The organism is Pseudomonas caspiana (assembly GCF_040224095.2).
Taxonomy (GTDB): Bacteria; Pseudomonadota; Gammaproteobacteria; order Pseudomonadales; family Pseudomonadaceae; genus Aquipseudomonas; species Aquipseudomonas caspiana.
This window is the reverse complement of sequence record NZ_CP167995.1, coordinates 3,963,852-4,021,173: the sequence shown is the minus strand read 5'-3', so window position 1 is coordinate 4,021,173 and position 57,322 is coordinate 3,963,852. Positions and strand designations below refer to the sequence as shown.

The window sequence follows — 57,322 nt, the reverse complement described above, 5'->3', positions numbered from 1 at the left end:
AGCGAAAATTGCCCGTGGCACCGAGGACGCAGTCGAGCAAGTGGTGGCCGGGGATCGGGAACTGCCGCAGCTGTCGCCCCACGATGACGGAGTTCGACGTTTCATCGCATTGGTCGACGAATGCTACGACCGTCGTGTGCCTTTATATGTCGAGGCGGCGGTGCCCATGCACGAGCTCTACACCCAAGGCTATCTGTCGTTCGCGTTTCGTCGCACCCTGAGCCGTTTGCAGGAAATGCAACTGGAACGCTTTATCCAATAATCAGGTCCGACGCTGCGCGATTACGTGTTTGCAGCCTTCGAAAACCAGCACCAGCACCGCCAGCCAGATTGGAATATAGGTCATCCATTCGTCGCGGCCGATGCTCTCGCCCAACAGTAATGCAACGCCGACCAGCAGTAACGGCTCGACATAACTGAGCAGCCCGAACAGGCTGAATGGCAGCAGGCGGCTGGCGACGATATAGCTGACCAGTGCCGAGGCGCTAATCAGACCGAGCACCGGAATCAGCAGATACAGCATCGGGAATTGCTCAACCACCGATGCATCGCCGTTGACGATGAACCAGACGCTGATGGGCAGCATGAAGGCCATGTCGAACCACAAACCGCCGAGGTTATCGGTGGCCAGTTTGCGGCGCAGCACGAAGTACAGTGGATAGCCGACCGCGACCAGCAAGGTTTCCCAGGCGAAACTGCCATGATTGAGCAACTCGTTGGCGACACCGACCATGGCGCAGAGGGCGGCGATTTTCTGCAACCGGGACAGGCGCTCGCCATAGACGATGCGCCCGGTGACGACCATCGTCAGCGGCAGCAGGAAATAACCCATGGACACCTGCAGGCTGCGGCCATGCAGCGGCGCCCACATAAACACCAGCAGCTGCGCGCCCAACAACAGTGAGCACAAAGCGATGCCGACCAGCAGTGCCGGTTGCTGGCGGATACGCCCGGCGATCTTTTTGACCAGATGCCAGTCGCCGCTGAACAGCAGAAAGACCGTCACACATGGCACCGTCAGCAGCATCCGCCAGCCGAAGATCTCTTCCCCGCCAAGCGGCTTGAGCAGCGACGTGTAGAAATACATCACCCCAAACAGCACCGAAGCCAGGACCGACAGCACCACACCTTTGTACACAGCAGCCTCTTCACGTCGTGGGCAGTTGCAGGGCGGCCCGGTTCAAAATGGTGCGTAGTTTAGCGATGTAACTCTGTGGGAGCGAGCGCATTACCCACTGGGGATTTTTCAATGAGCCTGTCGTCATTTCCTGTGGGAGCTGGGCTTGCCCGCGATAAGAACACCGCAAATTTCAGGGGAACTGCGTCCAGCCTTATCGCGGGCAAGCCCGGCTCCCACAGGCGGAATACGCCACTCTGGGACTCCCATCCCTCCATACCCATTTGGATAACCCCCAACCTTTGTTAGTCTGCCCCCCATCACCGGACCTTTTGGTCCGCCGTTTTCAAGGAGCCTGCATGACTTCCATCAGCACCCCGGCACCGGTTGTGCCGGGTCGACTGGAGCAATTTTCCACCCGTGTGGCCTTTTTCATTGCCGGTTTTGCCATTGCTGCCTGGGCACCGTTGGTGCCGTACGCCAAGGCCCGGGTCGGGCTGGATGAGGGCACATTAGGCTTGTTACTGCTGTGTCTGGGTGTTGGTTCGATAGTTGCGATGCCCCTGGCTGGTGCGCTGGCTGCGCGAATTGGTTGTCGACGGGTGTTACTGATTTCTTCGGCGATCATTTGCCTTTGCTTGCCGCTGTTGGCCACCGTTTCGCATCTGCCTTCATTGGTTGCCGTGCTGTTTATCTTCGGCGCCGCCATGGGGGCGCTGGATTGTGCGGTGAATATCCAGGCGATCATCGTCGAACGTGCCAGCGGCAAAACCATGATGTCCGGTTTTCACGGCCTGTTCAGTCTGGGTGGTATCGCCGGGGCAGCGGGAGTCGCCGGTTTGTTGAGCGTGGGCGCGTCGCCTCTGGTATCGATGTTTGCCGTTGTCGCCGTTTTACTGATCGCGTTGCTCAAGGCCGCACCGCATTTCCTGCCTTACGGCAGCGAAACAGATGGCCCGCCATTCGCCATTCCACGGGGCGTGGTGCTGTTTCTCGGCCTGCTGTGTTTCACAGTGTTCCTGTCCGAAGGCGCGATGCTGGACTGGAGCGCGGTGTTCCTCAGCGAGTTGCGCGGTGTTGAAACGTCTTATGCCGGGCTTGGGTACGCGGTATTTGCCTTGACCATGACCCTGGGCCGATTGTTCGGCGATGCTGTGGTACGGCGTGTCGGACCACGACACATCGTCATTCTGGGTGGCCTGTGTGCGGCGGCGGGGCTGGCATTGGCGACCCTCGTACCGTCATGGCAAGCCGCACTGCTCGGTTACGCGTTGGTGGGCGCTGGCTGTTCGAACATCGTGCCGGTTTGCTACAGCGCGCTGGGCCGACAAAAGAGCATGCCCGAGAATGTTGCAGTCCCGGCGTTGACCACCCTGGGTTACGCCGGGATTCTGATCGGCCCGGCCGCCATTGGCTTCATCGCCCACGCCAGCAGTCTGGAGGTGGCATTCATGGTCGTCGCCGTGATGCTGGTGGGCGTGGCCGTTGGCGGTTCACGGCTCAAGGTCTGACTTACAGCTTGCGGGCCATGCCGGATACCCGGATCGAGCTGCCTTTCTGTTCAGGGCTGCTTTGTTCCGGGATCTGCGCCCGCAGTATCGAGCGACTGCCCATGTCCTCGCCCTGCACAATGTCGATGTGCCCGCCGTGAGGCCATTCAAGATCGCGCAGATAACCGGCGAACGCCGCCGTTGCTGCACCAGTGGCCGGGTCTTCATAAACGCCGCCCCAGGCAAACGCATTGCGGGTATGGAACAGCTGCAGATTCTCTGCATAGGCCAATAACACCGTAACCCATCCGGCACGAGTCATCAGCTCGTGACCGGCCTGTTGGTCATAGGTCATGGCCCGTAGTTTTTCCCGACTGTTCAACACCAGCACCAAATGCTGCGCGCCACCGTTGATCACGGCCGGAGGGATGCGCGCATCCAGATCGTGTTGCGCATAGCCGAACAACGCCAGTGCTTCGTGCAGCAATGCATCATCAACAGGCCCGCTGTGAGTCGTTGGTGATTGCAGAGCCGCTGAAATCAAATCGCCCTGGGCGTGACCTTCGACGCTGATCTGCGCCTGATTCAGCGTCAGGTTAAACACCCCATCGCCATGCTGCCCGGCCAGCGCCGCACCGAGGGCAATCGTCGCGTGACCGCAAAACGGCACCTCGGCTTCAGGCGAGAAATACCGCACCCGAAAGCCCTCGGCGATGGGCGCAGCAAACGCAGTCTCGGAAAAGCCCACCTCGGCAGCAATGCGCTGCATCGTCGCCTCATCCGGCAAAAAATCCCCAAGCCACACACCGGCGGGGTTGCCGCCTTGGTCGCCGTCGCTGAAGGCCGCCAGTTTTAGAACGTTGTTGGTCATGTTGGTAAGAGCCTGTAATAAGAGTGCCGGCGAGTTTCCTCATAGCCGGGGCTGTACTCCAACCAATAGTACTTATGTGAGGCATCTGCAAATTTGATCGATAGATGAACAGCTCACAATCCCTGTAGAAGCCGAAGGCAATCTCGGTTTGCTGTGGGAGCCGGGCTTGCCCGCGATAAGGGCGATTCGATTTAACTGACACTCCGAGGTGTCTGCATCGCGGGCAAGCCCGGCTCCCACAGAGAAGCAGCATTCCACTTGAAGATTTTTGAGCGTTACGCTGGCACCATCGCAAACCCGACGCCAAAGCGGTTCCAGGCGTTGATTGTCGCAATCGCCAAGGTGAGGTTGACCACTTCGCTGTCGCTGAAGTGTTCCTGCAATGCCAGGTATTGTTCTTGCGAGGCTTGCTGATTGGGCAGCAGGGTCATGGCTTCGACCCAGGCCAGTGCGGCCTTTTCCCGAGGGGTGAAGAAGGTGGTTTCGCGCCAGACGCTGACGGTTTGCAGGCGGGATTCCTTTTCCCCGGCGCGGCGGGCGTCGTTGGCGTGCTTGTTGATGCAGAAGGCGCAGCCGTTGATTTGCGAGGCGCGCAACCGGACCAGTTCCAGCAGCGAGTTTTCCAGCCCGGATTTGACGACGGCCCCTTCAAGGGCCGCCATGGCGCGGTAGGCTTCGGGGGCGACGGTGGCCCATTGGATGCGTTCGTTCATGGTTGATCTCTCGTAGGTTCACTGCCCAATTGGGCGATGGCGCCAACCTTAACGTCGGGGTTGAACGATGTGGATAGCCAATCCCCGGCGTTTCGAAGAGACCAATTACCTCAGTAGGCTTCACCCACCGCCAGAATGGTCGCCACCAATGCCTGGGCGCGAGGCACGAGGGTGTCCAGTTCCAGGTATTCGCGGTCGGTGTGCACCTTGCCGCCCACCGGACCAAGGCCGCAGAGAGTCGGAATGCCGAGGCTGGCGGTGAAGCCCGAATCGGCACAACCACCGGTGAATTCGCCTTCGACACTGAAACCCAATGTCTGCGCCTGCTGCTGATACAGCGCCAGCAAGCGGGTGCTGTGCTGCGCTTCCATGGGCAGGAAGGTCGTAGCCTCTTTGAGCACAGCGGTGGTGCCGGGCAATTCTTCTTCGGCGACGATCCTCTGAATCGCTTCGAATATTTGATCCCAGTGTTTGAGTTCGATAAAGCGTACGTCCAGCTTGGCCGTGGCGCTGGGCGCGACAGTGTTGCTGGAGGTGCCGCCGGAAACCAGACCCACGTTGGTGGTAATGCCCGCCGGGTAATCGGTCAGGGCATGCAGTTTGACGATCTTGCGCGCCATGGCTTCGATGGCGCTGGCACCGTCGGCATGGTTGACTCCTGAATGCGCCGCGCGGCCGGTGACTTCGATGATCAAGGTCGCACCGCCTTTGCGGGCGCTGACCACGTTGCCGCTGGCTCTGCCGGGTTCTGTGTTGAGCACGGCGCGGGCCGCACGTGCTGCGGTTTCGATATGGCTGCGAGCACTGCCGGAGCCGATTTCTTCATCGCCGGTGTACAGCACCTGAACCGGGTAGGGCAGTTGACCGGCGCGCTTGAGAGCTTTGAGGGCAAAGCAGTTGAGGACCAGACCGCCTTTCATGTCCGCCACGCCCGGGCCGTAAGCGAGGGTGGCGTCGCGGCTGTAGCCCCGAGTCGTGGTGGTGCCTTTGGGGAAAACCGTGTCGCGATGACCCAGCAGCAATACCGGCTTGCCCGCAGCGCCGGAAACTTCCGCGAGCATCACATCGCCAAAGCCCTCGACGGGTATGCGTTCGAGCAGGATGCCGTCGGCTTCCAGTTCCGCCGCCAGCAGCGCACCCACTGCATCGACACCGGCTTTGTCGTAGCTGTTGGAGTCGGTGTCGACGATGCGTTGCAGCAGGGACTCCATCGCCTCACCCTGGCCCGCGAGCCAGTCCAGCGCCTGTTGTCGAGGGTCGCTCATTTGGCTAGCTCCCGCTGTTGATGCTCTTGCGTCAATCGCGCTGCATCGTCACCCAGGTCCCAGAACAACCCGGCCATGATTTGCAGGCTTTCCTTCACCACGGGGGCGAGCAAATGTTCATTGGGCGCATGTTGTGAGCAGGCCGGATACGAATGTGGCACCCAAAGCGTTGGCAAGCCGAGCACATCAGCGAAGACGTCGTTAGGCAGCGAGCCGCCGAGATTGGGCAGCAGGGCCGGTTTTTTGCCGGTAGTTTCGGCGAGGGAGTTCAACGCCCAGCCGACCCAAGGGCTTGTCGGGTCAAGACGGGTGGCGTTCATCATGTCGATGCGCCCCTGTTTGACTTCTACCTGAGTGAAACCGTGGGCATCCAGGTGCGCGCGCACCGCCGGGATGAAGGTGTTGTAGTCGCTGTCCACCACAAAGCGGATGTGGCAGTGGGCGTTGGCCTTGCCGGGGATCGCATGCACTGGCGCGTCGGGGTTGCCGGTCTTGAAGGCGATGACATCGAGGGTGTTCCAGCCGAAGACTTTCTCGCTCAGGGTCAGCTCGGGATTGCCCCAGTTCGGGTCGATTTCCGGATCGCCGGGGCCACCACCGACTTCGATGTCTGCCAGTGCCAAACGGACGGCTTCGGGCACTTCCCTGGGCATCAAGGCAGGGATTTTCACCCGGCCGTGTTCGTCGACCATGCTCGCAATGGCGTTGGCCAGAATGATCCCCGGGTTGGACAGCAGCCCGCCCCAGTTGCCGGAATGGTGCGCGCCTTCACGCAGGTTGACGCTGAGTTCAAAGTTGAACACGCCACGGGAACCGAGAAAGATCGTCGGTCGCGAAGCGGCCAGGCGCGGGCCGTCGGAAGCGATGAACACGTCAGCCTTGAGTTCTTCAGGATGCGCTTCGCAGAACGCACGCAAACCCGGCGAGCCATCTTCTTCGCCCATTTCCAGCAGCAGTTTGACGTTGAAACCCAGCTTGCCGTTGCGTGCTTTGAGGGTTTGCTCCAGTGCCGTCAGGTTGATCAGGTGCTGGCCCTTGTTGTCAGCGGTACCGCGGCCATACCAGCGCTCGCCATCGACTTTGACTTCCCAGGGTGACAGGCCTTCACGCCATTGCGCGTCGTAGCCGTTGACCACATCGCCATGGCCGTAACTGAGCACCGTCGGCAATGCCGGGTCTTCAATGCGGGTGGCGATCAACAGCGGGCCGCGCTTGGGCAGCGGGTTGTCGTAGACCTGCACGCTAAAGCCCAGCGCTTCGACGTGAGGCGTGATGAATTCCTTGAGGTAGCGATAGAGCTCCGGCAGTTGGTTCGGAATCTGGCTTTCGGTGTGCAGGGCGACGCTGCGTTCGAGCAGGGACAGAAAGGCGCCGTTGTCGAACTGCTCGGTAGTGTTGTGGATGGCCTGTGAGCGACTCATGAGTGGACGAGCTCCAAAGTTTGGGCAGGACTGTCGTGGAGGTGGCAACGCACGTTGCCGCCGATAATCGGGTCATTGGCCGGGTAGGCCGTCTTGCAGGGCGCGAAACAGCTGGGGCAGCGCGGGTGAAACGCGCAACCGGATGGCGGCGACATCGGGTTTGGAAACGTGCCATGCAGGCCGATATCGGGAATGCCCAGGCGCGGATCGGGGGTAAGCACCGAATCCAGCAGGGCGCGGGTATACGGGTGGCCGGGCGCGGCGAACAAGGATTCGCGGGTGCGCTCTTCAACGATCCGCCCCAGATACATTACCGCCACCCGATCAGCCAGATGTTCGATGACCGCCAGGTTGTGGCTGATCAGCAAATACGTCAGGCCGAACTCTCGCTTGAGATCCTGCAGCAGGTTGAGGATCTGCGCCTGCACCGAAACGTCCAGCGCCGACGTCGGCTCGTCGCAGATCAGCACGTCCGGGCGCATGATCAAAGCGCGGGCAATGGCGACACGCTGGCGCTGGCCGCCGGACAGCTGGCTTGGGTAGCTGTCGATCACCCGCTTGGGCAGACCGACTACATCGAGCATTTCTTCGGTCTTCTTGCGACGCTCGGCAGTGGTGCCGATGTCGTGGACGATCAGCGGCAGGGTGACGATTTCCCGCAGCGTCTTGCGCGGGTTCAGCGACGAATACGGGTCCTGGAAAATCGGCTGGATATGCCGGGACATTTCCTTGCGATCGGTGGCGGCCAAGTGTTTGCCATTGACCAGCACATCACCACTGGTGGGCGGCAGCAGGCCGAGCAGCATTTTCGCCAGTGTGCTTTTGCCGCAACCGGATTCGCCCACCAGCCCGAGGGTTTCGCCGCGCATCAGGCGCAGCGACACACCGTCCACGGCCTTGAGGGTGGCGGGGGCTTTGAAGAAGCCTTTGTTCATGCGGAACTCGCGACGGATGTCGCACAGTTCCAGAGCAATGTCCTTTTTCATGCGCGGGCACTCCCTTGCTGGAGCTGAGCCTGTTGGCGGGTCGGTTCCGGACCCGGTGCGGCAAACAGGCAGCGAGCCATGTGGCCGTCTCGCATTATTTCGGGAATGTTCTGCGCGCAGGCATCAACGGCCTGACCGCAACGGTTGCGGAATGCGCAGCCTTGTTGCTCACCGACCAGACTGGGCACCAAACCAGGGATCGAACCCAGCGCTTCGCCGGGTTTGGTTTTGCCAGGAATCGGGATACTTGCCAGCAAGCCCTTGGTGTAAGGGTGCTGCGGGTTTTCGAAGAGTTGCAGGGCGGGGGCGGTTTCGACGATTTCCCCCGCGTACATCACCGCGACACGGTCGGCGATACGCGCCACCAGACCCAGGTCATGGGTGATGAAAATCACCGCCAGACCGAATTCTTTCTGAATGTCGCGAATCAGCCGCAGGATCTGCGCCTGAATCGTCACGTCCAGAGCCGTCGTGGGTTCGTCGGCGATGATAAGGTCCGGCTCGCACATCAAGGCCATGGCGATGATCACCCGCTGGCGCAAGCCGCCGGAAAGCTGATGGGGGTATTGGCCGAGACGTTCAGTGGCGTTGCTGATGCCGACTTTTTCCAGCATCTGCGCGGCGCGGGCCATGGCGTCTTTTCGAGAGACCTTGCGGTGTTGGGTCAGTACTTCGCTCAACTGATCGCCAATGCTGTAGGCCGGGTTCAGCGAGGTCATGGGCTCCTGAAAGATCATTGCCAGACGGTTGCCCCGCAGGTCACACATGCGCCGTTCGCTCTGGGTGAGCATGTCGATGCCGTCCAGTGTGAGACGGGTTGCGGTGCGTTTGGCCTTGCGCGGCAGCAGGTCCATGAGCGCCAGCGAGGTCAGGGATTTGCCGCAGCCGGACTCGCCGACGATGCACAGCATTTCGCCGCGCTCGACTTCAAAGTCCAGGCCGCGCACGGCGTGCAGCATGTCATCCGGCGTCGGGCTGTTGCCCATGGGGATGTCGACGCGCAGGTTTTCAACGTGCAGTAGTGCCATGTTCGTGGCTCCTCTATCAGTTGCGGCCGTCGGGCAGGATCAGGTCGCGCAGACCGTCGCCGACCAGGTTGATGCCCAGCACCAGAATCATCAGGGCAACGCCGGGAATGGCGATGACCCACGGGGAAAAGAACATGTAGGGTTTGCCTTCGGCGATCATCAGGCCCCAGGACGGTGTTGGCGGCTGCACGCCCACGCCGAGGAATGACAGCGCTGACTCCAGCAGAATCGCGTGGGCCATTTCCAGGGTGGCGACGACGATCAGCGCGCCAACCAGATTGGGCAGGATTTCACTGGCCAGAATGCGCAGGGTCGAGCAACCCAGGGCTTGGGCCGAGGCGACGTATTCGGCATCGCGAATCTGCTGCACCGACGCCCGAACCACCACCGCAAAGCGATCCCACAACAGGCAGCCGAGCAGCACGATCACGACTTTCAGCGAACCACCCATGAGCGAAGCCGAAGCCAGCGCAACCATTACCACCGGCATCGCCAGACGAGTAGTGATCAGATAACTGATGAAGGCATCGACCTTGCCGCCGAAGTAACCGGCGAGCAGGCCCATGACTGTGCCGATAAAGCCGGAGATCAGCGCGGCGGCGACACCGATGAACAGCGAGATACGCGCGCCGTAGAGCAACCGCGACAGGTAATCACGGCCCAGTTTGTCGGTGCCCAGCGGGTATTCCCAAGTGCCGTTGGCCATCCACACCGGAGGTTTCATGCGCAGCATCACGTCTTGGGCGTAAGGGTCGTAAGGCGCGAGCCATGGCGCGAACAGCGCGCCGATGAAGATGATCATCAGCAGCACCATGCCGATGGCAAAACCACGATGGCGAAAGCTTTTGCCCAACACCCGGCTGAGGCTGCTGGGCGGTGGCAGGTAGTCATTGATGGCGAGAGGGGCGGCAGGTGTGCTCATGGGAGCCTCCGGTCAGCGCGGAAAAGCATTTGAATTCGAGATTTTCTGTAGGAGTGAGCTTGCTCGCGATGCGATGTGTCAGTTGAACAGTCATTGGCTGACCTGACGCTATCGCGAGCAAGCTCACTCCTACAGATCCAGTTGCGCTTGATGGAGCTGCGAGAATTCATCGACACGGCGGACTCCTCAGCGCACACGAATGCGCGGGTCGAGCAGTGCGTTGAGCACGTCGGCCAGCAAGGTGAGGATGATGTAGATCACGGCGATCAGCAGGACCACGGCTTGCACGACGGGGAAGTCATCGCGGGCGATGGCGTCCCAAGCGAGTTGCCCGACGCCTTGCAGGGAGAACACGGTTTCAATCACCACCGAACCACCGAGCATGAAGCCGAACTCTACCGCCGCCAGGGCCACTACCGGGATCAACGCATTGCGCAATGCGTGCTTGAACAGCACCCGCGCCGGACGTAAACCCTTGGCCCGCGCGGTGCGGATGTAATCGGAATTGAGCACATCAAGCATGCCTGCGCGGGTCAGGCGCATGATCGCGGGGGTCGCGTAATAACCCAACGCGATGGCGGGCATCACGAAGTGCAGGAACGTCGAGTTACCCGATACCGGCAGCCATTTCAGAGTGACGGCGAACACCACGATCAGCATCAGCGCAAACCAGAAACTCGGCATGGCCTGACCCAGTACGGCGATGCTCAATGCCAGGCGGTCGATCCAGGTGTCACGTTTGACGGCGGCCAATACACCCAGCGGGATAGCCACCAAGAGTGCGATGCCCAGCGCCATTGCGCCCAGACTCAAAGTGATCGGCAGACGGCTGGCGATCAGGTTATAGACCGATTCCTGAAAGAAAAAAGAGTCGCCCAGATCGAGTCGCAGCAAGTCGCCCAGCCAATTGAAGTATTGAGTTGGCAAAGGTTTGTCCAGACCGTACTGCACACGGATCTGTTCGATTTGTTCGCTGCTGGCTTCCGGCCCGCCAATGGCTGTGGCCAGGTCTCCGGACAGGTGTAAAAGAGAAAAACTGATGATCGACACGGTAATCGCAACGCACACAGCGATACCCAGACGACGCAGAAGGAACCCAAGCATGGCAAGTTTCCTCGTATCCATTGGCTGAAAAAAGTGGGGGTATGCCGTGGCGCGATTACGCAGCACCACGGCAACGGTGGTTGTGGCTTATTTCCAGCTGGAAAGTACGAAGCGCGGCAACTCATCCGGGTAAGGCGTGAACTCAAGTTCCGAGGTGTAGGCGTAGTTCATTGAGTAGTTGAACAGCGGCGCCCAGTAGGCTTGCTCGCTGATGCGCTGCAAGGCCTTGCGATAGTTGTCCTTGCGCACTTGCGGGTCGAGGGCGTTGTCGGCGGTTTGCAGCCAGCCCTGGACTTGCGGGTCCTTGATGTTGTCGTCCGGGTTGCCCTTGAACCAGGTGCCCGCCGAAGCCGAGGTGTCGAGGATCGAGAACGAGCCCCAGGCCTGGAACGACATCGGTACTTTGCCGCCACGTTGCTGATCGCGCAGGGCAGCGTATTTCAGGTAGCGCAGTTTGGCGTTGATGCCCACTGCGCGCAGGTTGCCGATGATCGCTTCAACGTAATCACGGTCGCGGTAGGCGAAGATTTCCGTCTCGAAACCATTTGGGTAACCGGCTTCAGCGAGCAGCGCTTTGGCCTTGGCCGGGTCATAGTTGTAGACCGTGGCGGCGGTGGTGTCGCAACCGAATTGCCCCGGATAGCAAGCGACCTGCAATGGCTTGGCTTCACCGCCCACCAGTTGCGAGGCCAAGCCGTCGCGGTTGATGGCGTGGTTGATAGCCTGACGCACCTTGAGGTTTTTCATCGGCGAGTTTTCAGTAGAGGTGCCGCGAGCATCGAGAATCAGGAAGCCGATACGCATTGTCTCGCCGCTGGTCACGGTCAGGTTCGGCATGCCTTTGAGGTTCTCCGACTGATCCGGTGCCACGCGCCATACCCAGTCGACACCGCCGGTCATCAATTCGGCGAGGCGGGTCTCGGCGTCGGGGATGACGCGGAATTTGATGTGGCCGATGTGTGGCAGGCCTTGCGGGCTGTCTTTGAAGTAGTCCTTGTTAATGTCCATGGTCACACCTTCACCCGCCACCACCGACACGGCCTTGTAAGGGCCGGTGCCAATCGGTTTGCGGCTGAATTCAGCCATGCCGACTTTCTCGAAATAGTTTTTCGGGAACATCGGCACGGCGTTGGAGAGGTATTCCAGGGCAGGCGGGAAAGGTTTTTTCAGGTGGAGGCGGACGCTGTAATCGCCGGTTTTTTCGGCGCTTTTGATCCAGTCGACGTTTTGCACAGTAACGACTTTGGCTTCGGGCGACACGACGTAGTTGAGGGTGAACACCACGTCGTCCGCGGTGAACGCGTCACCGTTGTGAAATTTGACGCCTTTGCGCAGTTCGAAATCGATAGTGGTGTCGTCGACCTGTTTCCAGCTGGTGGCCAGCATGGGTTTGTATTCGCCGCTTTTGGGATCGCGGTACACCAGGTTGTCCCAGATCAGCCGGCCGAGAATCACGCCTTCGCGCAGGTCATTGTGATAAGGGCTGATGTTTTCGGGTTCGCTGTCGGAAGCGTAAACCAGTGTGTCGTTGGCTTTACCGGCGTAGGCCGGGAAGCTGCTGATGGAGCCCAGCAGCGCAATACTGAAAGCGAAACCTTTGATGCCCATGCCGTCGTCTCCGTTGGCGAGAGTGGTTGAATCAAAGGGCAGCTGTTCGCAAATGCGAGAGAGGGAAGTACTGGTCAGGTGTTTTTTTTGGTCTGGACAAGAATGTAGGCGATGGTTTACCAATGCCACAAGCACAATCTTTCGATACTAGCTTTGCCGAAAAGGCAATCCTCAGAGGTTCAGATGCAGTTATACGGCGTGCAGTCCACGGCCCTGCGCTATTTCCTTGAAGTGGCGCGTTGCGGTTCCATCAGTGAGGCGTCGATGCGCCTGAATGTCGCAGCCTCGGCGGTAAGTCGGCAAATCACCAAACTGGAACTGGCACTGGACGCCACGCTGTTCGAACGCCGTGCACGAGGCATGGTGCTCAGTGAAGCCGGCACGCGGCTGGCAGCCTATGCCCGCAAGTCACAGCTGGAAGCCGAGCAGGTAGTGCTGGAGATTACCGAGTTGCACGGCCTGCAACGCGGCCATGTACACATCGCCTGCTCGGAAGGCTTTGCGCTGGATTACATGCCTCATAGCATCGCCGCATTCCGTCGGGAGTATCAGGGGATTCACTTCACGCTGGAGGTGTGCGCGCCCGCCGAAGCCACGGAGAAAGTCCGCTCCGGCGAGGCTGATCTGGCGCTGACCTTCAGCCTTACGCCGCAAAAGGAAATCTGCGTCGAGCACGTCATGAGCGGGGCGATCTTTGCAGTGGTTGCCAATTCCCATCCCTTGGCCGGACGCGACGCGGTCAGCCTTGCCGAATTGCAGCCGTACCCGATTGCACTGCCAAAGCCTGAAACGACGTTGCGCCAACTGTTTGATATTTGCTGCGGGGTGCAGGGCCTGATGTTCGAGCCGGTGCTGACCAGTAATTACATCGGTGCGCTGTACAGCTTTGTGCGTGAGGAGGGCGGCATCAGCCTTTCGAGTGAGATGACCCTGCACAAACAGGTCGTCGGCAAAGAATTGCGCTGTTTGCCGATTCTCGACGAAGGCATGCAGGCACGGCGCATCGAGATGCAAAGCATGGCCGGTCGAAATCTACCGGCCGCCGTGTCCGCCTTCAGGGATTTTCTGATCGCCGAGCTGGCGAAAACCCTCGGCGATTAGCCTGGCGGCGCTGGATTACACGTTCCCGAACAGCGTCGTATGCCCAGTTGAAGACCAGGGTATATGGCAGGAACAGCAACAGCAGGCCGATATCCAGCAGGAACGCTTCCAGCAGGCTGATCGACAGCCACCACGCTGCCAATGGCACGATCACCAGAATCAGGCCGCTCTCGAAACCCAATGCATGCAGTACCCGTGTACCCAGTGATAGCCGGAAGTCCCATTTGCGCCGCAGGCCATCGAACATTGCGTTGAACAACATGTTCCAGAGCATGGCCACAGTGGAGATCATGACGGTCATCGCGCCCATTTTGGCTAGCGAATGACCCATGGCCCAGGCGAGCAACGGCGCGAACAGCAGTACGCCGATGATTTCGAAAAGAAACGCGTGGAAGGCGCGTTCCTTGATGGATTTGGTTGGCATGAGTTGACCTTTGGAATGCATTCCTGTGGGAGCAGAGCTTGCTCGCGATAAGGCCGCCGCTGATATCAGGCCTAACGCGTCCAGCCTTATCGCGAGCAAGCTCTGCTCCCACAAGGGATAGGTGTTTGCTTTCGATAACGTGCATTGTCATCGGCCCCTGCGTTAAAGTGAAAATCGTTTCCATCGGTAAAACCGATACGAGGTTCACATGAGCTATTCCCCGGAAGCCCTCGAAGCGTTTGCCCAGACCGTTGCGCTTGGATCGTTCAGCGCGGCGGCGCGGCGTTTGGGCAAGAGTCAGTCGACCATCAGCGAAGCGATTGCTCGTCTGGAAATCGATCTGGGTCTTGAGCTGTTTGATCGTTCCTCAAAGCATCCGGTCCTGACCGAAGCGGGCAGGGCCATGCTCGGGCGTATCGAGGACGTATTGGCCGCCTCGGACAAGCTGCGCCGTGCCGCCGGGCGGCTGGCTGAGGGCGTGGAGCCGCGTCTGACTCTGGTGCTGTCTGACGCCAACCAGTTCGCTGATTTTGAAATCCGCATGGCTGAACTCGACCAGCGTTTCCCCGAGCTGGAACTGGAATGCGTGTTCGCCGAGCATGGCGACGCCATCAACCTGATTCAATCCGGTCGTGCGTCACTTGGGCTGCTTTCAGCGCAGGCCAGTTATCCACCCGAAGTTGGTTATTCCACCATTGCCGAACGTGCCGATTTCGGCCTGTTCGTGGCGCACAAACATCCGCTGGCTCAGCAGGAAAAGGTCGATTACCAGCATCTCGCGCAGCACCGTGCGCTGCGTTTGAACACCTTGGTGGACCAAAGCGTACCCACTGATGATTTGCCCATCAGTGGTCATCGCCCGTGGTCGGCTCCCAACTATTTGTTGCTGATGGACATGGCTGCGTTTGGTTTTGGCTGGGCTGCGTTACCGCGCTGGCTGGTGTCGGGCTATGCCAGTGGCAAGCTCAAGGAGCTCGACGTACCGGGCTGGCCGCGCAGCTCGGCGGTGGACGTGATCTGGTCACGGCAGCGCAGCCTCGGCCCGGCAGGTGCGTGGCTACTGGAAACCTTCACTCGGCATCGTGGTGAATAATCGGATCGTGAAGGTGCCGACCATTTTGTAGTGAGCCTTAACGGGGCGCTTCTATATAGAAGTGCCCGGTTCAGGGGCGGTTTTCACGGCTGGATGAATCTGCCTGTGTCGTCGGTACCTGGGCCATAAAGCTCTTGGGTAACTCCGCATCAAATTCCGCCACCACGTCCCGGGTCAGGCTGACGATGTCTTCCACCAGTTCCATACCCGCGCCGGTGCGCCAACTGGCGACGATGTCCATGATCGACGGCAGCGGTATGCCGTTGACCAGCGTGAGTACGCCTTGCGCCAGCTCGCCGCGTACAAGCGCTGCGGGCATGGCACCAATGCCGAAACCGTCGCGCACCAGACGGGTGATGGCTGACGCCGAGTTCACGCAGTTGATTCTTGGCGAGACGATATTGGCGCTGTGCAGCATGTTGAGGATGTCCTGATGCGGTCGTGAGTTGCGCGAAAACGTCACGATTCGCTCCTGGGATAAATCCTCCAGGCAAGCATATGGCCGGTCATAAACCGAGCCGACCGGCACCACCCAATGCATCGGATAGCGGGTCAGAATGGCATTGCGCACGCTGTCGAAGCGCAACTCGTCGGTCTGGAAAATGATGTCCTGATAACCCTTTTCCAGTTGCGCGCAGAGGTTGCTCGCGGTGTCGGCAGTCAGCTCGATTTCCAGGTTCGGGTAACACTTCATCAGCCGTGTTACCAATGGGCTGAGCCAGGTGTGTATGACCGTATCCATTGCGCCGATCCGAATCCGGCCGCGCACCTGCCGTGGGTCCTTGATCGCAGCCTTCATGCTTTGCATGGTGTCCATGATGTGTTCGGCGTATTCGAGCACACGCAAACCTTCGGATGTCAGTGACACTCCTTTGGAGTCTCGAACGAACAGGCGAACCCCCATTTCGTCCTCCAGCGCCGCGATACGGCTGGAGATAGAGGCCTGGGTGCTGAACAGCTTTTCGGCGGTGAGCCGGAAGCTTTTCAGGCGTGCTACCCAGACGAAGGTTTCCAGAAATTTGAGGTTCACCGGGTTGATTCCTTGAAGCGCGTAAGGACTGACAGGTGCCGCACGGTTGCTGAAAGCGATGTGCAGGGCGTCACGAAAGTCCCCTGAAAGTGCAGGTTATATGCCAGTGACGATAAAGAAATTCTTATGGGGCATAGCGGTTTTTTCCCGTTGGACGTGGGCGGTCGGGCTACCGAAAGATTGCCGCGGAACGAGAAAGGTCACCAGCGTGGTTCTCATCACCAGGCTGTGTCAAACCTTCATTGCGGTGGACTCCGGCCACTGCAACCCACCAATAACTGCGCTCTGCCAACAGTCGGTCAAATACCACTGCGCGCTCATGGAGATTGTTTTCAATGAGCTACAACAACCAAAAATATGTATGCGCACTCTTGTTAGGCAGCACGACCCTGGGTTTCGGGGCCGGGGCTAACGCTGATTTTTTTGCTGACAGCAAAGGGGAGCTGGAGGCACGTAACTTCTACTTCAATCGCGATTTCCGTCAGGCAAACGCCAGGGACAAGGCAGAAGAGTGGGCGCAGGGTTTCATTGTGCGTTTGCAGTCGGGCTACACCGCGGGCACCGTGGGCTTCGGCCTGGATGCGCTGGGCATGGTCGGCTACAAACTGGATTCCGGTGACGGCACGGCGGGCAGTGGTTTGCTGCCTGCGGATCAGTCATCAGGTGGTTCTCAGGATGAATATGCCAAGCTGGGCCTGACCGCCAAGGCGAAAATCTCCAGGACTGAACTGAAGGCTGGCACGCTGTTTTTCCGCAGCCCCATGGTGTCCTCCAACGACAGCCGTTTGCTGCCGCAGACCTTCCGGGGCGCGATGGTGACGTCGCAGGACCTAGATAACTTCAAGTTCACCGGCGGCCACATCGACCGCATCAAGGCCAACAACTCTACAGACTTCACTGAAATGACTGCCAACCGTATCGGCGGCGTCAGCAATGATTTCAACTTTGGTGGCGGCGAGTATCAAGTCACGCCGCAATTAGCGATCAGTGCGCACTACGGTCAGCTTGAAAACATCTACAAGCAGTATTACGGCGGCCTGGTGCATGTCTTGCCGTTGGGCGAGGGGCAGAGCTTCAAGACTGACCTGCGCTACGCAAAAAGCAGCGAAGACGGTAGCTTTCGCGACATCGACAACCGCGCGCTGGGCTCGATGTTCACCTACAAACTCAAAGCTCACGCGTTCGGTATCGGCTACCAGCGCATGAGTGGCGACGATCCGTTTCCTTACATCTCAGGCAGCGACCCGTTTCTGGTCAACTTCATTCAGGTCGGCGATTTTGCCAACATCGATGAACGTTCGTGGCAGGCCCGCTATGACTACGACTTCGCAAGCGTCGGCTTCCCTGGCCTGACGTTCATGACGCGTTACGTGTCGGGTGACAACGTCGAGCGTGCGGCAGGTGGCGAGGGCAAGGAGTGGGAGCGCAACACCGACGTGGGTTACGTGTTCCAGAGTGGTACCTTGAAAAATCTGGGCGTCAAATGGCGTAACGCAACCGTTCGTTCCAACTTCGGTAATGACCTGGATGAGAACCGTCTGATCGTCAGCTATACCCTGCCGCTTTGGTAGGGCTGAAGTTGGCTTGATTGCTGCGTGTTGGGGCGATTGACAGATATGCACAAAAACTGCGGGAGCGAGGCTTTCTGCGATAAGGCTGGACGCGGTTGACCTGATATCTGCGCTGCCCTGATCGCGGGCAAGCCCAGCTCCCACAGAAATCGAGCGCACGCAGGCTTTCTACTCTTTTACACCCTCACAATAACGAGACTTCAATCATGCAAACCGCTATCAATCTCTGGCCGCTATTGGGCGTGCTGGTCATCATCATTGGCTTTGTGCTGCGCTTCAATCCGATGCTGGTTGTCGCCCTGGCGGCTATCGCTACCGGTTTTGCCGCCAGCATGTCGCTGGAAACCATTCTGGCAACCATCGGTACCGGCTTTATCAAGACTCGTACTTTGCCGCTGATCATTCTGCTGCCATTGGCGGTGATTGGTCTGCTGGAGCGTCATGGCTTGCGTCTGCATTCGCAGAACTTCATCGCGCGCTTCAAGAGCGCCACGGTTGGGCGGCTGTTGATTGGCTATCTGTTCATTCGTGAAACCGCTGCGGCGGTCGGCTTGACCAGCCTTGGCGGGCACCCGCAAATGGTTCGTCCGTTGCTGGCCCCGATGGCTGAAGGCGCCGCAGAGGTACGATTCGGCAAGCTGCCTGAGCCGTTGCGGACCAAGCTGCTGGCGCTGTGCGCGGCGACCGACAACGTCGGTTTGTTTTTCGGTGAGGATATCTTTGTGGCCTTCGGTGCCATCGCCCTCATGCACACGTTCCTGCTCGGTTCCGGGGTCGATGTGGAACCCATCCATATCGCGTTGTGGGGCATTCCCACGGCGATTTGTGCGTTCATCATTCACTCGATCCACTTGAGCCGTTTTGATCGTCGTCTGAATCGTGAGTTGCAACCTGTGGCGCAGTCCACCCCGGCTGCTACGGCCCAGGAGAGCGTGTAATGATCATTTCCATTCAATACCTGTATTGGCTGGCCGGGATCATCCTGGCGGTGACCTCGGTACTGACCCTGACCGATCGCACCAACCCCAAGCGCTGGAGCACGGGGCTGTTCTGGGGGCTGTTCGCCATCGCATTTCTGGTGGGTGAGCGCCTGCCGCCGGTGCTGGTCGGTATCGGCGTGCTGGTCATGGCGGCTATCGCCGGTTTTGGCGGTGTGGGTTTCGGCAAGCACGGCGAATTGCCGGACAAGGAGCGTCGTGCCAGTGCCGGGCGTCTGGGCAGCAAGCTGTTTATTCCCGCGCTGGCGATTCCGCTGGTGACGGTGATTGGCGCGCTATTCCTCAAAAATATCAAGATTGGCGGCGTGCCTCTGCTTGATCCGGCCAACAGCACCTTCGTGTCCCTCGGGCTGGGCTGCCTGATCGCTCTGGCACTGGCGTGCTGGCTGACGCGTGACACGCCGGTGCAGGCCATGCGCGAATCCCGACGGCTGACCGAGGCTCTGGGTTGGGCGCTGGTGCTGCCGCAAATGCTGGCCATGCTGGGGCTGCTGTTCAACGACGCGGGCGTCGGCAAGGCGGTGGCGCATCTGGCAACCAACTACATCAACCTCGACTTCAAGCTGGTCGCCGTCTCGGTTTACGTATTGGGCATGGCCTTGTTCACCGTCGTCATGGGCAACGGTTTCGCGGCGTTCCCGGTGATGACCGGTGGCATCGGTGTTCCGGTGTTGATCGGCATGTACGGCGGTAACCCGGCTGTCATCGCCGCCATCGGCATGTTTTCTGGTTATTGCGGGACGTTGATGACGCCCATGGCGGCAAACTTCAATATCGTTCCGGCAGCATTGCTTGAGCTGCCGGACAAGTACGCGGTGATCAAAGCACAGATTCCAACGGCCTTGCCGTTGCTGGTGGTCAATATCCTGTTGCTGTACTTCTTGATGTGATCAGAGCATTGAGGTAATTCGAGATTGGCTTGCAGGAGCTGCCGAAGGCTGCGATAGCGTCCCGTCAGGGTAATGCTTCGCAGCCTTCGGCAGCTCCCACAGGATTTGGGTCAGCTCAGAAAGCTGCATTGTGTTTGCGGGCTGCATTAGGATGGTTGTCTATTCGGTGACCGAGCGCTGTAAATGCCTGCTGTAGACATTGTTTCTGTACAACCTGAAGACGTTCCCTTTGTAATCGATTTCGTTCTGCGTGCCCGGGCGGACATCTTCCCGATGCTTGACCCTACCGTGATGCCCGCGGACCTTGCGCAGTTTGCCAGGGTGTACAGCGAGGAGGGCGGCGGCCGTTTTCTGATCGCTCGTCGCGACGGGGAAATCGTTGCCGCGATCGGCTACTTACCTTACGACGGACGATTTGCTCAGCTGGACTACGGGCAAAGCAAGGTCGTGGAAATCGTGCGTCTGTTCGTCCTTCCCGAATTTCGTCGGTCGGGGTTGGCGAGCCAGATTTATCTGGCTCTTGAGGCGTGTGCCCGGGAGCAGGGCATCGACGTGCTTTACCTGCATACCCATCCGTTTTTACCGGGAGCGATTGGCTTCTGGGAGCGGCAGGGTTTCCGGATTGTCGACGTTGAAAGCGATCCCGTGTGGCAGACCACGCATATGGAGCGCAGGGTTCAGTAAGACACGGATGATCTGTGTGCTCAGGACCTGAAACGCAAAATCCGTGTCCCGTCGTACGGGTCCGTCAGGTAGTGCGCTTCGACGCCGAACGTCTCGCGTAACAGTTCGCAGGTCAGCACATCGGACGGTTCACCAATGGCAATCAACGCGCCTTTATCCATCACTGCCAGCCGGTCGCAAGCCAGTGCTTGATTAAGATCGTGCAAGGCGATCAGGGTGGTTACCGACAACGATCTCACCAGCCCCAGAATACTTAGCTGATGCTGAATATCCAGGTGGTTGGTGGGCTCATCGAGCAACAGGATCTGCGGGCGCTGAGCCAGCGCACGGGCGATGTGCACGCGCTGGCGTTCGCCCCCCGACAAACTGTGCCAGGCGCGTTTGGGTTTATCTGCCATGTCCACGTCGGACAATGCTTGCTGAACGATCCTGTCGTCTGCGGCTGACCAAGGCTCCAAGGCGGAAAGCCACGGTGTGCGTCCCAGCTCTACGGCATCCAGGACGGTGATTGCATCAGAAGTTTCAGCCTGCTGCTCGACGACCGCAATCATCTGCGCGACATCACGGCGTTTCATGTCGGCGAGGGCAGCCCCATTCAGGTGAATCTCGCCACTGGCCGGAGTTCGAATGCCTGAAAGCAGCTTCAGCAGGCTGGACTTGCCCGAACCGTTGGGGCCGATCAGACCCAGGGTTTCACCGCGTCGTAGCTGCAGCGCGACATCCCGGACAATGGGTACGCCTTTGATCGACCAGTTCAGGCCAGAGCACGACAACACATTGCGGTCGATATCGGTCGCCGGCTGTTTCAGAGTGCTCATCGACCCCCCTTGGCTTTGATCAGGATCACGGCGAATACCGGTGCGCCGATCAGTGCGGTAATTACCCCCACTGGCAAGACCTGGCCCTTGATCGCGGTGCGAGACAGTACGTCAGCGGCAATCAGGAATACGGCTCCGGCCAATGCGCTGACGGGAATCAACCGACCGTGACGCACGCCGACCAGCAAGCGCGCCGCGTGGGGTACAACCAGACCGACAAAACCGATAGAGCCCACCAGCGAGACCATCACTGCCGTGACCAGCGCCACGGTGGCGATCAATACCACCTGAACCCGGCGCACCGGAATACCCAGGGCAGCGGCAGAATCACTGCCAAACATAAACGCATCCAGCGAGCGCCGATGCCACAGGCACACCGCCAGACCGATCACAACCACCGGCACCGCCAGCGTGACTGATTGCCAGCGCACGCCGCTGAGGTTGCCGAGCAGCCAGAACATAATGCCGCGCGCTTGTTCGGAATTTGCCGACTTGGTAATCAGAAAGGAGGTCAGGGCGTTGAACAGTTGTGAACCGGCGATGCCCGCGAGAATGATCTGCCCGCTGCCACTGACTGCGCCGGTACTGCGAGCGAGCAGAGCGACCAACACGAAAGCGGCCATGGCCCCGGCAAAGGCTCCGGCTGACAACGAGATGGCACCCGCGCCAACGCCGATGATCGCCACCAGCACGGCACCGGTCGAAGCTCCGGCGGAAATGCCCAGCAGGTAAGGATCGGCCAGCGGGTTGCGCAACAGCGATTGCAGGACCACGCCTGAAATGGCCAGACCCGCACCGCAGGCAGCCGCGACCAGTGCGCGAGTCAGGCGGTAATTCCAGACGATGCCTTCATCAATAGGGTCCAGTATGAAACCGGCGCCCCAGAGCTTGTTGGCCAGCACCTGAAACACCAGTGACAGGCTTATGGGCGTTTCACCAATCGCAATGCCCGCGACAATCGCCACCAGCAACACGGCCAGCACCCAGGCCCCGTGCAGGCAAATCTTGCGTAACAAGCGACCGGCGAACTGCGCTGTCATGGGTGCAGGTCGAACTTGTCGATGGCGCCAGCCAGTTCGTCAATGCCATCGAAGGTGCGAATCGTCGCCTCCATGGCCTGAGCATCAAGGATCACGATGCGGTTGTGTTTCACTGCATCCATGTTTTTGGTCACCGGGTCGGTCTTGAGGAATTCCAGTTTTTTCTGGAAGTCATCGGCCGGGAAGCGGCGACGGTCCATCCGTGCGAGTACCAGAATCGTCGGGTTGGCCTTGGCGATGGTTTCCCAGCCCACGGTAGGCCACTCTTCATCGGACTCTACGATATTGCGGATGCCCAGGGTGTCCATCATGAACGCCGGGATGCCTTTGCGTCCGGCTACATAAGGGTCGACATTGAGGTCTGCGCTGGAAAACCAGAACACTGCCGAAGCGTCCTTCAAGTGTTTGTCTTTGACGCTGGCCTGAGCCTTGGCAAGGCGTGCTTGCAGGTCTGCGTTCAACTCATTGCCACGGGCCTGGACGTCGAAGATCTGCGCCAGTTGATCGACGGTTTTGTACAGGCTGTCGATGGAGAAGGGCCGCAGGCGCGTGCCGTCTGCCCCCACCAGATTGTCTTTGCCTTCGCAGTCAGATGGCATGAGGTAGGTGGGGATTTTCATTTCGCTGAACTGCTGCCGGGTGCCGACCACGCCTTGCGGGCCAACCATCCATTCGAATTGCACCGCCACCAGTTCAGGGCGCTTGTTGATCACCGCTTCGAAGCTCGGATCGTTATCGGCCAGACGCGGGATTTTGTCGTTGAGGTCCTTGAACTGCGGCAGCACGTTGTTGAACCACAGTGAAGTCCCGACCACTTTGTCGGCCAGCCCAAGGGAATAGAGGATTTCAGTCGCTGACTGGCCAATGGTCACGGCTTTGCCGGGGGCCTTGGCGAAGGTAAGCGGTACCCCGCAGTTATCGAGGGTCAGCGGGTACTTTGTTGCAAGGGCAGGGGCCGGACTGGCAGCCAGCGTCAGTGCGCAGAAACCCAGGCCAGCGAGCAATACAGCAAAACGAGGCAAAGACATGAAAAACGATCTCCATTCGAACGGTTATCCGTACGATGGTGTTCTGGCTGGATACACATCACGACTGCTGCTGGCGAAGGCTCGGCAGGGTCAATCAATCACGGCTGCGCCGCCGTGCTGACGGATGTACTCCCCGGACACCCCGCCGGTGGGTCAATTGCCAGAAAGCACGTGACCGCTTCACGGGGTTGCGCCCGCAGCGATGGTGTAGCTTCCTGATGTCGGCAGGTCTCCTGACTGACGCATCATCGCCATGCTCGGGCCTTCCCGGTTTTATCCAGTGGCATCTATGGAGCAGGGCTCAGCGCCTACAGTTGCGGGGGCAGTTCCGGTTGACGACCCTTGGGCCATCACGGATTCCCTATTAATCCCGTTTGGAAACCGACGGGCGGCATGGTAATGGATAAGCTCAAAAGAGTGGTGATTTTTCCTGTTTTGGCCAGCACCCTTCATTTTTTTATCGTGCGTTTCGCTCGCTCGGCGCATGATGCAAGCCGTAACTGGACGGGTGTTAACCGCTCCCGGTGGTGAACCTTCTCGACCGATGGCCGGTCGATAGTGCATCCAACCAGGCTTACACTGGTCCGCTTCACCTTTTGGAGACATTTTCCTGTGATATCGACTCAACGAGTGGCCTGGCTGAAAGCCTGGGGTGCCCACGGTTTTACCGCCACCGGCGTGGTCATTGCATTCCTGGCGACCATTGCCCTGTTCGATGACCAGGCCAAGGCGTGCCTGCTGTGGCTGGGCCTGGCGCTGGCGGTGGATGGCGTTGATGGATCGCTGGCGCGCAAATTCAACGTGCAGTCGGTATTGCCGGGCTTTGACGGTTCGGTTCTGGATCTGGTGATTGATTACCTGACCTATGTATTTATTCCGGCGTTGTTCATTTATAGCTACATCCCGCTGCCGCCTTATACGTTGTTGCTGAGCACGGCGATCATTCTGGTTTCGTCGCTGTTTTGTTTCTGCAATCTGGAAATGAAGAGCAAGGACAATTATTTCCAGGGCTTCCCCGCAGCCTGGAACGTGGTGGCACTGTGTCTGTACATCATTCAGCCGTCGCCTTGGGTGACGTTCCTGACGATTATTGGCCTGGCATTGCTGACGTTGACCCGGATGAAGTTTCTCCATCCGTTCCGGGTACGACGTTTCATGCCGCTCAATATTGTGGTGACGACCATCTGGTTGATCAGCAGCGCGTTGCTGATCATTAACCATCCGCATAACGGTCCAGTAGTCATGGGCGTGTGGTTCACCATGTCGGCGTACTTTATCGGTATCTGCCTGTGGCGTACTTCGCTGGAGTATTGGGGTAAGTGGCGGGCTTGAGTACTGCTTGAAGGATCTGTAGGTGCTCGTGCGCTCCTACAGGTCCAATGTTTGCCGCACGACAGCGATTGCATTTCTGACAATTTCCCTCCCAGCAATACCGACTATCAAGAGCAGTGATTTCTGCGTAAACGGCCCCGGGCGTAACCTTTGTTCATTCCCGAAATGAACCCGATCCGGAGGCTCTCATGAACCGCATTTACGCTTTTGCCCTGTTGTTGACCGTTGCTGTTGTCTCCGGTTGCTCCACCCATCACGCCGTTGAGCTGCGCCCTTACACTGCTCAGGAAACTCACCAGTTGGCGATGGAAGATCTGAATCGCCGTGGGCTGTCTTTTGATGAGTATCAAATCGCCAAGGCCAAACTGCTGGCTGAGCCGCAGATGCAAGCGGTTCGCGAATTCGACAGCCGTGGCGAGATCAGCGCTGATAACGCTGAGGTCGGCCAGGATCGTCAGGGTTAATCCGCTAGATACAGTTCTGAATAAAACGGTATCTACCCGGAACTGTGCCGGCTGAATCTTCACCTGACTGTTCGTGTGTTTTTGGTTGTCGGTTCGATAGAGTGAAGGCCTGCCCTTTGAAGTCTGGACCGCTCCATGTCGCTTTCCCTCGATCTACTGCTTGCCTTTGCCCTGTTTGCATTCGTCACGTCGGTGACGCCCGGACCCAACAATATGATGCTGCTGGCCTCGGGTGTGAACTTCGGGTTCAACCGGACGGTGCCGCACATGTTGGGTATTTGTTGCGGGTTTTTCAGTCTGGTGCTGGCAGTGGGACTGGGCTTGGGTGCCGCCTTTCAGGCGTATCCGCTGCTGTACACCGTCCTGCGCTATGTCGGCGCGGCCTATTTGCTGTATCTGGCGTGGAAAATCGCCACGTCTGGTCCGGCGTCTGACGCCACGGGCCAGGAGGGCAAGCCGCAGACATTTATCCAGGCCGCACTGTTTCAGTGGGTCAACCCCAAGGCTTGGGTAATGGCCGTCGGTGCGATCAGCACTTACACGCCGCTGCAGGGGTACTTCACCAATGTGGTGATCATCTCGGCGGTGTTTGCGCTGATCAACCTGCCAACGGTCAGTATCTGGACGGCTTTCGGTAGTCTGCTGCGCAACGCACTGCGCGATCCGTTCTGGCTGCGGGTGTTTAACTGGGGGATGGCGGTGCTGTTGGTGGTTTCGCTGTATCCGATGTTGAAGGGGTGATGGCCTGAAGTCTTACGCTAATCAATTGTGGGGGCCGAGCTTGCTCGCGATACAGGCGCTGCAATTTCGGCGTTGAACCGCAGCGCTCTTATCGCGAGCAAGCTCGGCTCCCACAGGTTTACCCGTTCACAACGCCAATCGCAAATGCCCTCCGGCCTGTTTCTGCCGCGCTTGAACGCGATGCTGCAGACCCAGGTAGAAATGCTCCAGGCCTTCCTGCAAACGCTCCTGAAGAATGTCGTCCAGATCGCCGCCTTGTTCGTTATCGGCGTAGCTGATCTGGCTGTCGATCGCGAAAATTCCGTGCAGGACTTCCTGGCATTTAAGCGCCGATAACACCGGCTTAAGCGCGTAATCCACCGCCAACATATGTGCGATGCTGCCACCGGTGGCCAATGGCAAAACCACCTTGCCGTGCAGAGACCGCTCAGGAAGCAGGTCCAGCAGGGTTTTCAGTGCACCTGAAAAAGAGGCCTTGTACACCGGCGTACCAATCAGCAACCCGTCGGCCTGTTTGACGGCTTCGATGAAGTCCAGCACTTGCGGGCTGTCGAAGTGGGCGAAGATCAGATCTTCAGCGTTGAAATCGCGGATTCGCAGGGTAGTGACGTCTACACCTTTGGCGCGCAGCCAACGGCCCGCGTGTTCCAGTACCACGCCTGAGCGGGATTTAAGGGCGGGGCTACCTGACAGTGAAACTACTAACATGCTGAATTCCTTGAAAAAGCGTAGGCAAGTCAAAGCAGCATGCATGCCAGCGCGGATTAATTATTCAAGTTATTGAAATTAAAAATAAATATCTGTGAATCCCGGTCCTGACAACATCGCGGGATGCTCAATGCCACCCTCAACTGTTGATTCGCTGTTGCTGTGGCAACACTTGCTGCCAAATCGCAGGCAAAAAAATCCCCGCAATCGGCAGATGCGGGGACGTTTTTGTGACGGATGTCAGTTTCTGAAAGCAGCGCCTGTCTGGATGACGTTGGCTGAGCCGAGCAGTTGGCTGACGAAGCGGCTCCAGCGGGTGATGTCCGCCGGGCCGACAAATATGACGTCCTGGGCCTGGAGTTCAAACTCCTTGGCCAGCAGGTAGGCAGTCGGTTTTTTTGCCAGGAGGTGATAGACCGTTGAACGGGCGTTGGCCTGGTTTTCGGCACCGCGGATCACATACACCGCGTCACCGTCAGCGCTGTCCGGGCTCAGGCCGCCGGAGTTACCCAAGGCTTCGAGCAGTGTCACGCTGGTGGTCCCGAAGGAGATGACCTGCGGCCGCTGGACTTCGCCCAGCACGTAGATCTTGTTCTTGGAGTTACTGTTCAAGTGCAGATAGTCGCCATTTTTCAGGAAGACCTTACTCAGTTGCGAATCCTTGCGGTTCAGCGAGTCGACATCGATCACATAGTCCTTGCCATCGCGGCGCAGGGTCAGCCCTGCGAGGTTGGCGTCAGTCAGATCGAGGCCTGCGGTGCTGATTGCCTGCACCAGACTCAATGGAATATTGGTGATCGGCTGCGGACCGGGACTTTTGAACGAACCCGAAAGCAGGATGCGCTGGCTGTTGTAGCGCAGTACTTTGACGTCAACCTTGACCTCAGTGTATTGCGGCGACAAGCCCATGCGCAGTTGTTCGCGGATTTGCCCAACGGTCTTGCCACCGGCCTGGATTCTGCCCACATAAGGGAAATAGAGCGTGCCGTCGCTCAATACTTCCCTGCTGTTGGCGTCGAGTTGGTCCTGTGAGCCTGGCGCGGTCAACTCAGGGTGCTCAAAGACAATTACCAGCAAGGTGTCACCGGGACCGACGACATATTCAGGGGTTTTGTAATTGAGCAGTTCGGCTGGCAGCGGTTTAGCGCTGGCGGCCGCTTGTTGCTTTTGCTGTTTAAGGGTTTGTGGGGTGATCTGTACCAGTTGAACATCCGGGCCGTCCGGATCTTTTGCTTGAATGTCTCCTGGGGTCATGTGCTGCCCGGGTGCAAATGCACAGCCTTGCAAAATCAGACTGGAGAGCAGCACAACAGCTAGGGTTAGCTTCATATATTGTTCCTTCCTAAAGGTGCGTTGGCACCACAGTGATTTCATTGCTTCCCTTACCAACACCGAGTCTTTCGTGGTCTTTTTTGATGCCTGCACGCACCTCCTCCAGTGCCGGTCGGCCTGGGGTTTCATGGTTGAAGAGGGGTTTCTGAAGGGGATGGCTTAAAAGGCGTTCTTGTGCAGAAAGCCTTTGAACAGGGTCAGCAGAATGATTTTCAGGTCCAGCCACAGCGACCAGTGTTCGATGTATTCCAGGTCGTATTCGACGCGCTTTTGCATCTTGTCCAGAGTGTCCGTTTCGCCACGCCAGCCATTGATCTGCGCCCAGCCGGTAATGCCCGGCTTGACCTTGTGACGCAACATGTAGCCGCTGACCTGTTTGCGGTACTGCTCGTTGTGCGCCACGGCATGAGGGCGCGGGCCGACGATGGACATATCGCCACGCAGGACATTGAAGAACTGCGGCAGTTCGTCGAGCGAGGTGCGCCGCAGGAACGCACCTAACGGAGTGACGCGAGCGTCGTTGCGGGTGGCCTGGTTCACCACCTCACCGTTTTCCTGGACGCTCATGCTGCGAAATTTCCAGACCATGATCGGTCGACCGTCCAAGCCATAACGACGCTGGCGGAACAGGACCGGCCCAGGAGAGGTGAGCTTGATCGCGACCGCAATCAGTAGCAGGGGCAGGGCGATCATGCTCAGGATCACGCTTGACAACACAATGTCCTCGACACGTTTCACCAGGCTCCAGGCGCCATCCATGGGTGAGTCGAAAATACTGATGCTGGCCAGCCCATTGATGCTCTCGCTACGCGCATGCAGCAGCTCGAACATGAATACATCCGGGATCAGGTACACCGAGGCGGTGGTGTCGCTGAGTCCTTTGACCAGCTCCTGAACATGGGGCTGAGCAGTCAGCGCCAGGGTGATGTAAACCTTGTCGATGCGGCCTTCCCTGGCGTCGTCGATCAACTGTTCAAGATCACCGAGTATTGCGATATCGGAAGCCGGGTGAGGGTTTTCCATTAGCGGTTTTGGCAGGTCGTAAAAGCCCAGAACCCGCAGGCCCATCCAGGGTGCACTGGAGATGGACTGGGCAAGTCGCACGCCGACCTGTCCGGTACCGACAATGGCGACCCGTCGAGTATTGAAGCCTCGCCGACGCAGGCCGTGCAGCGCGCTGCGGATCAACAGACGATAGCCGCAGAGCACCGCCAATACCGATGCAAACCAGGTCATCTGGGCGTTGTCCGGCATGTTGGCGTGGTTGAGCAGCAGGTAATCAACGGACAACAGCACGACGAAGGTCAGCGCCCAGTAATTGAATACCTTGACCAGTTCACGCAGGATTCGCTCGCCGCGCCATGAGCCGTACATCTGGTGGTATTCGCTGAGCCAGTGAAACACCAGCACTGCCAACAGGATCTGAATCCAGGCTTCGGCGCTGGATGCACCGGGGACCAACTGGATCTGCCAGTAGCCGCCCAGCACGATGACCATCAGGTCGAGCAGGCGGTGGGCAACTGACAGCAAGGATTGATGCGCATGAAGAATGCCGCGAACGGGAGTACGCATGGACGATGCTCGCTCAGACGGATTTGATCGGAATGACCCGGGCGGTCTGTTCGTTGCTGACCAGAATGGGCAGTGCCTGAGGCATTTTGTATTGAGCTGGCTGACGCGCCAGGCGTGCTGCAGCGAGGCGACTTTCGACGAAGTTTCTCATCTCGTCCTCGAAGCGTTGCGCGCCAAACCGTTCAGCGTTGGTACGACAGGCCTGGGCGGTAAACCGGGCTTGAGCGGCCTCGAACTCGCCAACGGCAGCCACCAGTGCTGAGACTGTCTGGTGCTCATAGAACACTCCGGTCGGTTGTGGATGATCCAGGCCGCAGACGGTCTCCAGCACGCCACCCTTGCCGAAGGCAATAACCGGCGTTCCGCAGGCCTGGGCCTCCACAGGGCTGATACCGAAATCTTCCTCGGCAGCAAATACAAAGGCTTTGGCATTGCGCATGTGTTCGAGTAAAACCGCGAACGGTTGAAAACCCAGCAAGGTGACATTGGGCGCATGGATCAATTTCGCCTTGGCCATTTCCGGGCCGTCGCCGATCACGATCAGGCGTTTGTCAGGCATCGCGGCAAAGGCTTCGATAATCATCGGCATGCGTTTGTAAGGCACCATGCGTGATGCGGTGAAGTAGTAATCCTGTTTGCTGTCTTGCGGGGTGAAGTTGACCGTGTCCACCGGGGGATAGATGACGGTGGATTCGCGACGGTAAGCTTTTGCGATGCGCCCACCGATGAAGTGTGAGTTGGCAATGAAGTCGTCGACGCCGGACGAGGTGCGCTGATCCCACATGCGGATGTAATGCAGAATCATCCGCGCGACTTTGCTCTTGAGCCCGGTGCTCATGCCTGACTCGTGCAAATACTGGTGTTGCAGGTCCCAGGCGTAACGAATCGGAGAGTGCACGTAACTGACGTGCAATTGGTCCGGGCCGCTGAGCACACCTTTGGCCACCGCGTGGCTGCTGCTGATAATCAGGTCGTAACCCGACAGGTCAAGCTGCTCAATGGCCAGGGGCATGAGCGGCAGGTAGCGCTGATAATGGGTTTTGGCTTTGGGTAAACGCTGGATGAAAGTCGTCTTGGCCACTTTACCCTGCAAGTGGGCGCGATCCTGCTCGCTGAGAAAGTCGATCACCGAAAACAGATCGGCCTGTGGCCAGATGTTGATCAGTGACGCCAATACTCGTTCAGCACCGGCGTACGTCACCAGCCAGTCGTGGACTATTGCAATTCTCATTGAGGTTCCCTTCTGTATGCACAGGCTCTACATCAGGCGCGGGCTGTCTGCGTCTTGGCGTGGCGATTATTGAGGCGTTTGCCCCACTGGATGAATGGCGTTTCGATGTAGCGGAAGGACAAGTCAGCGATGCCCAGAGTCAGTGCGGTCGCCAATACGGCGGCGTAGAGGGCAGGCAATTGCAGGCCACGCAACAGGTACTCGGCCAATAGCAGCATTGAGGGGTGCAGCAGGTACAACGAATAACTGACGCTTCCGAGCCAGACCAGCATCGGGTGATCAAGACGGACACTACGGGTCAGTAACAGGAAGCTGACAATCGCCGCGGCGTAGGTAAACAGGTAACGCCCGCCAGCTTCCCCTTCGATCAGGTTTTCGCCATAAGCCAGCAGCAAGATGGGAGGCAGCAACAGCGCATAGGCGCCCAGCACCAGCACCAGACTGCGGGTCAATTGACGGCTGCGCTCGGCGAGCAGCCATTGGCGCCAGATTGAGCCAAAGAACATCAATGACAGGCCCAGAGGCAAAGCCACCGGCACTTTGCGTTCGGTCAATTCCCGGATGACCGCCAGCAGTAATCCCAGCGCAAGCATGCCAAGGGCGCAGCGGGTCCGCACCGCAAGGTCATACAGCTTGCCGCGGATAAACAGCAACAGGCACAGGCCGTAGAACACCAGTTCGATGAATAACGTCCAGTACAGACCAACCACGTCATCGAAGCCCAGTAGCGCCTGGATCATGCTGACGTTGGCGATGATTTGCGGCCAGGGCGGAAACAGTCCGCCAGACAACTGCAACATCGTCAGGTAAACCAGCAAGGACAGCCAGTAAGCCGGATACAGCCGCATGAACCGTGAAATCACAAAGCGTCGCGCGCCATCGGGGCCGGGACGCAGACTGAACGGGATGACCACGCCGCTGATCATGAAGAACCAGAGCACGCCGAGCTTGCCGACATCCAGCAGTTCGCGAAGCACCCAGACATCGCCGAGCAGCGGGGCATAGAGGTGCGTGAACACCACCAGCAAAGCCGCTATACCGCGTAGGGCGTCAATATAGGCCAGGCGCTTCATATCAGAGTTTGCCCGAGGTCGATTCTGCAGTTTGCGTTTGCGGGTCCGCGGGTGCGTTGCTTTGAACCAGTGCGTCGATGCGCTGGGAAACGCGACGAGCAGAGTCTTCCCAGGAGAAGCGCGCGACATTGCTCAGGCCCCGGCGACGTAGCGCCTGACGCAGGGGCAGGTCGGTCAGAATCCGTTCCATGGCCGAGGCCATATGCGACACGTCCAGCGGGTCGAAATACAGTGCACTGGCCTGCAACACTTCCGGAATGGAGGCCGCGTTGGCGGCCAGCACCGGGCAACCGCAGGCCTGTGCTTCCAGTGGCGGTATTCCGAAGCCTTCATAGAGCGATGGAAAGACAAACGCCGTCGCGCCCTGATATTGCTTGATCAACTCGGCATCGCTGAGCCGTCCGAGAAAACGGATGCGTGGGTCACGGCACGCCAGACGTTGCAGTTCCGGTGCGGCGAAAATTTCGCTGGCGGCACCCACGATGTGCAATTGCAGATCGTCATGGCCGCGCAGCGTCATGAACGCCTGAATCATGCGGTTGAAGTTTTTGTGCGCACTGGGTGAGGACACGGCCAGTAGATAGCGCGCGTTGTCTGTTGGCGCAACGCCTGGCCGGAACGCATCGCTGGTCGCGTTGGGAACGATGAAGATGCGTTTTTCGGGGTAGCCATAAAACCGGGCAATTTCACCTCGCGAAAAATTGCTGACGGTGATCAGGGATTTAAGGCGCCATAACAATATCGGTGTCACCGTGCGGTAAACCGTGCGGAACATCCGCGAGTAACTTTGCGGGTAGCGCACGTAATTGATGTCGTGGTGTGTGGCGATCTGATTGCGATAAAACATGGGTGCCGTGCTGGACAGCGACACCAGCAACGGCTGCCCGTTGCGCATCAGGTACAGCGGTAAGTCCAGTTGCTCCCAGAGGTGGCCGCTGTTATAGCCGATGCACTGCACATCCAGAGCTTTGGCGCTCTCGCTCATCTTGATCCCGTGAGGTGCGACGAAAATCAGGTCGTTACGCAGTTGTTTGAGCGCCAGACAGGTCTGCTCGGCAAACCGCTGGACCCCACGCAGTTCCTGGGTAAGAAAACGGGCATTGATCACAATCATGGGCGAAGGTCCCTGCGCAGGATGGGAGAGGAAGTTAGGTTCGCGGCACACACTTGACACGTAGGACTGGCTTTAGCCGGGAGGGCGGTTTTTCTGGCGAAGGACATCTAGCGAATGTCCCGACGCCCTCCCGGCTAAAACCGGTCCTGCAAGGTCAAGGGCAGCTTGCAGGCCGACAGAGATTTCCCACGGGTATTGCACTTCAATTCAGATCTATCACTGAGCAAACAACGGCGGTTTGCTGCCCAGGCGGAAGATTTTCGGGAACTCGTAGATGGGCACCTGTGCTGAGCAACGACTGTCGTTGCAGTTCCAGCGAATGCCCGTATCCAGCTGGCCTTGTTCGGGCTGGCCACTGTCGATGATCAGGACATTGCCGGCCTGGACGCTGCTGGCGTCGACAGTTATCGCGCGTGACTGTCCGGTGGTCCACGCCACCAGAATCTGCTCCGAGCCCTTGGCGAAGCGCAGCAGGTAAGCGTTATCCAGTTCTCGACTTTTTTCTGCGTCGTAGCGGTAATCATGCAGAAACGGGCTGATGGCTTTCAGCGTCAGGTACGCCGGTTTGACTGTCAGGTCCGGATTGAGCAAACCGAAATTCTGTTCCGGGTCGCTGGCATCCTGGCCATCGTCAAGCAAGTCGTACCACCACAGGCCCTTGATATCTGGCAGGGTCTGAGCCAGGAAGAAACTGCGCGCCAGATAGGCTGCCTGGGTCTGTTCGCTTACCCCGCATTTTCCGGTGTTGCTGGGCCAGCCCATCTCGGTCAGGTAAAGCGGCACGGGTCGGGCGACCAGAGCCCTGAGATCAGCATCAAGCCAGCGCAACCAGGCAATCCAGCGTTCAGGGGTATGCCGTTCTTCGTGGCGGCAATGCACATAGGGATGCAGTGACAGGCCATCCACATGATTGAGCAACCCGGCTGAGACCAGGCGGTCGGCGAACCCCAGGTCCATGCCTTGGCTGGTCACCGCGCCAGCCAGGATTGTCACTGGGTTTTTCTGACGCCGCAGTTTGCTGGCGGTGTCTTCGATCAGGTTGCTGTAGTCCCGGGCGAACGCCTCATCAACCGGGTTTTCCTTGTCCCACTCGTTCCAGATTTCATAAAAATCTACGCTGTCCGCCAGTTCGCGGCCGACAAAGTTCACATAGTTGCCGAAGCCTTCCTTGATCGGTGGGTAGCGAGGCTTGGCATAGTTGCCGTAGTTCGGGTTGCCATAGCCCAGTACCAGCAAGGGCCTGAGTTTGTGTTCCCGTGCCTTGCTCAGATAGGCCTGCCAGGCAGGGTCAATATGCAGCTGTCCGCGATGGGGTTCGGCGATGGACCAGTAAGCATCATCGCGGACCGAGTCGACTCCGGCGGCTTCAAGCATCTGTAGCGCCTTGGCCGAAGGGCCGTTCTTGTTCATTAAATGAGTCGCGACACCGATGATGAATCGTTCGTCTGCGGTTGCTGTGCAGCTTAATAACAGGCTCAAGAGAAACAACGTCATAGGCCGTCTTGACGGGGCGCGGGCTTGCTTGGACATGTTTTGTCTCAATGAAGAGGCACGGTCCGGAGCGCCAGAAGCTGGCTCGGTTAGTCACGGGCCGATGGATAACACTGCAGAGGTAAGCGCAACCTTGGGCCTGTCAGGCCGGGCGTGAGAGGCACGGCTTAGCGCGGCGAGCGGTGCCCTCCAGCAAGGTTTGGGCAAGGATGCTTTCATAGCTGTCGAGCATCAGTTCCAGATCCGTTAATGACGCGACACTGATGCGAGCCTGGGCGCTCAGCCGCGCCAGAAGTTCAGGTTGTTGGTGCAGCTTGAGCATCGCCATACCCAGTGAATCGGGATCGTCGGGGCTGCAGAGCAGTCCGTTGAGCTGATCCTGGATAATCTCTGGCAACCCGCCCATGCGACTGGCGATTACCGGTATGGACCAGGCACAGGCTTCAACGGCAACCATGCCGAACGGCTCACTCCAGATCGAGGGCACGATGGCCACATCTATCTGCTTGTAGAAATCTTCGGGGGACTGGTAGCCGACGAAGCTGATTCTGGGCGACTGTGCCAGCGCCTTGAAGCATTCCTCATCGTTAAGTTGACCGCGGCCGGCAATCTGTAAGGTAGCGTCGATGGGCAATTGCTGAAACTGCTCGATCAGCCAGCGCAACCCTTTGGGTTCCGACAGGGTGCCCATGTAGCCGAAGCGCAGCGGTGCATGTTTCGCGACTGGCTCCGCGCTTTTAAGCCTAATCGGCTGGGTGGGTTGAGGGCTGGCGTTATGCACAACATAGCCACGCGCATTTTTGAAATAACCCTGAGCCTGCAAAGTGTCGAGCATGAAGCGGCTGACGCCGACGACAGTGTTGACTTGCGCCGAACGAACATCGTGACCTTTGCGAAAGCGTTCGCAACGACCACATTGGCTCTGGCAGCTATGACCTTTGCTGAACATGGTGCTGCCGGGGCATAGCAGATACAGATCATGCAGCACTTGAACAATCGGCAAGCCGGCAGCAGTGATCTCGTCCCAGGCTGAAACCGACCAGCCGGTGAGGTTATGACAGACCACCACATCCGGTTTTTCCAGCGCGATTACCTGCTTCACATAGTCGCGCATGCCAGCGTTATACCGGTCACGCAGGTGCCAGCCCAGGCGCGCCAGTTTGCCGGGACGCTGGGCGCTGAAATGCCAGTAGAAGTTGCGCAGCCCGGCGCGGTAGACCTTCACTAGGTTGATGGTTTCTTCGGTAAGTCCCGCCTGGGGGGCAGTAGCGAGTACCGCTACTTCATGGCCGCGTCGCTGCAAGCCTTCGACGGTGCGCTGCAGAATGATTTCTGCGCCGCCACCAATGTCCGGGGCATACAGGCTGTTAATGAACAAGGCCTTCATAGCGGATACGACTTATGCAGGCCCAATACACCCGACTCACCGTCGGCGATGGCTTTTTCGATCAGGCTCAAGCGCTGTTCGGCACCTCGTCGTTTGGCAATCAGACGCAGCAGGCGGAAGAACACCCAGCGATTGAAGGCGTAAAGCAGCGCCGATGAGGCCCAGACATTTTTGTCGAACCATGCCTGATTGCGGGCCCCGTAATAAGCGCGAAGGTCCGAGCCACCGAGCAAAAAACTCTCATAGATATTGCTGGTACGCGCCTTGATGTTCCAGGAATCCTCCAGGTCATCGAGCAATGCTTCCGGGACCAGAAAAATACGTCCGCCTGTGGCGGTGATGCGCCAGGTGTATTCGCTGTCGTCGGCATAGAGCATCAGGGCATCCAGTGGCAGCCCGATGCGCTGGTAAAGGCTGCGATGAGCGAGCAACCCGCCGTAAGTGGCAAACGGTAGCTGCACGGTTTCAATTTTTTTGTACTTGCCTTGCGGCTGGCCCCAAGGCAGGCGCCGCCAGATTTTGTAAGGCAGTTGCGCGATATGAAAGCCGAAGAAACTTGAGCGCCGTTGAATGGCGAAGCGGCGCGGAACACCCGCTGCGATGTCAGCCTGATGGGTCGGACGAAAACCCAGTACGGCGGCTTTGTCATGACCATCGATGGCCTGACGTTGACGCAGACTCTGGTGCAAGGTCGCAATGGCATTGATCGTCGGCGCGTTGTCGTCATCCATTAGCCAGATGTATTCAGCCCCGGCATCCAGCGCGGCTTGAATGCCCACCGAATAGCCTTTGGCCGAACCCGTGTTGCTCTGTAGATAAATCACTTCGACCTGACCTGGCCAGGTGGCGCGCAGGTTTTCCAGCGGAGCGACCGAGGCGTTGCTGACGATGATCACCCGGTCAATCAGCGGGCTTTCCAGCGAACGGCTGACCAGCGTATGCAGGTAGTTGAAACGGTCACCATAGGTGAGCGTCACCAGCGTTGTAAGTTGAGTCATGGTGAGGTTCCGGTTTGTGAGTCGCGAGTTTTCAGCGCTGGTCAAACCCGCGCTTCCATCCGCAGCAAGCTGCTGATCGGCAACACTACTTTCTGCTCGCGTTGCAGCAGGTTGAGCAGGATCACGGCGCGCTCGGTGCCATCGCAGGCGAGGAAAATCGCTTCGATGTCGCACATCTCGCCCGCTTTGATCAGCACATGTTCGCCCCGTTTGAACTCGGTCTTGGGGGGCGGGCTGCTCAGGCGCTGGCGGATCTGTCCGATCAGTTCATCCTGAACCGGTACCGGATGCCCCCCGAACGTCACGATTCTGGCAACGCCCCGCGTCGAGCGGATCGGGTACCAGTTGTCGTTGATTTGATCCATGCGGATGAACAGATAGCCGGGGAACAGCTCTTCTTCACTCGTCTGGCGAGCACCGCGCTTCTTTGCATCGCCGGGCTTGAGCGGGCGATAGCACTCGAAATGCTGACGTTGCAGGTGTTCCTCGGCGCGGGCTTCCTGGCGCGGTTTGGTCTGAATCAAATACCAGCGGGCGGGGTTATCCATAAGCATGGCAGTCACTCCGCAGCAACGTGGGCAGGCAGGTGGGCGCTGATATCGACCTGGCGGGTCAATTCGGCCAACAGCTGTGTTTCGGGAATCGGTAAACCCTCGCAGACGCTGTAGCAGGTGAGCATCGCCTGGATCTGCTCAACGCAGTTGAACATCAGCACATCGATGATCGAAAGGCTGGGTACGAATGGCTGGTTCAGTTGCCGATAGACGATGGGGTCCATTTTGAAAAAGCGCACTAACAGACCCTGCCGTGCGAAGTGATCGCGGTCGTACAGTTCGACGCCACCAATGGGGTTGAGAAAGGTGGTGGCAGCGAAGGTGCGGGAGATATTGATCACGCGGTCTTGCTTGTCCAGGCAAGACACCAGCTTGAGGTCTGAACCGCGCAGGATGGGCGTGACGATATGCAGGTAAGCGCACAGTTCGCGAATCGCATGCTCGGTATAGAGCGCGAGGTTTTGTTGCGGGAAGCGAATCAAACGCTCCAGCAATGGCATGACCTGAGCAAAATAGGGTGCTTTACGGTAGCTCTGGGTAATGAGGTTGATAAGCCGATCGGCTTCTTCGCCAAAGTTATCGCACAGCTGGCGCTTCATGATCGGTAGTTCAAAGTTGTCCCGCTTCAGCGGGAAGGTGATGAGCTTCGCCTCACCGTTCTGCAGGATACGGTTTCGATTGACCCACCCCGAGCGAATGTATTGCAGATCGTCGCCCAGGACGAACACGTCTGCTGCCGCAATCAGTTGAAAGTATCCCAGATAAGGGAAGAGATAAGGCTGCATCATTGCAATGGTCCGGGCCATACGTAACTCCTTTACGGTGGTGGGGGAAATCGTCTGGTTACTTTCGTGCGGGGCTGTAGTTGTAGCCGTAGGCGGCGCAGTCATAGTCGGCGGTGGACGCCTTGCGCAGCACGCCATTGAAGATCGCGCCTTTGATGAGCACACCGTTTTGGCCAAGCCTGCGCTTGCAGGCTTCAATCTCTTTAACGGTGGTCAGGCCGAAACGGGTGACCAAGAGACAGGTGCCCGCCTGACGCCCGACCAGGGTGGCGTCAGTGACGGCAAGGATGGGAGGCGTGTCGACCAGAATCAGGTCATAGAGCGGAGAGAGCTCTGCCAGCATCTTGTTGAAGTTGTCATGCATCAACAGTTCTGACGGGTTGGGCGCCAAGAAGCCGCAGGACATCAGGTCCAGGTTGCGCACTTCAGTGTGGTTGATGACTTCCGTACTTTTAACCCGCGCAGCCAGGGTGTCGGATAACCCGTGCTTGGGGTTCAGGCCGAAGATCTTGTGCTGATAGCCCTTGCGCATGTCGGCATCGATCAACAGCACGCGCCTGCCAGCCTGGGCAATGATCACTGCCAGGTTACTGGAAACGAAAGACTTGCCTGCGCCGGGTGACGGGCTGGAAATCATCAGTACATTATTGCGGGCTTCGAGCATCGCGAAGTGCAGGCTGGTACGCAGGCTGCGCAAGGACTCGATGGCCAGCTCGGTCGGTGCCGAAACGCTCAGCAGCTTCGATTCCTTGCTGCGCCCCTGACTGTTCTTTTCCAGCCTATCCTGCTGGCGGGAGTAGGGCAGCGATGCGTACACCGGCATGCCAATGTTTTCGATGATTTCAGGGTTTTCCACGCCGCGATAGAACGCCTGACGTACGAACACGGCGCCGACCGCCACTACAGTCCCGAGCAATGCCGCCAGTAGCACGATGAGTTTTTTCATCGGTTTGACCGGCTGTTCGACGTTGGCGTCGGCGTTATCGATAATTCTTACGTTACCGATGCTGCCTGCACGCAGAATGTCCTGTTCCTGACTCTTGTTCAGCATCAGGGTGTAGGTCTGGCTGGTGACCTGCATGTCGCGGGTCAGGCGCAGCAGTTCCTGTTGCGTCACGGGCAAGGCTTCGATCTTCTTCAGCAAGCCTTGTTTCTGAGCTTCCAGCTGGCCCATCTGGTTCATCAGGCCGCGATAGGTCGGGTGTTCGCGGGTGTACAGACGTTCAATCTCGACGCGTTTGAGCTTGAGCTCGGAGAGCATCGAATCCAGCTTGACCACCTGATCGAGTACGCCCTTGGTTTCGATGCTCAGGTCCACGGACTTGGCGCTGGTCTGAAAGTCGTTCAGGGCCATTTCCGAGTCTTCCAGTTGCTTGCGCACGGCAGGCAGTTGCGAGCGCAGGAACTCCAGACGTTGCGCGGCTTCGGCCGAGCTGCGCTCAACGTTCTGGCGCACATACAGGCGGCTGACTTCGTTGAGAATGAGGTTGGCTTTGTCCGGGTCAGGGTCCTGAATGGACAGGTAGATGATGCCGGAGTCTTTGCCAGCCTCGGTGATCTTCAGGCGATCCTGATAAATCAGCGCGGCGGTCAGGGTGCGCAGTTTGGCAACAATGAACTCTGTGCCTGGTCGGGCGGAGAGCGCAGCGACCTGAATTTTTGCGCCCTTGCCTTCGACGGTCTGGTTGATGGCACCGCTGAGGATCAGCTTGCGATCTTCGTCATACAGGGAGAAGAAACCCGGTTTGCCCGCGACCAGAATCAGGTTTTCACCCAACAAAGCTTCCGGCACGTCGAGCTGGAATACATCGATTTTTTCTCCACCCCACGCATAGGCTGCCTGGCCAAACAGCGGCTCGGCCAATGCACTGCCGGTGTCCGGTGTGAAGGTACGATTGAGGTAGGGGCCAATCACCGGAAACAGCTTCGGGCGTTGCACGATATTGAGCTTGAGGTCTTCCACTACTTTGCCCAGAACCGCGCGGGACTTGATCAGTTCGATTTCTGTGGTGGCCTGGGACACCGACATGGGTTTACCGGATACCTCGGGAGTGCCCTCGATGCCGATTTTTTTCGGCTCGATCTGGATCATCGCGTTGGCCTGGTAGATGGGCGTTGAGAGCAACGCATAGGCCACACCCGCGAGACTGAAGAGGGCGACGATCAGGATGATCAGGCCCTTATGGTCAAATAGTGTGCGCAAGATAGTTGCCAAATCGATCCGGGAGTCCTGGTAGTAATCCAGGGAAGAGCGGTTCATAGCGGTCATTTATCTTGTTTCTCCTGACTGAAGAAAAGGTAGCCAGTCGTCGACGCATCTCGAGAGCTGCTCGTAGGTCTGTTCAAAGGCTAATTTGGGTTGCCGATAGGGGTCGGCGATTTCCAGCTGTTGTTGCCATTTGCCAATCAGAAACGTTTTGCCGCGCACTTCCGGGGCCAGCCTCAACACGCTGCTTTGCTGAGAGGTTTCCATCAGCAGAATCAGGTCGGCCTTGTGCAACATGCCCCTGTCTATCTGGCGGGCCTGATGCCGGGGTACTGAAACCTGATGCATCTGCAAGACCGCTTCGGCGAGGGGATCCATGGGCGAACCGAGCATGGCGTGAGTCCCGGCCGAGGCCACTTGCAGGTGCGGCGCGACGCGTTGCAACAGCAGTGCCTGAGCCATGGGGCTGCGACAGATGTTGCCGACGCATATCACCAGAACGTTACTGAACATGGCCTTTGCTGACCCAGGGCACCAACCTCTTGCCGAGGTTGATGCTCATGTTGCGAACAGCCATCAGCAGCGCGCGCAGCTTGTGCATAGGGCCAAGTGCCGACAGCGAAAGGCAGAAGACCTGCATCAGGAAGTATTCGTACAACTCCTGATTGCCGCAGCGCTGGTAGTAGTTGGCCAGACTGCTGCTGGTCTGCAGGCTCATGTGCAGTTTGCGTTTGTTGCTGCGCATGGAAAAAATCCCGCCCGGATGCACCCGATAGGCTGCCGGTTTGATCTCGGCGAGGAATTTACCTTTGCCGAATGCGCCCAGCAGCGACCACCAGCACATGTCATTGAGCGGTGCGACGGGCATCAGCAGTTCGGGAGGCATATGGCTGAGCATGTTGCGAAAGCACACGGTCAGGGTCGATATTGGTCGCGCTTTTTGCAGCTCCAGAGCACTGGCATCAGCGCGTAGCCTGCCTTGTAGCTGAATGCCGCGCAGACCGTTTTCATCGAATGCCATGGCATCGTGATAGGTCATCACGTAGTCAGGGTTCGCCTCCAGAAAATCCACCTGGATCTGCAGTTTGCGCGGGTCGGTCCAGTAATCGTCGGCTTCGCAGTAGGCAATGTAGCGACCGCGTGCTTTGGCAAACAGACCGGGCACGCAAGGTCGACCATGCTGGTACTGGTTCACCTGCTCATAGAACGGTCGAATAATGTGCGGATAGCGTTGGGTGTACTCGGCGATGATCCGTGCGGTGCCATCAGTCGAGGCATCATCGTTGATCAGGATTTCGAAGTTGAAGGTCGTCTGTTGTGCCAGAAAGCTGTCCAGTGTCTGAGCGATGAAAGCTTCCTGGTTATACGCCGGGCACACAATACTCAGTAACGGTGGCGCGCTCGGTGCGGCTTTTGTTAGGTCATCCATGGCTCATGTACTCGGTTTGCTGAACAAGATGAAAATTTTTGCTGCCAGGGGTTTGTAGCTGGCGGCCACGACAAACAGGGTGATCAGGCCGCTGACCGCCAGGCCCAGAAAAATACTGAGGCGATCTTCGCCAGCGATCATTCGCAACAGCGGTTCGCTGAGTGCCAATCCGACGGCGGTCATCACGCTGATGCGCAGAATGTCGCGCAGCCATTGGCCATGGATGCCCGGCGCCAACCGGTGGTGGACGATCACCGGCCAGATGGCAAACGACACGGCTCGCAGAAGGAACCAGGCTATTGCTGCGCCATATGCGCCCTGATAACGAATGGCGTAAAACATCACCGGCACAGTGACGATGGCTGAAATCACGCTGTACCAGATGTGCAGGCGAAGTTGCCCATAGGCGTATTGCAGATAGAACTGGAAGGCGCTGATGGCCATGATTGCGCTGCCCAGTGAGTACCAGCAGAGAATCTGCTGGCTCCATTGCGCCGCAACCCAGTCGCCGGTCCAGGCGTAGATCAGGTAGTTGCCGTGCAGGCCGATCAACGCCGCCAGTGGAAACAGGAAAGTGCAGGCGAATCGGTTGGCGGCCAGAAGCAGGGCGTGCATTTCGTTTTGCCGCCCCTCGGCCACCAAAACGGTCATGCGCGGCAACAAGGCCTGCACCAGTGGGTTGGTGAGCATCATGATGCCGGTGGTGATCAGTGCCACCAGTGAGAAGTAACCGTATTGATCCAGTGGCAGCAGATCGGACAGCAACACCTTGTCCATCTGGGTCAGCACAATCCACAGCACCGAGGTCAGGGTCATGCTTGCGGCAAACGGAATGATCGGTTTGACCAAAGCCTGGTTGAAGCCGGTAAGCAGATGCGGAGTCGGCATCTGCTGGTATGCCCTTGCGGCAAAAATCAGAGTTTCGATCAGGCCGACCGCGGCCTGAAATTCAAAGAAGTCCTCGGGATCCTGAGAGTAGGTACTAACCAGCAGCAGGCCGCCGAAATAGCGCAATGTCGCGATGATGATGTTGGCGATATTCAGCCAGGCATGTTGCTCCAGGCCCTGAATACCACTTTTGTACAGGGTCGCGTAAAGGCGCAGCGCGACTACTAGTCCCATCAGGCTGATGCAGTGAATCAGCGTTTCGGGCTGCAGCTCTTTTGCGTTGAGCCACTGCAGGGCAATCCACGGGCTGCTCAGGTAAATGCCGATGCAACACAGCATCGCCATGGGCAGAAAAATGATTTCGAACGAGCGCAGCAACTGCCCGGAGCTACGGTCACGGGCAAGCGTACCCTGCTGATGGGCGACGGCACGCACCAGGGCCGGTGACAAACCCGCATCGAGCAGCAGCAACCAGGCCTGCATCACGGCGAAAAAACCGATCAAACCATACGCCTCGGCACCCAGGTGACCGAGGTAGAACGGCATGATCAAGATCCCCACCAGCAGAACGTAGGCCTGACCGGCATAGTTCAACGCGGTGTTACGGATGACCGAGCGACTCTTCGCCATGGCGCTTATATAGCCTGAGCGATGAGTGAACTGCGGTAGTGCACGTTGCTGACACTGCACTCTTCGATCAAGGTATTGATGACTTTTTCCTGATCACTTTTTTGCAGGCCGGGATAAATCGGCAGGCACAGCACGCGCTCGCTCAATGCACGGGATTCGTGCTGAGGAACCTGTGGTTGCAGGTATTCAAGTGTGTCCAGCGACGGGTAGAAGTAGCGGCGCGGATTGATGTCGCGATGATTAAGGGCGGTGCGCACGCGCAGCAGTTGTTGTTCATCGCGAAACGCCACCGGGTAGTAGCTGTTATTGAGCTGGCTATCGGACTGGACTTGTTGCAGATCCAGATAGTTTTCCAGCCGGGCGGTGTATCGGTGAGCAATCTCGGCGCGTTCTTCGAGAATGTTCTCGATGTCATCAAGGATGCACAGACCCATGGCCGCAGAAAATTCGTTGAGCTTGGCGTTGATGCCAATACCATCGATCTTGTCGACGTCTGCAATACCGAAGTTGCAAAGCAGGTAGGCGCGTTTCGCAACCTCGTCATCGTTAGTGATGATCGCGCCGCCTTCAATAGTGTGGAACAGCTTGGTGGCGTGGAAACTCAAGGTGCTGACGTCGCCCCAGTTAAGTACCGACTGACCCGCATGGCGTACGGCAAAAGCATGGGCACCGTCGTAGACCACTTTGAGCCTGTGTTTGAGGGCGATTTGTTCGATCTGCTCGACGGCACAAGGATTGCCGAATACGTGCGTGCCGACGATCGCGGTTGTATCGGACTGGATGCGGCTTTCGATGTGAGCCGGGGAGATGTTCCAGGTGCCGGGATCAATGTCGGCAAATAGCGGGCTTATACCCTCCCATTGCAGGGAGCTGCTGGTAGCGACAAAACTGAACGGTGTAGTAACCGCGCTGCCACTCAGGTTAAGTGCCCGATAGGCAACTTGTAATGCGAGCGTGCCGTTGTTGGTCAGGATGATATGTTTGACGCCCAGATAATCCTTCAGACGTTCTTCCAGCTCGCTCACCAGAGGCCCGTGGTTAGTCAGCCAGCCTCGAGCATAAATCCCCTCGACATAGCTTTTGAACTTGTCGATATCGCCCAGATAAGTTTTCGTTACGTTGATCATCGAAGCCTCCATGTTTGACGTTTAACGCAGGTGTCAGAGCGATTTGCCAGGTGTAACTTCTGATGAGCCATTGCCAGCTTTGCGGCTGGCGCGCCGGGCACGACGTTGATTGATTTGCAGGATCAGCCGGGTGGTCAGACTGCCCGCATGCGGGTCGCCAAAATGGAAGATGGCTGTCGCTCTGGTGACCTCCGGGCCGCAAGGCTTGTTGGCATGCAGCGACCTGTAGCCCCAGAACACATAGATATCGCCTGGCTTGAGCGTCAGCGTTTCAGGTTTCACCCAGCCTCGCTCAATAGCCATTACCAGCAACTTGCGGCTGAAGGCGTTCTGGATCAGTGCCTTTTCAATGGCGTTGAATACGGCGTTGCGCCGTATTTTGCGCAAATTGGGGAACAGCATCAGATCACCGCGCTCATCCCCTTCAGTCGGGATGAATACGGGTACCAACACCGTGACCAGGCTGGCGTCAAAGTGGAAGCTGTTGGATTCGCGGCGTCCCTGGTTACCCTGGACACAACGCAGTACCGGGAAAATCTGCGAGCTGGCAGCGTCTACGCCAGTGGCGCAGCGATAAAGATTGGCGAGCATTTGCTGGAAGTCCGCAGACTCCCATAGCGAAGACAGCGGGCTTTGTGACAGCAGCTTTTCACCGTGATGAGCAAAATATTCACCCCGGTGTAATTTCGCCTGGGCCTCGGTATAGGCACGCAGCAGTTGCAGCTCGTTGGCATCAAGCGCACCGCTGATCTGGCTGAAACCCTGGGCATTGATTTGCTCGCTGACTTGCTTGATCCGTAACGGATCCATAGCGAATGAAGATCGCATCAATTCCAATCCCTGAAGTTGAAGATGAACCCGTTAAGTCAGACGTTTTGTCTGGCGCTTTTTGATTTATTTGCACGCTCGCCCACGCTACCGCCCGAATCGCTTGATCCAGTGCGCAGGAAACTTCAACTTGGTACTGCGAATACCTTAATTAGCTGCCTGACCCCGCCACACAAACTGCGGGCCAAGCTACCGCCCCCTCGACTACATTCTGCAGTTGAGCGATTTTCCGTTAATCAAAGGACGGCCACCGGCGCTAAAAACGCGCCGTGCAGATAACTAACATGAGGCAAATCAAGAAGTGTGTTGGCTGAACATTTCCTGCGCATTGCTCTTTGGCAACGCTGCACGGGCTAGGAAATGTCTGACACGCATATATATCGTTGTCCTCAAGCTTTCTGTCAAATTATTTCGTCAACATTCTGTTAAATTTTTGATAAGTGGTTTGTAATATTACTTAAGTTATTGAATTTTAAGGAGTCAAAAAAACATCGCTCGCACTGCTTCGGTGCAATGACGGTTTTTGGGCACTCAGCACGTCGTTGTTCATAGGCGTTGTGTAAACGCAGTAGTCGTTTTTTTAGCGCCAGAAGTTAGTCGTTAGTGATACTTGGTAAATAAGTGGCCCAGATACCTGTCTTGTTATCAATGGGCGTTGTTACTCACCATTCAAACGAGTTAAACGTTTCCGCAAGAACTCTTATTGTCAGGAACATGGCGCGAGAGGTGAACGGAAGCCTGGTGTGCTGCCCATCAGCGTGTGAAGCCTGTTTTGGGCATGGATCGTGCGTGGGTCTCTGGGCACCCATTGGCTATATATTCTTATATGGAATATATAAATAATAATTAATAATTTTTTGATCTATGAAGATTCGTGCATGATGTTCTACAAGATCCGCTTTCGAATGTCGCAGGAATCGCGACTCGTATTACGCAAACAGTCCGGCCTTCCGGGCTGTGCATTTCAAGGTGATTTTCATGAAAAATCTTGCGCTGTATTTTGACTACGCTGCTACCACACCCGTTGATGAGCGTGTCATTGAGGTCATGGTGCAATGCCTGGGTCGGTCCGGGACTTTTGGCAATCCGGCGTCCAGCTCACATGCTTATGGACGTGACGCACGATCAGCCGTAGATGTCGCACGCCAACAGGTGGCTGATCTGGTAGGCGCGCGCCCGGAGCAGATCATCTGGACTTCAGGCGCAACCGAGTCGAACAATCTGGCGTTGAAGGGCGTTGCCCAAAGCTACGCCGAGCGCAGTGGCCGAACGGCGGGGCACATTATTACCAGTCAGATCGAACACAAGGCGATCCTCGACACTGCGCAACAGTTGCAGCTGGCAGGCGTTGAGGTGACCTATCTGGCACCGGATGCCAATGGTTTGATCTCTGCGCAAGCGGTAGTCGATGCTTTGCGCGAGGACACTTTTCTGGTGTCGTTGATGCTGGTCAACAACGAGCTGGGCACGCTTAACGATATCGCTCAAATCGGTAAGCATGTGCGCGAGCATGGCGCCTTGTTTCATGTCGATGCCGCTCAGGGCGCAGGCAAGGTCAGGATTGATCTGTCCGAACTGGCGGTTGATCTGATGTCCTTCTCGGCCCACAAGATCTATGGCCCCAAAGGTATCGGTGCCCTGTATGTCGGGCCGCGGGCCGAACAGCGCGTACAGGCGCAGATCCACGGTGGCGGACACGAAAGCGGTTTGCGTTCAGGCACGCTGGCCACCCATCAGATTGCAGGCATGGGGGCGGCGTTTGCGCTGGCCCAGACGTTGTTCGACGAGGAGGCGGCTCACATCCAGCAGTTGAATCAGCTTTTATGTACACGGCTGGCCGATGTTCCCGGTTTGCGTATCAACGGGGATTCGGTACAGCGAATTGCTCATACGTTGAGTCTGACTTTTGGCAACAACGATCTGGACATTGCCGCTCTGGGGAATGGATTGGCTTTTTCCTCGACCTCCGCCTGCAACTCGGCAAAAAACACGCCCTCGCATGTGCTGCTGGCGCTCGGTCATGACGCCAAGGCCGCCAGTCAGACTATTCGCTTGAGCCTCGGGCGCTTCACCAGCGCAGAGGAAATCGAGCAGGCAGTCTCGCTGATCAAGTCCTCACGACTGCAACCTGCGTTCTGGGCGGTTGCTCACTCCTGACAGGTGCTCCATTATCTGCCCGCAAGAGATTAATTTTTTCGGGTCAGCAGGAGAATCAATGAGTACGCAATCGAAACCCGGCGCAGCCGTCGTACAACGTTTGGCGCAGACACGGGCCTTGATGAGCCGCGAGCGTATTGATGCTTATCTGGTGCCTTCAGCCGACCCGCATCTTTCCGAATACCTGCCGGGCTACTGGCAGGGGCGCCAATGGTTGTCGGGTTTCCATGGTTCTGTGGGGACGCTGATTGTGACTCAAGACTTTGCCGGGCTTTGGGCGGACAGTCGCTATTGGGAGCAGGCAGCTAAAGAATTGGCGGGCAGCGGCATCGAACTGGTCAAGCTGCAGCCAGGGCAACAGGGGCCTCTGGAGTGGCTGGCCGATCAGGCCAAGGCTGAAACTGTCGTGGCGGTTGATGGGGCAGTATTGGCGGTTGCGTCCTCACGAACTCTCGCGAGCAAGCTCTACGAGCGAGGCGCGAGGCTCCGTACAGATCTGGATTTGCTCACCGAGCTGTGGGCCGATCGGCCAGCGTTGCCGGTCAGTCCGGTTTTTGAGCATTTGCCGCCTCAGGCATCGGTAAGGCGTGTCGAAAAGCTGGCCCGTCTGCGTCAGGTCATCGCTGAGCGTGGGGCAGATTGGCACTTTATTGCCACCCTGGATGACATTGCCTGGTTGTTCAATCTGCGTGGCTCTGATGTGTCTTACAACCCGGTGTTCATTTCCTTCGCTTTGATTGGGCCGAATGGCGTCAGTCTATTCGTCGACTCAAGCAAGTTGAGCGCGGGGGTGCGTCTCAGTCTTGAGCAGGACGGCATCACGTTGCTCGAGTACACCCAGATTGGTGCAGCCCTGCGCGAAGTGCCTAAAGACGCGCGTCTGTTGATTGACCCGGCCAGGGTCACGTGCGGCTTGCTGGACTACTTGGATGCTGAAGTTACGCTGGTCGAGGGTCTGAACCCGACGACGTTGTTCAAATCACAAAAAAGCGAAGCCGATACCGCGCATATTCGTCAGGCCATGGAGCAGGACGGGGCGGCGCTGTGCGAGTTCTTTTGCTGGCTGGATTCGGCGTTGGGCCATGATGCTGTCAGCGAATTGACCATCGACGAAAAGCTTGGGCAGGCTCGTCAACGTCGTCCAGGCTACATTTCACCCAGCTTCGCGACCATCGCGGGTTTCAATGGCAACGGGGCTATGCCGCATTACCGTGCGACGCCAGATGAGTATGCGCAGATCGAGGGGGACGGTTTGCTGCTGATCGACTCCGGGGGGCAGTATCTGGGGGGGACTACCGACATCACGCGTATGGTGCCTGTCGGTAATCCGAGTGCGGAGCAGAAGCGCGACTGCACGAGGGTCTTGAAAGGCTTGATCGCTCTATCCCGCACTCATTTCCCCAAAGGCATTTTGTCGCCGCTGCTGGATGCGATCGCTCGGGCACCAATCTGGTCTGAGGGAGTGAATTACGGGCACGGTACCGGGCACGGTGTCGGGTATTTCCTGAATGTTCACGAGGGACCACAGGTTATCGCCTATCAAGCACCGGCTACGCCGCAAACCGCGATGCTGCCGGGCATGATTACCTCTATTGAGCCGGGTACTTATCGTCCGGGACGCTGGGGAGTACGGATAGAGAATCTGGTGATCAACCGCGAGGCGCAGACGACCGAGTTTGGCGAGTTCCTGCGGTTCGAAACCCTGACGTTGTGTCCGATCGACACCCGTTGTCTGGAGGTAGAGTTGCTGAGCCTGGAGGAGAGGACGTGGTTGAATGATTACCACGCCCAGGTGTGTCAGCGCTTGAGCCCCCTGTTGCAGGGCGCTGCGCTTGAATGGCTACGCCTGCGTACGGTGGCAGTTTGATGGAAGCGATGTAGTGTCAGGTAAGTGGCGGGCGGCAACACAACCGCCACTTTTCCTCATTCGGTTTTCGCGGGCTTCTTGCAGATGATTATCATGCTGCGACTGGTATAGCCCGCCGGATTCAAGCCGAAAGGGTAGTCGCCGGGGTCTTCTACACCGTCGCCGGATTTGGCGATGACTCTGTAGTTTTTCGAAACGCAGGAGTCGGCTGCCATGGCGTAACACTTCTGCCAGGAAGACGACAGACCTGAGCAGTTGATGTGAATCCCTCGCTTGGTCTGTTTTACAGGGGCTGAGGTGGCGGCGCAGCCTGTGATTATTAGTGTTGTCAGCGCTATAAAAATGTACTTCATTGCCTTCCTTACTCTGGCTTTCATTGAAGGCCAGTGCCCAGCCTGAATACGATTACTCGGTAAGATGATCTGGCTTCTGCCAATAGCCTGAGCGGTCAGGGCGTCGCCATGTCCTAAACATGGCTCAACAGCGTTACAAATGCTAGTGACATCTCATCTTTGGGGGAAAGATATCTTCAGTCTGCCGGGACTAATTGTGCTGTTTCGCGCCGTGCTGTAAGGGTGGCGCCTGCTGAGGCCATGATAATCGCACCAATGGCCAGCCATTGCGTAATGGTCAGGTGTTCGTGAAGGAAGAGCATCCCCGACAAGGCACCGAATGCTGGCTCCATACTGGCCAGGGTTCCAAATGTTCGGGCGGGCATCCGGGTCAGTGCGACCATCTCCAGGCTATAGGGGAGGGCAGTGGACAGGATTGCGACACCAATGGCGGTAGGAATCAATCCAATGTCAAATATTGCCCAGCCTGCATGCACCGCTCCGATCGGGGCGATGAATATGGCCGCAATCAGAACGCCCAGCGCTGCTGTTTGAATGCCGTTATCTTCGCCGGCTTTTTGCCCGAACAGGATGTAGCCGGCCCAGCAGACTCCTGCACCTAAAGCGTAAGCCACGCCGGTTATGTCAAGGCTCGCGCTTTCTTCTCCTGTCGGGATCAGCAACAGCAGGCCTGTTACGGCGAGTGCGATCCATACGAAGTCGAGCGCTTTGCGCGAGGCAAACAGAGCAACCGCCAGCGGCCCCGTGAATTCGAGCGCCACGGCTATTCCCAAAGGGACGCTACGCAGCGACATATAGAAGAGGAAATTCATCCCTCCCAGAGCGATTCCATAGAACACGACCGTGCGCAACGACCTTGCAGTAAGTCTGGCGCGCCAGGGTCTTAGAACCAGAAGCAGAATAATGCTGGCAAAGATCAGCCTTAATGAAGTCGTGCCCTGCGCGCCGACTACGGGGAATAACGTCTTGGCCATTGAGGCCCCTGTCTGGATAGAGGCCATGGCAATCAACAATAAGCCAATAGGGAACAGCGTCTGTGAAAGAGGGCGAAGATGAGTGCTCATCGAAAAGGTGTTCCAGTTAGAGGGCAGTGGCGCAAAGGCTATATGATGCTTAAGAAGCTGGGTTTGCGCAATATAATGCTCAGCCCGAGTTGTTCTTCTTATATAGGTAATCCATTTGCAGCATTTTTGATAAAAGCCTGAATTAAGGGTTGACGGCCTCTCAGATCTCTCTATAATTCGCACCTCTTCTGGCGCAGACAGAACGAAAAACTCCTTGATAATCAACGAGTTGGACGATTAAGTTGGCGAAGAAGAGGTTTCGATGAGGTTGATCGAAAGCGGTGAAAAAAGGCAGTTGACAGCAGGTTGTAACGCTGTAGAATTCGCCTCCCGCTAACGAGCAACGTGATGTTGATCGAGGCGCAAGTGGTTGAAGTTGATCAGGAAACTTTGAAAACTTCTTAAAATAACCGCTTGACAGATACAGAGGCTGCTGTAGAATGCGCGCCTCGGTTGAGATGAAAGATCTTAACCAACCGCTCTTTAACAATTGAATCAAGCAATTCGTGTGGGTGCTTGCGCTGTCAGACTGAAGTCAACAGATTATCAGCATCGTAAGTTACTCCGCGAGAAATCAAAGAAATAACCAACGATTGCTGAGCCAAGTTTAGGGTTTTCTCAAAACCCAAAGATGTTTGAACTGAAGAGTTTGATCATGGCTCAGATTGAACGCTGGCGGCAGGCCTAACACATGCAAGTCGAGCGGCAGCACGGGTACTTGTACCTGGTGGCGAGCGGCGGACGGGTGAGTAATGCCTAGGAATCTGCCTGGTAGTGGGGGATAACGCTCGGAAACGGACGCTAATACCGCATACGTCCTACGGGAGAAAGCAGGGGACCTTCGGGCCTTGCGCTATCAGATGAGCCTAGGTCGGATTAGCTAGTTGGTGAGGTAATGGCTCACCAAGGCGACGATCCGTAACTGGTCTGAGAGGATGATCAGTCACACTGGAACTGAGACACGGTCCAGACTCCTACGGGAGGCAGCAGTGGGGAATATTGGACAATGGGCGAAAGCCTGATCCAGCCATGCCGCGTGTGTGAAGAAGGTCTTCGGATTGTAAAGCACTTTAAGTTGGGAGGAAGGGCATTTACCTAATACGTAAGTGTTTTGACGTTACCGACAGAATAAGCACCGGCTAACTCTGTGCCAGCAGCCGCGGTAATACAGAGGGTGCAAGCGTTAATCGGAATTACTGGGCGTAAAGCGCGCGTAGGTGGTTTGTTAAGTTGGATGTGAAATCCCCGGGCTCAACCTGGGAACTGCATCCAAAACTGGCAAGCTAGAGTATGGTAGAGGGTGGTGGAATTTCCTGTGTAGCGGTGAAATGCGTAGATATAGGAAGGAACACCAGTGGCGAAGGCGACCACCTGGACTGATACTGACACTGAGGTGCGAAAGCGTGGGGAGCAAACAGGATTAGATACCCTGGTAGTCCACGCCGTAAACGATGTCAACTAGCCGTTGGGAGCCTTGAGCTCTTAGTGGCGCAGCTAACGCATTAAGTTGACCGCCTGGGGAGTACGGCCGCAAGGTTAAAACTCAAATGAATTGACGGGGGCCCGCACAAGCGGTGGAGCATGTGGTTTAATTCGAAGCAACGCGAAGAACCTTACCAGGCCTTGACATCCAATGAACTTTCCAGAGATGGATTGGTGCCTTCGGGAACATTGAGACAGGTGCTGCATGGCTGTCGTCAGCTCGTGTCGTGAGATGTTGGGTTAAGTCCCGTAACGAGCGCAACCCTTGTCCTTAGTTACCAGCACGTTATGGTGGGCACTCTAAGGAGACTGCCGGTGACAAACCGGAGGAAGGTGGGGATGACGTCAAGTCATCATGGCCCTTACGGCCTGGGCTACACACGTGCTACAATGGTCGGTACAGAGGGTTGCCAAGCCGCGAGGTGGAGCTAATCCCATAAAACCGATCGTAGTCCGGATCGCAGTCTGCAACTCGACTGCGTGAAGTCGGAATCGCTAGTAATCGCGAATCAGAATGTCGCGGTGAATACGTTCCCGGGCCTTGTACACACCGCCCGTCACACCATGGGAGTGGGTTGCACCAGAAGTAGCTAGTCTAACCTTCGGGGGGACGGTTACCACGGTGTGATTCATGACTGGGGTGAAGTCGTAACAAGGTAGCCGTAGGGGAACCTGCGGCTGGATCACCTCCTTAATCGACGACTCAGCTGCAGCGCAAGCTCCCACACGAATTGCTTGATTCATTGAAGAAGACGATTAGAAGCAGCTTTTGCTTTGCATACCCGATTTTGGGTCTGTAGCTCAGTTGGTTAGAGCGCACCCCTGATAAGGGTGAGGTCGGCAGTTCGAATCTGCCCAGACCCACCAGTTACCTGGTGAAGTTGGTCAGAGCGCGTACGACACCCGGATACGGGGCCATAGCTCAGCTGGGAGAGCGCCTGCCTTGCACGCAGGAGGTCAGCGGTTCGATCCCGCTTGGCTCCACCACTTACTGCTTCTGTTTGAAAGCTTAGAAATGAGCACTCCATCGGTTCGATGGTGAGTGTTGATTTCTAGTCTTTGATTAGATCGTTCTTTAAAAATTTGGGTATGTGATAGAAATATAGACTGGGCACCTCTTTCACTGGTGCGTGTCCAGGCTAAGGTAAAGTTTGTGAGAACAAACTTTCGGCGAATGTCGTCTTCACAGTATAACCAGATTGCTTGGGGTTATATGGTCAAGTGAAGAAGCGCATACGGTGGATGCCTTGGCAGTCAGAGGCGATGAAAGACGTGGTAGCCTGCGAAAAGCTTCGGGGAGTCGGCAAACAGACTGTGATCCGGAGATGTCTGAATGGGGGAACCCAACTGTCATAAGACAGTTACCTTACACTGAATACATAGGTGTATGGAGCGAACCAGGGGAACTGAAACATCTAAGTACCCTGAGGAAAAGAAATCAACCGAGATTCCCTTAGTAGTGGCGAGCGAACGGGGACCAGCCCTTAAGTGGCTTTGAGATTAGCGGAACGCTCTGGAAAGTGCGGCCATAGTGGGTGATAGCCCTGTACGCGAAAATCTCTTTGTCATGAAATCGAGTAGGACGGGGCACGAGAAACCTTGTCTGAACATGGGGGGACCATCCTCCAAGGCTAAATACTACTGACTGACCGATAGTGAACTAGTACCGTGAGGGAAAGGCGAAAAGAACCCCGGAGAGGGGAGTGAAATAGATCCTGAAACCGTATGCGTACAAGCAGTGGGAGCCTACTTTGTTAGGTGACTGCGTACCTTTTGTATAATGGGTCAGCGACTTATTTTCAGTGGCGAGCTTAACCGAATAGGGGAGGCGTAGCGAAAGCGAGTCTTAATAGGGCGTCTAGTCGCTGGGAATAGACCCGAAACCGGGCGATCTATCCATGGGCAGGTTGAAGGTTGGGTAACACTAACTGGAGGACCGAACCGACTACCGTTGAAAAGTTAGCGGATGACCTGTGGATCGGAGTGAAAGGCTAATCAAGCTCGGAGATAGCTGGTTCTCCTCGAAAGCTATTTAGGTAGCGCCTCATGTATCACTGTAGGGGGTAGAGCACTGTTTCGGCTAGGGGGTCATCCCGACTTACCAAACCGATGCAAACTCCGAATACCTACAAGTGCCGAGCATGGGAGACACACGGCGGGTGCTAACGTCCGTCGTGAAAAGGGAAACAACCCAGACCGTCAGCTAAGGTCCCAAAATCCTGGTTAAGTGGGAAACGATGTGGGAAGGCTTAGACAGCTAGGAGGTTGGCTTAGAAGCAGCCACCCTTTAAAGAAAGCGTAATAGCTCACTAGTCGAGTCGGCCTGCGCGGAAGATGTAACGGGGCTCAAACCAGGTACCGAAGCTACGGGTATCATCTTTTGATGATGCGGTAGAGGAGCGTTCTGTAAGCCTGTGAAGGTGAGTTGAGAAGCTTGCTGGAGGTATCAGAAGTGCGAATGCTGACATGAGTAACGACAATGGGTGTGAAAAACACCCACGCCGAAAGACCAAGGTTTCCTGCGCAACGTTAATCGACGCAGGGTTAGTCGGTCCCTAAGGCGAGGCTGAAAAGCGTAGTCGATGGAAAACAGGTTAATATTCCTGTACTTCTGGTTATTGCGATGGAGGGACGGAGAAGGCTAGGCCAGCTTGGCGTTGGTTGTCCAAGTTTAAGGTGGTAGGCTGAGATCTTAGGTAAATCCGGGATCTTAAGGCCGAGAGCTGATGACGAGTGTTCTTTTAGAACACGAAGTGGTTGATGCCATGCTTCCAAGAAAAGCTTCTAAGCTTCAGGTAACCAGGAACCGTACCCCAAACCGACACAGGTGGTTGGGTAGAGAATACCAAGGCGCTTGAGAGAACTCGGGTGAAGGAACTAGGCAAAATGGCACCGTAACTTCGGGAGAAGGTGCGCCGGTGAGGGTGAAGGACTTGCTCCGTAAGCTCATGCCGGTCGAAGATACCAGGCCGCTGCGACTGTTTATTAAAAACACAGCACTCTGCAAACACGAAAGTGGACGTATAGGGTGTGACGCCTGCCCGGTGCCGGAAGGTTAATTGATGGGGTTAGCTAACGCGAAGCTCTTGATCGAAGCCCCGGTAAACGGCGGCCGTAACTATAACGGTCCTAAGGTAGCGAAATTCCTTGTCGGGTAAGTTCCGACCTGCACGAATGGCGTAACGATGGCGGCGCTGTCTCCACCCGAGACTCAGTGAAATTGAAATCGCTGTGAAGATGCAGTGTATCCGCGGCTAGACGGAAAGACCCCGTGAACCTTTACTATAGCTTTGCACTGGACTTTGAATTTGCTTGTGTAGGATAGGTGGGAGGCTTTGAAGCGTGGACGCCAGTCTGCGTGGAGCCATCCTTGAAATACCACCCTGGCAACTTTGAGGTTCTAACTCAGGTCCGTCATCCGGATCGAGGACAGTGTATGGTGGGTAGTTTGACTGGGGCGGTCTCCTCCTAAAGAGTAACGGAGGAGTACGAAGGTGCGCTCAGACCGGTCGGAAATCGGTCGTAGAGTATAAAGGCAAAAGCGCGCTTGACTGCGAGACAGACACGTCGAGCAGGTACGAAAGTAGGTCTTAGTGATCCGGTGGTTCTGTATGGAAGGGCCATCGCTCAACGGATAAAAGGTACTCCGGGGATAACAGGCTGATACCGCCCAAGAGTTCATATCGACGGCGGTGTTTGGCACCTCGATGTCGGCTCATCACATCCTGGGGCTGAAGCCGGTCCCAAGGGTATGGCTGTTCGCCATTTAAAGTGGTACGCGAGCTGGGTTTAGAACGTCGTGAGACAGTTCGGTCCCTATCTGCCGTGGACGTTTGAGATTTGAGAGGGGCTGCTCCTAGTACGAGAGGACCGGAGTGGACGAACCTCTGGTGTTCCGGTTGTCACGCCAGTGGCATTGCCGGGTAGCTATGTTCGGAAAAGATAACCGCTGAAAGCATCTAAGCGGGAAACTTGCCTCAAGATGAGATCTCACTGGAACCTTGAGTTCCCTGAAGGGCCGTCGAAGACTACGACGTTGATAGGTGGGGTGTGTAAGCGCTGTGAGGCGTTGAGCTAACCCATACTAATTGCCCGTGAGGCTTGACCATATAACACCCAAGCAATCTGCGACCTTCTCTTAAAAAGAGCAGGGCATCAGATTGCGGTGACTGTGAAGACGACACGAACCGAAAGTTTGTTCGCACACTGAACCTGATCTATCACATACCCATTGGCTGGAGCGTCACCCGCAAGGGCAACGAGCCGGCAACCGAATTTCTTGACGACCATAGAGCATTGGAACCACCTGATCCCATCCCGAACTCAGTAGTGAAACGATGTATCGCCGATGGTAGTGTGGGGTTTCCCCATGTGAGAGTAGGTCATCGTCAAGATTAAATTCCAGAACCCCTGATCGCTTACGCGTTCAGGGGTTTTGTTTGTGCGCGAAGAAAAAGTCCCGCGACGATGGAGGGGGCACGCGTTCCGGCGAATACACCGTTTTGCAGCCTTCGGCAGCTCCTACAAGTTCTCCGCGATTCAGGGGGAGCGAATTTATTCGCGAAGAGGCCGGTACCAGCGCCGCATGTCTATCGGCCGATACACCTTGCCGGATAAATCCGGTCCCTCAGCTTTCAGTGTGTAGCTATACAGCGCAGATTCCACCAGCCACAAAAAAGCCCCCCTTGCGAACAAGGAGGGCTTTTTATCAGTATCAGCGACTATTCACCGCGATAGATACAACCACTGGTGCAAGTCTCATGAATGCGAATAGCTGACAACTCTGGCAGTAGTGGCTTGAGCTCAGCAAAGATCCATTTCGCCAGGTTTTCGCTGGTTGGGTTTTCGAGTCCCGGAATGTCATTCAAATAGTGGTGATCAAGGCGTTCATAGAGCGGCTTGAAGATCGCTTTGATTTCAGAGAAGTCACGGATCCAGCCGATATGTGGATCGACCTCACCTTCGAGATGGATGGCGATGCGGAAGGAGTGGCCATGCAGGCGTCCGCATTTATGTCCCTCAGGAACATGAGGTAGGAAGTGGGCTGACTCGAACGTAAATTCTTTAAAAATTTCCACAATCTTCAACTCTAAAAATGGCGATCGTCGCAGCGACGCATGCAGGCCGAGAGTTTATCAGCATTGGTTTGTGCTTGGCGCTAAAACCAGGTAGTTCGTATGCACTGATGGCATCTAGCCAGACTAATTCAGCTTGAGTTAAGTTCGGTTGTTTATCCTCGGTCTGTAGGAAATAAAAACTCTCAACGGAGATTGATAGTGAACACTCTGACTGCGCTTGCTGCCTCTG

At 57.1% G+C, this 57,322-nt stretch carries 49 protein-coding genes, 2 tRNA genes, 3 rRNA genes and 1 riboswitch (2 of these 55 only partly in view); of the genes, 19 read left to right on the top strand and 35 right to left on the bottom strand.

What is annotated here, in order from left to right:
* Positions 1-262 carry the end of a cell division protein ZapE gene (gene zapE / locus ABRP31_RS18400; RefSeq protein WP_349972511.1) on the top strand. It extends 854 nt beyond the left edge of the window, so 262 of the gene's 1,116 nt are visible here — the last part of the coding sequence; the start codon falls outside the window, past its left edge; the stop codon is at positions 260-262.
* Here the strand turns inward: zapE and rarD are convergent, their stop codons facing one another.
* On the bottom strand, positions 263-1,138 hold the full coding sequence (gene rarD, locus ABRP31_RS18395; protein ID WP_349972513.1) for an EamA family transporter RarD: 876 nt from the start codon (positions 1,136-1,138) through the stop codon (positions 263-265).
* A 338-nt stretch (positions 1,139-1,476) separates the two neighbouring features.
* Here rarD and ABRP31_RS18390 point away from each other — a divergent pair, with 338 nt between their 5' ends.
* A complete protein-coding gene (locus ABRP31_RS18390; protein ID WP_349972514.1) occupies positions 1,477-2,628 on the top strand; it encodes an MFS transporter in 1,152 nt (383 codons plus the stop codon).
* Position 2,629: 1 nt separating this feature from the next.
* On the opposite strand, the gene ABRP31_RS18385 is transcribed toward ABRP31_RS18390, so the two are convergent.
* The 9 genes from ABRP31_RS18385 to ABRP31_RS18345 form a co-directional block, all read right to left on the bottom strand.
* Positions 2,630-3,478, bottom strand: coding sequence for a PhzF family phenazine biosynthesis protein (locus tag ABRP31_RS18385; RefSeq protein WP_349972515.1), 849 nt, complete (start codon positions 3,476-3,478; stop codon positions 2,630-2,632).
* A gap of 275 nt (positions 3,479-3,753) precedes the next feature.
* Entirely contained in the window at positions 3,754-4,191 is a 438-nt protein-coding gene (locus ABRP31_RS18380; RefSeq protein WP_349972516.1) for a carboxymuconolactone decarboxylase family protein, read from the bottom strand.
* Positions 4,192-4,301: 110 nt separating this feature from the next.
* Positions 4,302-5,456, bottom strand: coding sequence for a M20 family metallopeptidase (locus tag ABRP31_RS18375; RefSeq protein WP_349972517.1), 1,155 nt, complete (start codon positions 5,454-5,456; stop codon positions 4,302-4,304).
* On the bottom strand, positions 5,453-6,877 hold the full coding sequence (locus ABRP31_RS18370; protein WP_349972518.1) for a M20 family metallopeptidase: 1,425 nt from the start codon (positions 6,875-6,877) through the stop codon (positions 5,453-5,455). Before ABRP31_RS18370 ends, ABRP31_RS18375 begins: the two co-directional genes overlap by 4 nt.
* Positions 6,874-7,863 (bottom strand): oligopeptide/dipeptide ABC transporter ATP-binding protein, encoded by a 990-nt coding sequence (locus ABRP31_RS18365; protein ID WP_349972519.1) that lies wholly within the window; start codon positions 7,861-7,863, stop codon positions 6,874-6,876. Before ABRP31_RS18365 ends, ABRP31_RS18370 begins: the two co-directional genes overlap by 4 nt.
* Entirely contained in the window at positions 7,860-8,891 is a 1,032-nt protein-coding gene (locus ABRP31_RS18360) for an ABC transporter ATP-binding protein (protein WP_087273631.1), read from the bottom strand. Before ABRP31_RS18360 ends, ABRP31_RS18365 begins: the two co-directional genes overlap by 4 nt.
* Positions 8,892-8,907: 16 nt before the next feature.
* A complete protein-coding gene (locus ABRP31_RS18355; protein ID WP_087273629.1) occupies positions 8,908-9,813 on the bottom strand; it encodes an ABC transporter permease in 906 nt (301 codons plus the stop codon).
* 186 nt (positions 9,814-9,999) lie between these two features.
* On the bottom strand, positions 10,000-10,917 hold the full coding sequence (locus ABRP31_RS18350) for an ABC transporter permease (protein WP_122663789.1): 918 nt from the start codon (positions 10,915-10,917) through the stop codon (positions 10,000-10,002).
* Between the two features lie 87 nt (positions 10,918-11,004).
* The gene (locus tag ABRP31_RS18345; RefSeq protein ID WP_087273626.1) at positions 11,005-12,525 is read right to left on the bottom strand and encodes an ABC transporter substrate-binding protein; all 1,521 of its coding nucleotides are present in this window, start codon (positions 12,523-12,525) and stop codon (positions 11,005-11,007) included.
* A 183-nt stretch (positions 12,526-12,708) separates the two neighbouring features.
* Here ABRP31_RS18345 and ABRP31_RS18340 point away from each other — a divergent pair, with 183 nt between their 5' ends.
* The gene (locus ABRP31_RS18340) at positions 12,709-13,626 is read left to right on the top strand and encodes a LysR substrate-binding domain-containing protein (RefSeq protein WP_349972521.1); all 918 of its coding nucleotides are present in this window, start codon (positions 12,709-12,711) and stop codon (positions 13,624-13,626) included.
* On the opposite strand, the gene ABRP31_RS18335 is transcribed toward ABRP31_RS18340, so the two are convergent.
* Positions 13,580-14,050, bottom strand: a complete 471-nt coding sequence (locus ABRP31_RS18335) for a multidrug/biocide efflux PACE transporter (RefSeq protein ID WP_349972522.1) — start codon at positions 14,048-14,050, stop codon at positions 13,580-13,582. The genes ABRP31_RS18340 and ABRP31_RS18335 overlap by 47 nt on opposite strands.
* 208 nt (positions 14,051-14,258) lie before the next feature.
* Here ABRP31_RS18335 and ABRP31_RS18330 point away from each other — a divergent pair, with 208 nt between their 5' ends.
* On the top strand, positions 14,259-15,143 hold the full coding sequence (locus ABRP31_RS18330; RefSeq protein ID WP_087273620.1) for a LysR family transcriptional regulator: 885 nt from the start codon (positions 14,259-14,261) through the stop codon (positions 15,141-15,143).
* A gap of 70 nt (positions 15,144-15,213) precedes the next feature.
* On the opposite strand, the gene ABRP31_RS18325 is transcribed toward ABRP31_RS18330, so the two are convergent.
* Positions 15,214-16,173 (bottom strand): LysR family transcriptional regulator, encoded by a 960-nt coding sequence (locus tag ABRP31_RS18325; protein ID WP_087273618.1) that lies wholly within the window; start codon positions 16,171-16,173, stop codon positions 15,214-15,216.
* Positions 16,174-16,508: 335 nt separating this feature from the next.
* Between ABRP31_RS18325 and ABRP31_RS18320 the strand changes: the two genes are divergently transcribed.
* The 4 genes from ABRP31_RS18320 to ABRP31_RS18305 all read left to right on the top strand — a co-directional run bounded on the left by ABRP31_RS18320 (position 16,509) and on the right by ABRP31_RS18305 (position 20,316).
* Positions 16,509-17,744, top strand: coding sequence for an OprD family porin (locus ABRP31_RS18320; protein ID WP_349972523.1), 1,236 nt, complete (start codon positions 16,509-16,511; stop codon positions 17,742-17,744).
* A 206-nt stretch (positions 17,745-17,950) separates the two neighbouring features.
* The gene (locus tag ABRP31_RS18315) at positions 17,951-18,682 is read left to right on the top strand and encodes a DUF969 domain-containing protein (RefSeq protein WP_087273615.1); all 732 of its coding nucleotides are present in this window, start codon (positions 17,951-17,953) and stop codon (positions 18,680-18,682) included.
* A complete protein-coding gene (locus ABRP31_RS18310) occupies positions 18,682-19,632 on the top strand; it encodes a DUF979 domain-containing protein (protein WP_349972524.1) in 951 nt (316 codons plus the stop codon). Before ABRP31_RS18315 ends, ABRP31_RS18310 begins: the two co-directional genes overlap by 1 nt.
* 183 nt (positions 19,633-19,815) lie before the next feature.
* Positions 19,816-20,316, top strand: a complete 501-nt coding sequence (locus ABRP31_RS18305; RefSeq protein ID WP_349972525.1) for a GNAT family N-acetyltransferase — start codon at positions 19,816-19,818, stop codon at positions 20,314-20,316.
* A 20-nt stretch (positions 20,317-20,336) separates the two neighbouring features.
* On the opposite strand, the gene ABRP31_RS18300 is transcribed toward ABRP31_RS18305, so the two are convergent.
* From ABRP31_RS18300 to ABRP31_RS18290, 3 genes are read right to left on the bottom strand one after another with little or no spacing between them, the layout of a single operon-like run.
* Positions 20,337-21,134, bottom strand: coding sequence for an ABC transporter ATP-binding protein (locus ABRP31_RS18300; protein ID WP_349972527.1), 798 nt, complete (start codon positions 21,132-21,134; stop codon positions 20,337-20,339).
* Positions 21,131-22,174 (bottom strand): iron chelate uptake ABC transporter family permease subunit, encoded by a 1,044-nt coding sequence (locus tag ABRP31_RS18295; RefSeq protein WP_349972528.1) that lies wholly within the window; start codon positions 22,172-22,174, stop codon positions 21,131-21,133. The genes ABRP31_RS18300 and ABRP31_RS18295 overlap by 4 nt, the downstream gene beginning before the upstream one ends.
* On the bottom strand, positions 22,171-23,202 hold the full coding sequence (locus ABRP31_RS18290) for an ABC transporter substrate-binding protein (protein ID WP_349972529.1): 1,032 nt from the start codon (positions 23,200-23,202) through the stop codon (positions 22,171-22,173). Before ABRP31_RS18290 ends, ABRP31_RS18295 begins: the two co-directional genes overlap by 4 nt.
* Before the next feature lie 205 nt (positions 23,203-23,407).
* Positions 23,408-23,603, bottom strand: a riboswitch (cobalamin riboswitch).
* 211 nt (positions 23,604-23,814) lie between these two features.
* On the opposite strand from ABRP31_RS18290, the gene pcsA reads away from it, so the two are divergent.
* The 3 genes from pcsA (at position 23,815) to ABRP31_RS18275 (ending at position 25,739) form a co-directional block, all read left to right on the top strand.
* On the top strand, positions 23,815-24,534 hold the full coding sequence (pcsA, locus tag ABRP31_RS18285; protein WP_349972530.1) for a phosphatidylcholine synthase: 720 nt from the start codon (positions 23,815-23,817) through the stop codon (positions 24,532-24,534).
* A 188-nt stretch (positions 24,535-24,722) separates the two neighbouring features.
* Positions 24,723-24,998, top strand: coding sequence for a hypothetical protein (locus ABRP31_RS18280; protein WP_349972532.1), 276 nt, complete (start codon positions 24,723-24,725; stop codon positions 24,996-24,998).
* A gap of 135 nt (positions 24,999-25,133) precedes the next feature.
* Entirely contained in the window at positions 25,134-25,739 is a 606-nt protein-coding gene (locus tag ABRP31_RS18275; RefSeq protein ID WP_087273601.1) for a LysE family translocator, read from the top strand.
* A 126-nt stretch (positions 25,740-25,865) separates the two neighbouring features.
* Here ABRP31_RS18275 and ssuE read toward each other — a convergent pair whose 3' ends face one another.
* The 17 genes from ssuE to ABRP31_RS18190 form a co-directional block, all read right to left on the bottom strand.
* Positions 25,866-26,447: an NADPH-dependent FMN reductase gene (ssuE, locus tag ABRP31_RS18270; protein WP_087273599.1), complete on the bottom strand. Its 582-nt coding sequence runs from the start codon at positions 26,445-26,447 to the stop codon at positions 25,866-25,868.
* Positions 26,448-26,687: 240 nt separating this feature from the next.
* The gene (locus ABRP31_RS18265) at positions 26,688-27,776 is read right to left on the bottom strand and encodes a polysaccharide biosynthesis/export family protein (RefSeq protein ID WP_349972533.1); all 1,089 of its coding nucleotides are present in this window, start codon (positions 27,774-27,776) and stop codon (positions 26,688-26,690) included.
* Positions 27,777-27,938: 162 nt separating this feature from the next.
* Entirely contained in the window at positions 27,939-29,351 is a 1,413-nt protein-coding gene (locus ABRP31_RS18260) for an undecaprenyl-phosphate glucose phosphotransferase (protein WP_349972534.1), read from the bottom strand.
* A 13-nt stretch (positions 29,352-29,364) separates the two neighbouring features.
* Positions 29,365-30,582, bottom strand: a complete 1,218-nt coding sequence (locus ABRP31_RS18255) for a glycosyltransferase family 4 protein (protein WP_349972535.1) — start codon at positions 30,580-30,582, stop codon at positions 29,365-29,367.
* 32 nt (positions 30,583-30,614) lie between these two features.
* Positions 30,615-31,655 carry an acyltransferase gene (locus tag ABRP31_RS18250; protein WP_158099153.1) on the bottom strand — a complete coding sequence of 347 codons (1,041 nt, stop codon included), beginning with the start codon at positions 31,653-31,655 and terminating at the stop codon, positions 30,615-30,617.
* Between the two features lies 1 nt (position 31,656).
* Complete coding sequence (locus ABRP31_RS18245) at positions 31,657-32,769, bottom strand: glycosyltransferase family 1 protein (protein WP_349972537.1); 1,113 nt, start codon at positions 32,767-32,769, stop codon at positions 31,657-31,659.
* Positions 32,770-32,985: 216 nt separating this feature from the next.
* Positions 32,986-34,263 carry a hypothetical protein gene (locus tag ABRP31_RS18240; protein ID WP_349972539.1) on the bottom strand — a complete coding sequence of 426 codons (1,278 nt, stop codon included), beginning with the start codon at positions 34,261-34,263 and terminating at the stop codon, positions 32,986-32,988.
* A 139-nt stretch (positions 34,264-34,402) separates the two neighbouring features.
* Complete coding sequence (locus ABRP31_RS18235; protein WP_349972541.1) at positions 34,403-35,647, bottom strand: glycosyltransferase family 4 protein; 1,245 nt, start codon at positions 35,645-35,647, stop codon at positions 34,403-34,405.
* A complete protein-coding gene (locus ABRP31_RS18230; protein WP_349972542.1) occupies positions 35,644-36,645 on the bottom strand; it encodes a glycosyltransferase in 1,002 nt (333 codons plus the stop codon). The genes ABRP31_RS18235 and ABRP31_RS18230 overlap by 4 nt, the downstream gene beginning before the upstream one ends.
* Positions 36,646-36,686: 41 nt before the next feature.
* Positions 36,687-37,199 (bottom strand): transcription/translation regulatory transformer protein RfaH, encoded by a 513-nt coding sequence (rfaH, locus tag ABRP31_RS18225; RefSeq protein ID WP_349972543.1) that lies wholly within the window; start codon positions 37,197-37,199, stop codon positions 36,687-36,689.
* Between the two features lie 5 nt (positions 37,200-37,204).
* On the bottom strand, positions 37,205-38,005 hold the full coding sequence (locus ABRP31_RS18220) for a WbqC family protein (RefSeq protein ID WP_349972544.1): 801 nt from the start codon (positions 38,003-38,005) through the stop codon (positions 37,205-37,207).
* Between the two features lie 37 nt (positions 38,006-38,042).
* Positions 38,043-40,253, bottom strand: a complete 2,211-nt coding sequence (locus ABRP31_RS18215; protein WP_349972545.1) for a polysaccharide biosynthesis tyrosine autokinase — start codon at positions 40,251-40,253, stop codon at positions 38,043-38,045.
* Positions 40,254-40,703, bottom strand: a complete 450-nt coding sequence (locus ABRP31_RS18210) for a low molecular weight protein-tyrosine-phosphatase (RefSeq protein ID WP_087273575.1) — start codon at positions 40,701-40,703, stop codon at positions 40,254-40,256.
* Complete coding sequence (locus ABRP31_RS18205) at positions 40,693-41,619, bottom strand: glycosyltransferase (RefSeq protein ID WP_349972546.1); 927 nt, start codon at positions 41,617-41,619, stop codon at positions 40,693-40,695. Before ABRP31_RS18205 ends, ABRP31_RS18210 begins: the two co-directional genes overlap by 11 nt.
* A gap of 3 nt (positions 41,620-41,622) precedes the next feature.
* Complete coding sequence (locus tag ABRP31_RS18200) at positions 41,623-43,137, bottom strand: oligosaccharide flippase family protein (RefSeq protein ID WP_349972547.1); 1,515 nt, start codon at positions 43,135-43,137, stop codon at positions 41,623-41,625.
* A 5-nt stretch (positions 43,138-43,142) separates the two neighbouring features.
* Entirely contained in the window at positions 43,143-44,264 is a 1,122-nt protein-coding gene (locus ABRP31_RS18195) for a DegT/DnrJ/EryC1/StrS family aminotransferase (protein ID WP_349972548.1), read from the bottom strand.
* A gap of 33 nt (positions 44,265-44,297) precedes the next feature.
* Positions 44,298-45,092 (bottom strand): hypothetical protein, encoded by a 795-nt coding sequence (locus ABRP31_RS18190; RefSeq protein WP_349972549.1) that lies wholly within the window; start codon positions 45,090-45,092, stop codon positions 44,298-44,300.
* Between the two features lie 978 nt (positions 45,093-46,070).
* Between ABRP31_RS18190 and ABRP31_RS18185 the strand changes: the two genes are divergently transcribed.
* Both ABRP31_RS18185 and ABRP31_RS18180 read left to right on the top strand, forming a co-directional pair.
* Positions 46,071-47,249: an aminotransferase class V-fold PLP-dependent enzyme gene (locus ABRP31_RS18185; protein WP_349972550.1), complete on the top strand. Its 1,179-nt coding sequence runs from the start codon at positions 46,071-46,073 to the stop codon at positions 47,247-47,249.
* A 58-nt stretch (positions 47,250-47,307) separates the two neighbouring features.
* A complete protein-coding gene (locus ABRP31_RS18180) occupies positions 47,308-49,116 on the top strand; it encodes an aminopeptidase P family protein (RefSeq protein WP_087273563.1) in 1,809 nt (602 codons plus the stop codon).
* A 56-nt stretch (positions 49,117-49,172) separates the two neighbouring features.
* Here ABRP31_RS18180 and ABRP31_RS18175 read toward each other — a convergent pair whose 3' ends face one another.
* Positions 49,173-49,469: a hypothetical protein gene (locus tag ABRP31_RS18175; protein WP_087273560.1), complete on the bottom strand. Its 297-nt coding sequence runs from the start codon at positions 49,467-49,469 to the stop codon at positions 49,173-49,175.
* 176 nt (positions 49,470-49,645) lie between these two features.
* Positions 49,646-50,533 (bottom strand): threonine/homoserine exporter RhtA, encoded by an 888-nt coding sequence (gene rhtA, locus ABRP31_RS18170; protein WP_087273558.1) that lies wholly within the window; start codon positions 50,531-50,533, stop codon positions 49,646-49,648.
* 637 nt (positions 50,534-51,170) lie between these two features.
* On the opposite strand from rhtA, the gene ABRP31_RS18165 reads away from it, so the two are divergent.
* The 5 genes from ABRP31_RS18165 (at position 51,171) to rrf (ending at position 56,409) form a co-directional block, all read left to right on the top strand.
* Positions 51,171-52,709, top strand: a 16S ribosomal RNA gene (locus tag ABRP31_RS18165).
* 96 nt (positions 52,710-52,805) lie between these two features.
* Positions 52,806-52,882: transfer RNA gene (locus tag ABRP31_RS18160), tRNA-Ile, on the top strand.
* A gap of 44 nt (positions 52,883-52,926) precedes the next feature.
* Positions 52,927-53,002 (top strand) — tRNA-Ala (locus ABRP31_RS18155).
* 228 nt (positions 53,003-53,230) lie between these two features.
* A 23S ribosomal RNA gene (locus ABRP31_RS18150) occupies positions 53,231-56,124 on the top strand.
* Between the two features lie 169 nt (positions 56,125-56,293).
* Positions 56,294-56,409: ribosomal RNA gene (gene rrf, locus ABRP31_RS18145) — 5S ribosomal RNA — on the top strand.
* The 16S, 23S and 5S rRNA genes sit together here with 2 tRNA genes alongside, the layout of an rRNA operon.
* A 327-nt stretch (positions 56,410-56,736) precedes the next feature.
* Here rrf and queD read toward each other — a convergent pair.
* On the bottom strand, positions 56,737-57,093 hold the full coding sequence (gene queD, locus ABRP31_RS18140; protein ID WP_080238016.1) for a 6-carboxytetrahydropterin synthase QueD: 357 nt from the start codon (positions 57,091-57,093) through the stop codon (positions 56,737-56,739).
* Positions 57,094-57,291: 198 nt separating this feature from the next.
* Here queD and ABRP31_RS18135 point away from each other — a divergent pair, with 198 nt between their 5' ends.
* A protein-coding gene (locus ABRP31_RS18135) for a PepSY domain-containing protein (protein WP_349973623.1) crosses the window boundary here: on the top strand, positions 57,292-57,322 show its 5' portion. The gene runs 278 nt beyond the window's last position; only the first 31 of its 309 coding nucleotides appear in the window; it begins with the start codon at positions 57,292-57,294; its stop codon lies off the right edge, out of view.

Excerpts from the sequence above, each read along its gene's own strand:
- ABRP31_RS18390 (WP_349972514.1), top strand. The coding sequence starts at position 1,477 with ATGACTTCCATCAGCACCCCGGCACCGGTTGTGCCGGGTCGACTGGAG.
- ABRP31_RS18385 (WP_349972515.1), bottom strand. The coding sequence starts at position 3,478 with ATGACCAACAACGTTCTAAAACTGGCGGCCTTCAGCGACGGCGACCAA.
- ABRP31_RS18380 (WP_349972516.1), bottom strand. The coding sequence starts at position 4,191 with ATGAACGAACGCATCCAATGGGCCACCGTCGCCCCCGAAGCCTACCGC.
- ABRP31_RS18375 (WP_349972517.1), bottom strand. The coding sequence starts at position 5,456 with ATGAGCGACCCTCGACAACAGGCGCTGGACTGGCTCGCGGGCCAGGGT.
- ABRP31_RS18370 (WP_349972518.1), bottom strand. The coding sequence starts at position 6,877 with ATGAGTCGCTCACAGGCCATCCACAACACTACCGAGCAGTTCGACAAC.
- ABRP31_RS18365 (WP_349972519.1), bottom strand. The coding sequence starts at position 7,863 with ATGAAAAAGGACATTGCTCTGGAACTGTGCGACATCCGTCGCGAGTTC.
- ABRP31_RS18360 (WP_087273631.1), bottom strand. The coding sequence starts at position 8,891 with ATGGCACTACTGCACGTTGAAAACCTGCGCGTCGACATCCCCATGGGC.
- ABRP31_RS18355 (WP_087273629.1), bottom strand. The coding sequence starts at position 9,813 with ATGAGCACACCTGCCGCCCCTCTCGCCATCAATGACTACCTGCCACCG.
- ABRP31_RS18350 (WP_122663789.1), bottom strand. The coding sequence starts at position 10,917 with ATGCTTGGGTTCCTTCTGCGTCGTCTGGGTATCGCTGTGTGCGTTGCG.
- ABRP31_RS18345 (WP_087273626.1), bottom strand. The coding sequence starts at position 12,525 with ATGGGCATCAAAGGTTTCGCTTTCAGTATTGCGCTGCTGGGCTCCATC.
- ABRP31_RS18340 (WP_349972521.1), top strand. The coding sequence starts at position 12,709 with ATGCAGTTATACGGCGTGCAGTCCACGGCCCTGCGCTATTTCCTTGAA.
- ABRP31_RS18335 (WP_349972522.1), bottom strand. The coding sequence starts at position 14,050 with ATGCCAACCAAATCCATCAAGGAACGCGCCTTCCACGCGTTTCTTTTC.
- ABRP31_RS18330 (WP_087273620.1), top strand. The coding sequence starts at position 14,259 with ATGAGCTATTCCCCGGAAGCCCTCGAAGCGTTTGCCCAGACCGTTGCG.
- ABRP31_RS18320 (WP_349972523.1), top strand. The coding sequence starts at position 16,509 with ATGAGCTACAACAACCAAAAATATGTATGCGCACTCTTGTTAGGCAGC.
- ABRP31_RS18315 (WP_087273615.1), top strand. The coding sequence starts at position 17,951 with ATGCAAACCGCTATCAATCTCTGGCCGCTATTGGGCGTGCTGGTCATC.
- ABRP31_RS18310 (WP_349972524.1), top strand. The coding sequence starts at position 18,682 with ATGATCATTTCCATTCAATACCTGTATTGGCTGGCCGGGATCATCCTG.
- ABRP31_RS18305 (WP_349972525.1), top strand. The coding sequence starts at position 19,816 with ATGCCTGCTGTAGACATTGTTTCTGTACAACCTGAAGACGTTCCCTTT.
- ABRP31_RS18300 (WP_349972527.1), bottom strand. The coding sequence starts at position 21,134 with ATGAGCACTCTGAAACAGCCGGCGACCGATATCGACCGCAATGTGTTG.
- ABRP31_RS18295 (WP_349972528.1), bottom strand. The coding sequence starts at position 22,174 with ATGACAGCGCAGTTCGCCGGTCGCTTGTTACGCAAGATTTGCCTGCAC.
- ABRP31_RS18290 (WP_349972529.1), bottom strand. The coding sequence starts at position 23,202 with ATGTCTTTGCCTCGTTTTGCTGTATTGCTCGCTGGCCTGGGTTTCTGC.
- ABRP31_RS18280 (WP_349972532.1), top strand. The coding sequence starts at position 24,723 with ATGAACCGCATTTACGCTTTTGCCCTGTTGTTGACCGTTGCTGTTGTC.
- ABRP31_RS18275 (WP_087273601.1), top strand. The coding sequence starts at position 25,134 with ATGTCGCTTTCCCTCGATCTACTGCTTGCCTTTGCCCTGTTTGCATTC.
- ssuE (WP_087273599.1), bottom strand. The coding sequence starts at position 26,447 with ATGTTAGTAGTTTCACTGTCAGGTAGCCCCGCCCTTAAATCCCGCTCA.
- ABRP31_RS18265 (WP_349972533.1), bottom strand. The coding sequence starts at position 27,776 with ATGAAGCTAACCCTAGCTGTTGTGCTGCTCTCCAGTCTGATTTTGCAA.
- ABRP31_RS18260 (WP_349972534.1), bottom strand. The coding sequence starts at position 29,351 with ATGCGTACTCCCGTTCGCGGCATTCTTCATGCGCATCAATCCTTGCTG.
- ABRP31_RS18255 (WP_349972535.1), bottom strand. The coding sequence starts at position 30,582 with ATGAGAATTGCAATAGTCCACGACTGGCTGGTGACGTACGCCGGTGCT.
- ABRP31_RS18250 (WP_158099153.1), bottom strand. The coding sequence starts at position 31,655 with ATGAAGCGCCTGGCCTATATTGACGCCCTACGCGGTATAGCGGCTTTG.
- ABRP31_RS18245 (WP_349972537.1), bottom strand. The coding sequence starts at position 32,769 with ATGATTGTGATCAATGCCCGTTTTCTTACCCAGGAACTGCGTGGGGTC.
- ABRP31_RS18240 (WP_349972539.1), bottom strand. The coding sequence starts at position 34,263 with ATGACGTTGTTTCTCTTGAGCCTGTTATTAAGCTGCACAGCAACCGCA.
- ABRP31_RS18235 (WP_349972541.1), bottom strand. The coding sequence starts at position 35,647 with ATGAAGGCCTTGTTCATTAACAGCCTGTATGCCCCGGACATTGGTGGC.
- ABRP31_RS18230 (WP_349972542.1), bottom strand. The coding sequence starts at position 36,645 with ATGACTCAACTTACAACGCTGGTGACGCTCACCTATGGTGACCGTTTC.
- rfaH (WP_349972543.1), bottom strand. The coding sequence starts at position 37,199 with ATGCTTATGGATAACCCCGCCCGCTGGTATTTGATTCAGACCAAACCG.
- ABRP31_RS18220 (WP_349972544.1), bottom strand. The coding sequence starts at position 38,005 with ATGGCCCGGACCATTGCAATGATGCAGCCTTATCTCTTCCCTTATCTG.
- ABRP31_RS18215 (WP_349972545.1), bottom strand. The coding sequence starts at position 40,253 with ATGACCGCTATGAACCGCTCTTCCCTGGATTACTACCAGGACTCCCGG.
- ABRP31_RS18210 (WP_087273575.1), bottom strand. The coding sequence starts at position 40,703 with ATGTTCAGTAACGTTCTGGTGATATGCGTCGGCAACATCTGTCGCAGC.
- ABRP31_RS18205 (WP_349972546.1), bottom strand. The coding sequence starts at position 41,619 with ATGGATGACCTAACAAAAGCCGCACCGAGCGCGCCACCGTTACTGAGT.
- ABRP31_RS18200 (WP_349972547.1), bottom strand. The coding sequence starts at position 43,137 with ATGGCGAAGAGTCGCTCGGTCATCCGTAACACCGCGTTGAACTATGCC.
- ABRP31_RS18195 (WP_349972548.1), bottom strand. The coding sequence starts at position 44,264 with ATGATCAACGTAACGAAAACTTATCTGGGCGATATCGACAAGTTCAAA.
- ABRP31_RS18190 (WP_349972549.1), bottom strand. The coding sequence starts at position 45,092 with ATGCGATCTTCATTCGCTATGGATCCGTTACGGATCAAGCAAGTCAGC.
- ABRP31_RS18185 (WP_349972550.1), top strand. The coding sequence starts at position 46,071 with ATGAAAAATCTTGCGCTGTATTTTGACTACGCTGCTACCACACCCGTT.
- ABRP31_RS18180 (WP_087273563.1), top strand. The coding sequence starts at position 47,308 with ATGAGTACGCAATCGAAACCCGGCGCAGCCGTCGTACAACGTTTGGCG.
- ABRP31_RS18175 (WP_087273560.1), bottom strand. The coding sequence starts at position 49,469 with ATGAAGTACATTTTTATAGCGCTGACAACACTAATAATCACAGGCTGC.
- rhtA (WP_087273558.1), bottom strand. The coding sequence starts at position 50,533 with ATGAGCACTCATCTTCGCCCTCTTTCACAGACGCTGTTCCCTATTGGC.